General features: G+C 45.3%; 34 protein-coding genes (1 of these 34 cut by a window edge). 18 read left to right on the forward strand and 16 right to left on the reverse strand.

Annotated elements, in window-relative coordinates:
- The coding region (locus AB4154_RS09010) for a tandem-95 repeat protein (RefSeq protein WP_372122743.1) at positions 1-19,646 on the forward strand (19,646 nt) is incomplete at its 5' end.
- Between the two features lie 206 nt (positions 19,647-19,852).
- On the forward strand, positions 19,853-20,206 hold the full coding sequence (locus AB4154_RS09015; protein WP_017060510.1) for a hypothetical protein: 354 nt from the start codon (positions 19,853-19,855) through the stop codon (positions 20,204-20,206).
- Positions 20,207-20,400: 194 nt separating this feature from the next.
- On the opposite strand, the gene AB4154_RS09020 is transcribed toward AB4154_RS09015, so the two are convergent.
- From AB4154_RS09020 to AB4154_RS09040, 5 genes are all read right to left on the reverse strand, one after another.
- Positions 20,401-21,297 (reverse strand): RNA polymerase sigma factor RpoD/SigA, encoded by an 897-nt coding sequence (locus AB4154_RS09020; protein WP_017060509.1) that lies wholly within the window; start codon positions 21,295-21,297, stop codon positions 20,401-20,403.
- 414 nt (positions 21,298-21,711) lie between these two features.
- Complete coding sequence (locus tag AB4154_RS09025) at positions 21,712-22,044, reverse strand: Hpt domain-containing protein (protein ID WP_017060508.1); 333 nt, start codon at positions 22,042-22,044, stop codon at positions 21,712-21,714.
- Positions 22,038-23,627, reverse strand: coding sequence for a response regulator (locus AB4154_RS09030; protein WP_017064673.1), 1,590 nt, complete (start codon positions 23,625-23,627; stop codon positions 22,038-22,040). Before AB4154_RS09030 ends, AB4154_RS09025 begins: the two co-directional genes overlap by 7 nt.
- Before the next feature lie 289 nt (positions 23,628-23,916).
- Entirely contained in the window at positions 23,917-25,467 is a 1,551-nt protein-coding gene (locus tag AB4154_RS09035; RefSeq protein WP_372122744.1) for a DHA2 family efflux MFS transporter permease subunit, read from the reverse strand.
- Between the two features lie 3 nt (positions 25,468-25,470).
- Positions 25,471-26,535: an HlyD family secretion protein gene (locus AB4154_RS09040; protein ID WP_017066726.1), complete on the reverse strand. Its 1,065-nt coding sequence runs from the start codon at positions 26,533-26,535 to the stop codon at positions 25,471-25,473.
- Between the two features lie 128 nt (positions 26,536-26,663).
- On the opposite strand from AB4154_RS09040, the gene AB4154_RS09045 reads away from it, so the two are divergent.
- Positions 26,664-27,566, forward strand: a complete 903-nt coding sequence (locus tag AB4154_RS09045) for a LysR family transcriptional regulator (protein ID WP_017064671.1) — start codon at positions 26,664-26,666, stop codon at positions 27,564-27,566.
- A gap of 86 nt (positions 27,567-27,652) precedes the next feature.
- On the opposite strand, the gene AB4154_RS09050 is transcribed toward AB4154_RS09045, so the two are convergent.
- The 4 genes from AB4154_RS09050 to AB4154_RS09065 all read right to left on the reverse strand — a co-directional run bounded on the left by AB4154_RS09050 (position 27,653) and on the right by AB4154_RS09065 (position 32,933).
- Positions 27,653-29,983: a glycoside hydrolase gene (locus AB4154_RS09050; RefSeq protein ID WP_372122746.1), complete on the reverse strand. Its 2,331-nt coding sequence runs from the start codon at positions 29,981-29,983 to the stop codon at positions 27,653-27,655.
- A 103-nt stretch (positions 29,984-30,086) separates the two neighbouring features.
- Positions 30,087-30,899, reverse strand: coding sequence for a DUF2861 family protein (locus tag AB4154_RS09055; RefSeq protein ID WP_372122748.1), 813 nt, complete (start codon positions 30,897-30,899; stop codon positions 30,087-30,089).
- Positions 30,899-31,546, reverse strand: coding sequence for a response regulator transcription factor (locus AB4154_RS09060; RefSeq protein WP_372059019.1), 648 nt, complete (start codon positions 31,544-31,546; stop codon positions 30,899-30,901). Before AB4154_RS09060 ends, AB4154_RS09055 begins: the two co-directional genes overlap by 1 nt.
- The gene (locus AB4154_RS09065; protein WP_372122750.1) at positions 31,524-32,933 is read right to left on the reverse strand and encodes a DUF3404 domain-containing protein; all 1,410 of its coding nucleotides are present in this window, start codon (positions 32,931-32,933) and stop codon (positions 31,524-31,526) included. The genes AB4154_RS09060 and AB4154_RS09065 overlap by 23 nt, the downstream gene beginning before the upstream one ends.
- Before the next feature lie 243 nt (positions 32,934-33,176).
- Here AB4154_RS09065 and AB4154_RS09070 point away from each other — a divergent pair, with 243 nt between their 5' ends.
- A complete protein-coding gene (locus AB4154_RS09070; protein WP_017060498.1) occupies positions 33,177-33,710 on the forward strand; it encodes a YbhB/YbcL family Raf kinase inhibitor-like protein in 534 nt (177 codons plus the stop codon).
- Positions 33,711-33,788: 78 nt separating this feature from the next.
- Complete coding sequence (locus tag AB4154_RS09075; RefSeq protein ID WP_017060497.1) at positions 33,789-34,586, forward strand: helix-turn-helix transcriptional regulator; 798 nt, start codon at positions 33,789-33,791, stop codon at positions 34,584-34,586.
- A gap of 29 nt (positions 34,587-34,615) precedes the next feature.
- Here AB4154_RS09075 and AB4154_RS09080 read toward each other — a convergent pair whose 3' ends face one another.
- Positions 34,616-35,809, reverse strand: a complete 1,194-nt coding sequence (locus AB4154_RS09080) for a CynX/NimT family MFS transporter (RefSeq protein WP_136973491.1) — start codon at positions 35,807-35,809, stop codon at positions 34,616-34,618.
- A gap of 133 nt (positions 35,810-35,942) precedes the next feature.
- Here AB4154_RS09080 and AB4154_RS09085 point away from each other — a divergent pair, with 133 nt between their 5' ends.
- The 8 genes from AB4154_RS09085 (at position 35,943) to AB4154_RS09120 (ending at position 44,665) form a co-directional block, all read left to right on the forward strand.
- Positions 35,943-37,274 (forward strand): D-serine ammonia-lyase, encoded by a 1,332-nt coding sequence (locus AB4154_RS09085; RefSeq protein ID WP_372122752.1) that lies wholly within the window; start codon positions 35,943-35,945, stop codon positions 37,272-37,274.
- A 254-nt stretch (positions 37,275-37,528) separates the two neighbouring features.
- On the forward strand, positions 37,529-38,329 hold the full coding sequence (locus tag AB4154_RS09090) for a hypothetical protein (protein ID WP_136973493.1): 801 nt from the start codon (positions 37,529-37,531) through the stop codon (positions 38,327-38,329).
- Positions 38,330-38,555: 226 nt separating this feature from the next.
- On the forward strand, positions 38,556-39,017 hold the full coding sequence (locus AB4154_RS09095) for a hypothetical protein (protein WP_102429070.1): 462 nt from the start codon (positions 38,556-38,558) through the stop codon (positions 39,015-39,017).
- 357 nt (positions 39,018-39,374) lie between these two features.
- Positions 39,375-40,238 carry a delta-class carbonic anhydrase gene (locus AB4154_RS09100; protein ID WP_136973494.1) on the forward strand — a complete coding sequence of 288 codons (864 nt, stop codon included), beginning with the start codon at positions 39,375-39,377 and terminating at the stop codon, positions 40,236-40,238.
- Positions 40,239-40,473: 235 nt separating this feature from the next.
- Positions 40,474-41,100 carry a LysE family translocator gene (locus AB4154_RS09105; protein ID WP_136973495.1) on the forward strand — a complete coding sequence of 209 codons (627 nt, stop codon included), beginning with the start codon at positions 40,474-40,476 and terminating at the stop codon, positions 41,098-41,100.
- A 141-nt stretch (positions 41,101-41,241) separates the two neighbouring features.
- Positions 41,242-42,192: a LysR family transcriptional regulator gene (locus tag AB4154_RS09110; protein ID WP_372122755.1), complete on the forward strand. Its 951-nt coding sequence runs from the start codon at positions 41,242-41,244 to the stop codon at positions 42,190-42,192.
- Between the two features lie 439 nt (positions 42,193-42,631).
- The gene (locus AB4154_RS09115; RefSeq protein WP_136973497.1) at positions 42,632-43,687 is read left to right on the forward strand and encodes a DUF1254 domain-containing protein; all 1,056 of its coding nucleotides are present in this window, start codon (positions 42,632-42,634) and stop codon (positions 43,685-43,687) included.
- 414 nt (positions 43,688-44,101) lie between these two features.
- Positions 44,102-44,665 (forward strand): type II secretion system protein, encoded by a 564-nt coding sequence (locus AB4154_RS09120; protein WP_372122757.1) that lies wholly within the window; start codon positions 44,102-44,104, stop codon positions 44,663-44,665.
- Between the two features lie 97 nt (positions 44,666-44,762).
- On the opposite strand, the gene AB4154_RS09125 is transcribed toward AB4154_RS09120, so the two are convergent.
- The gene (locus AB4154_RS09125) at positions 44,763-46,145 is read right to left on the reverse strand and encodes an MATE family efflux transporter (protein WP_102427967.1); all 1,383 of its coding nucleotides are present in this window, start codon (positions 46,143-46,145) and stop codon (positions 44,763-44,765) included.
- Between the two features lie 460 nt (positions 46,146-46,605).
- On the opposite strand from AB4154_RS09125, the gene AB4154_RS09130 reads away from it, so the two are divergent.
- Positions 46,606-47,439 (forward strand): alpha/beta fold hydrolase, encoded by an 834-nt coding sequence (locus AB4154_RS09130; RefSeq protein ID WP_017071757.1) that lies wholly within the window; start codon positions 46,606-46,608, stop codon positions 47,437-47,439.
- A gap of 145 nt (positions 47,440-47,584) precedes the next feature.
- On the opposite strand, the gene gcvP is transcribed toward AB4154_RS09130, so the two are convergent.
- From gcvP to AB4154_RS09145, 3 genes are all read right to left on the reverse strand, one after another.
- Positions 47,585-50,464, reverse strand: a complete 2,880-nt coding sequence (gene gcvP, locus AB4154_RS09135; RefSeq protein ID WP_372122759.1) for an aminomethyl-transferring glycine dehydrogenase — start codon at positions 50,462-50,464, stop codon at positions 47,585-47,587.
- An 89-nt stretch (positions 50,465-50,553) separates the two neighbouring features.
- On the reverse strand, positions 50,554-50,934 hold the full coding sequence (gene gcvH, locus AB4154_RS09140; protein ID WP_017072176.1) for a glycine cleavage system protein GcvH: 381 nt from the start codon (positions 50,932-50,934) through the stop codon (positions 50,554-50,556).
- A 51-nt stretch (positions 50,935-50,985) separates the two neighbouring features.
- Positions 50,986-52,278, reverse strand: coding sequence for a serine hydroxymethyltransferase (locus AB4154_RS09145; protein WP_017072175.1), 1,293 nt, complete (start codon positions 52,276-52,278; stop codon positions 50,986-50,988).
- A 440-nt stretch (positions 52,279-52,718) separates the two neighbouring features.
- On the opposite strand from AB4154_RS09145, the gene AB4154_RS09150 reads away from it, so the two are divergent.
- The 3 genes from AB4154_RS09150 (at position 52,719) to AB4154_RS09160 (ending at position 56,264) form a co-directional block, all read left to right on the forward strand.
- Entirely contained in the window at positions 52,719-53,342 is a 624-nt protein-coding gene (locus AB4154_RS09150) for a helix-turn-helix domain-containing protein (RefSeq protein WP_017059847.1), read from the forward strand.
- Between the two features lie 447 nt (positions 53,343-53,789).
- Positions 53,790-54,923, forward strand: a complete 1,134-nt coding sequence (gcvT, locus tag AB4154_RS09155) for a glycine cleavage system aminomethyltransferase GcvT (RefSeq protein ID WP_372122761.1) — start codon at positions 53,790-53,792, stop codon at positions 54,921-54,923.
- Between the two features lie 279 nt (positions 54,924-55,202).
- On the forward strand, positions 55,203-56,264 hold the full coding sequence (locus AB4154_RS09160; protein ID WP_136981868.1) for a trypsin-like serine protease: 1,062 nt from the start codon (positions 55,203-55,205) through the stop codon (positions 56,262-56,264).
- A 100-nt stretch (positions 56,265-56,364) separates the two neighbouring features.
- Here AB4154_RS09160 and AB4154_RS09165 read toward each other — a convergent pair whose 3' ends face one another.
- Complete coding sequence (locus AB4154_RS09165) at positions 56,365-56,691, reverse strand: hypothetical protein (RefSeq protein ID WP_029236416.1); 327 nt, start codon at positions 56,689-56,691, stop codon at positions 56,365-56,367.
- Between the two features lie 200 nt (positions 56,692-56,891).
- On the opposite strand from AB4154_RS09165, the gene AB4154_RS09170 reads away from it, so the two are divergent.
- Positions 56,892-57,209: a helix-turn-helix transcriptional regulator gene (locus tag AB4154_RS09170; protein ID WP_017059843.1), complete on the forward strand. Its 318-nt coding sequence runs from the start codon at positions 56,892-56,894 to the stop codon at positions 57,207-57,209.
- Positions 57,210-57,302: 93 nt separating this feature from the next.
- Here the strand turns inward: AB4154_RS09170 and arfB are convergent, their stop codons facing one another.
- Positions 57,303-57,671: the 3' portion of an alternative ribosome rescue aminoacyl-tRNA hydrolase ArfB gene (arfB, locus tag AB4154_RS09175; protein WP_017059842.1), read on the reverse strand. The gene runs 42 nt beyond the window's last position; 369 of the gene's 411 nt are visible here — the last part of the coding sequence; its start codon lies beyond the right edge, outside the window; the stop codon is at positions 57,303-57,305.

A 57,671-nucleotide genomic window follows, 5' to 3' on the forward strand; every position in this document is an offset into this window, starting at 1 on the left:
AGCAGCTGCTTTCTCAAGCCTCTGACGTGGAAGGCGATGACCTGACTGCTAGCGGCCTAACGGTTGGCGGTGATGCAACCGTTACTCAAAACGATGATGGCAGTTTCACGATTACGCCAGATGAGAACTTCAATGGTGACATCGATATCAGTTTCGATATCTCTGATGGTACCAATACGGTTCAAGCATCAGCTGACCTAACGGTTAACCCAGTTAACGACCTGCCAGTCCCTCAAGATCAACAGTTCAGCGTTGAAGAAGATGGCACGCTCATCTTCACCGATGCAGACCTGTTAACAGGTGCTACAGACATCGAAGGTGATAACCTTACAGTTGAAGGTGTGACCTACGATGGTGGCGACGGTATTCTTACTGATAACGGTAATGGTACGTACACCTTTGCTCCGAATGAGAACTTCAATGGCGACGTAAACTTCGGTTTTGATGTATCAGATGGTACCGATACAGTCTCTGCAAACATCGATGTGAGCGTTACGGCAGTTGATGATGCACCTGTGTCAGGCGACCTAGCGTACTCAATCGACGAAGACGGTTCGATTCGTCTAAGTCAAGAGCAGCTTCTATCGCAAGCTTCTGACGTAGAAGGCGATGACCTGACAGCTAGCGACCTTACGGTTGGCGGTGATGCAACGGTTGTAGCTAATGATGACGGCAGCTTCACCATCACGCCAGATGAGAACTTCAACGGTGACATCGATATCAGCTTTGATATCTCAGATGGTACTAACACAGTTCAAGCTTCGGCTGACCTTACAGTTAATCCTGTAAATGATTTACCAGTCCCTCAAGACCAACAGTTCAGTATTGCAGAAGACGGTACTTTACTGTTCACAGACGCGGACCTGCTTACAGGCGCGACAGACGTTGAAGGTGATAACCTGACGGTTGAAGGTATCACTTATGAAGGCACTGATGGCGTACTGACTGACTTAGGTGAGGGCTCATATAGCTTTGCGCCAAACGAAAACTTCAATGGTGATGTGAGCTTTAGCTTCGATGTGTCGGACGGTACCGATACGGTGTCTGCAAACATTGATGTTAGCGTGACTCCTGAGAACGATCCGCCTGTTGCGGGCTCAACGTCCTACACGGTCAATGAAGATAATTCGATTACCATTTCTGATGCACAACTATTGGCAACATCTTCAGATATTGAAGGTGATGTATCGATAGACAGCGTGACTTACTCTGGTAGCGACGGTGTCCTTGAAATCAATGGTAACGGCACTTACACCTTCTCGCCAAATGAGAACTTCAGCGGTGAAATTGCACTGGATGTGGTTGTTGCTGATGAAGATGGTGCGACCGACTCAACGACCGCGGGCATCATTGTTCTTGAAGTGAACGATCCGCCGGTTGCAGGCCCTACGTCTTACACCATTGATGAAGACTCAGTACTTACCTTCAGTGAGTCTCAAGTGTTGCTTAACGCCTCAGATGTAGAAGGGGATGTTGAGCTTGTTGGTATTAGCTACGATGGCCCTGAGGGTATCTTCTCAGTAAATGGTGACGGCACTTGCAGCTTCGCTCCAAATGAGAACTTTAATGGCCAAGTTCAGCTTGATGTCACCATTCGTGATGAAGATGGTGCAGAAGTGGAAACCGTCATCAATGTTGACGTATTACCAATCAATGATGCGCCAGTGTCTGGTGATTTGGCTTACAACGTTAACGAAGATGGTTCAATCACACTGAGCCAAGATCAGCTGTTGTCTCAAGCGTCCGATGTAGAAGGCGAAGATCTAACCGCAAGTGACTTAACAGTTGGTGGTGATGCGACGGTTGTAGCTAACGATGACGGCAGTTTCACCATCACACCAGATGCGAACTTCAATGGTGACATTGATATTCAATTCAACATCACTGACGGTACTGACACGGTTCAAGCAACCGCCGATCTTACTGTTAACCCAGTTAATGACTTGCCGGTTCCTCAAGACCAACAATTCAGTATCGCAGAAGACGGTACGCTTCAATTTACAGACGCCGACTTACTTACCGGTGCCACCGATATTGATGGCGACGACTTAACCGTTGAAGGTATTAGCTATACAGGTGGTGATGGCGTACTGACCGACCACGGTGATGGTACTTATACCTTTGCGCCAAACGAGAACTTCAATGGCGATGTGAACTTCAGTTTCGATGTGTCTGATGGCACAGAAACAGTCAGCGCTAACATTGATGTGAGTGTGACTCCTGAGAACGATCCGCCAGTTGCGGGTTCAACCTCATACATGGTCAATGAAGACAATGCCATCACAATTTCTGATGAACAGTTGCTAGCTAACTCTTCGGATATTGAAGGTGCGGTGTCGGTTGATACTGTGACTTACAGTGGCACTGATGGTGTGTTCCAAGATAACGGCGATGGCAGCTATACCTTCCTTCCTAATGAAAACTTCAGCGGTGATATCAGCCTTGATGTGATTGTTGCAGATGAAGAAGGTGCAATTGATGAAACCACAGCAGGTATTACCGTTCTTGAAGTGAACGATCCACCAGTTGCGGGTCCAACGTCATACACCATTGACGAAGATTCGGTTCTGACGTTCAGTGAATCTCAGATTCTTGTGAATGCTTCGGATATCGAAGGCGATGTAGAACTTGTTGGCATTAACTACGATGGCTCTGACGGTATCTTCACTGTAAATGGTGATGGTACATGCAGCTTTGCACCCAACGAAAACTTCAATGGTCAGGTTCAACTGGGTGTGACCATTCAAGATGAAGATGGCGCAATGGTTGAAACACACATTAACGTTGATGTATTGCCAATCAATGATGCGCCAGTATCGGGCGATTTGGCTTACACCATCAATGAAGATAGCTCCATCACGCTAAGCCAAGAGCAATTGCTAGCAAGAGCAGGTGATATCGATAGCGACAACTTAGAAGCTATCAACCTATCTACTGATGAAAATGCGACCATCCAACACAATGATGATGGCAGCTACACCATCACACCGAACGCAGATTACAACGGTGACCTAGATCTGAACTTCGATATCATCGATAACGATGGTGGTTCAGTTCAAGTTGGCCTAGACATTACCGTGAATCCGGTTAATGACTTGCCACAAGCGCAAGATCAACAGTTCACGATTGAAGAAGACGGTACGTTACTCTTCACCGATGCTGACCTGCTTGTAGGCGCGTCGGATGTTGATGGTGACGAGCTGTCGATTGAAAACGTGCTCTACACTGGTGCAGATGGTGTTCTTAGCGATAATGGCGACGGCACATATAGCTTTGCTCCAAACGAGAACTTCAATGGTGATGTTCAATTCTCATTCGATGTCTCTGACGGTACTGATTCAACATCAGCTGTTATTGATGTCAGCGTAACGCCTGAGAATGACCCACCAGTAGCGGGCTCAACATCGTACACAGTTCAAGAAGATGGCCAAATCACGATCAGTGATGAGCAATTATTGGCAAACTCTTCCGATGTAGAAGGTGATGTTTCACTGTCTGGAGTATCGTACTCCGGTGATGACGGCTCTTTTGTTGATAATGGCAATGGTACTTACACCTTTACGCCAAATGAAAACTTCGATGGTGATATTTCACTAGACGTTGTTGTCGTTGACGAAGACGGTGCAACCGCAACCACAACCGCTGGCATCGATGTTATCGCTGTGAATGACGGACCTGAAACTTCGGGCATTCAGGCTGAAGTCGATGAAGATAATTCAATCACCATTACTCAAGAGCAGTTACTCGCTAATGCGACCGATGTTGAAGGTGATGAGTTAACGGCATCTAACCTACAAACCAACGATCCAGATGCGACAATTGTTACTAATGACGATGGTTCATTCACTATTACGCACACAGAAAACTTCAATGGCGAGTTGGACTTCACATACAGCATCAGTGATGGTGAGAATGAAGTTCTGACGACACTCGACTTGACGGTTAACCCTGTCAACGATGCGCCAGAAGCGGGCGATGAAATCTTCATCCAAGCGCAAGAAGACCAAACAGTTGGTGTGACACTTCGTGAAGAACCAGCACTACGTTTAGACCAAGCGCCAGAAAACGGCATCATTGAAGCAAATGTGAATGACGAATGGGTGGTACTGGAAGTAGGACAAGAAGTTCCTGCAGATACCGAAGTGCGCTTTGTTCCAAGTGAAGATGCTCTTGCTGAAGGTACACACACCACACAAATCGGTACGTTTGACGATAACGCGAGTGTGGATGATTGGGGTACAGAAGTTGACCCTTATACGCGTGAGTTCTCAGATGGTGACTTAACGGTAACTGTTCAAAGTAACGATGACCCTCTTGGTGCCTGGAATGGCAACACCCACATTGGTCATGGTATCGGTGATACTGACCGCCAAGGCTTAAGTGGTGATGAGAAACTGACGGTTTCAGTTGAAGGTCAAGACATCAATGAAATCAGTTTCCACCTAGATGGTTTGGGTGGCTGGTTCATGGAAGAGTCTCGTCACTTTACAGAAGTAGAAATCAAAGCGTTCAATGAGGATGGCGACCTAATTGACTCGATGACTTACCACAAAGAAGACCGTGGTACTTTCGAGACAGATTACACGCTAACGGTTGATCAACCAGTGTCCTACTTTGAGCTTGGTACCGTGCAAGGTAATGGTACTTACGTCGTTCAAAACATGACAGTGTCACAAACTTGTCATGATGAAGCGGTGTTTACATCGATTGGTGTAGATGGCTCAGAGATTACTGAAACGGTTGAGTTGAATATCCATGCGGGTGACAACGAAATCGAGTTAACGGCTGATCTTCCGAATATTACTGTCGATACCGATGGTTCTGCCCAGTTTGCTTCGGTTGTGATTACCGAAGAGCAACTACTGGCGCAAGCATCTGATATTGATGGCGACGACCTTGATATTGAAAATCTAGAGCTAGTGGGTGAAAACTCAGAGCATGCAACACTCACCGATAATGGTGATGGCACTTGGACGGTAACACCGGATGAAAACTTCCATGGTGAAATCGAACTTGGTTACCAAGTTACCGATGGTGAGCTGACAGACAGCAATATCATCAATATCAATTTCGAATCAGTAAATGATGCGCCAATCGTTTCTGGCCCGATTGTTCTATCGACAGATGAAGATGAAGGTATCACGTTCAGTGCAGATGACTTGCTAGCGAACACCACAGATGTGGAAGGCGATACGCTGTCTATTTCTGACATCACTTACGGTGGTGATAACGGTGAGCTAGTTGATAACGGCGATGGTACGTTTACCTTCATGCCGAATGAAAACTTCAATGGTGAAATCGACATCGACTACAAGGTGTTTGATGGAACTGATGAAGTTGCAACGCATCTAGACCTAACGGTCGTACCAGTCAATGATGTGCCGGTTCCGGGTGAACCATTGCACACCCAAATGCTTGAAAACGGCTCCATGATCATCGAAGCGAAAGACCTATTGTCTGGTGCTACCGATGTTGATGGCGACATTCTTCATGTCGAAAACCTATTACTTGCAGACCAAACGCAAGGTACGTTAACGGATAACGGTGATAATACCTTTACCTTCGAACCTGCAGAAGACTTCTACGGTGAAGTGAATCTGACTTTCGATATCAGTGATGGCCAAGCAAGCGCACCAAGTACAGCAAGAGTTGACGTTGAAATTGTCAATGAAGGCCCAGAGGTTGGTGGTCCAATTGAAGCCGCTGTTGATGAAGATGGTTCAATCACTATCACTCAAGAGGATCTGTTAGCGAATGCGACGGATGTCGATGGCGACAACCTTGAAGCCGTTAACTTAGCGACCAACGATCCAAATGCGGTTGTTGTAGAAAACCCAGACGGTAGCTTCACTATTACACCAAGTGCAGATTTCTTTGGTGAGATTGAGTTTACTTATGATGTCACTGACGCGATCGAAACTGTTGCGGCTGACCTCAACCTAACCGTAAACCCTATCAACGATGCTCCAGACGTGCCTGACATGTCTTTCACTACGGAAGACGGTCAAGCGATTACCATTACCGAAGCTGAACTATTAGCACAAGCGACAGACATTGAAGGCGACGAACTGTCAGTTGTGAATGTGACGAGTGCAAGCGACACGGTAGAAGTCACAGACAATGGCGATGGAACATACACATTAACACCAGAGCAGGGCTTCTTCGGTAACGTTGACTTAGCGTTTGATGTGAGCGATGGCACTGATGTGGTTGCCGCAAACATCGACCTAAAAGTTGAGTTCGTCAACGATGCGCCAGAAGCGACGCCAATGGTGGCAGATGTCGACGAAGATGGTTCAATCCTCGTTACACAAGAAATGTTGTTGGAGAACGCGAGCGACCAAGATGGCGATGAGTTGTTTGCAAGCGCGCTTGAAACTAACGATCCAAATGCCAGCATTGTAGACAATGGTGATGGCACGTACACAGTGACACCTTCAGAGAACTTCAATGGCGATATTGCATTCACTTATGAGGTGAGCGACGGTGAGCTGAGCACGTCTAATGATATGACATTGACCGTTAATCCGGTGAATGACATTCCAATTGTTGCTCCAGGAATGTACCACATCGAAGAGGATGGCAGCATCCTGTTCACTCAAGAAGATCTATTGAGTGCTGCAATTGATATTGATGGCGACGACCTAAGCGTTACCAGCATCAATTACTCTGGTGATGAAGGCACAGTAACCGACAACGGCGATGGCACGTTCAGCTTCGTTCCTGAAGAGCACTTCAGTGGTGATCTGCAGTTCAGCTTTACTGTGACAGACGGTACGGATGAAGTTGAACAAGACATTAATGTTCACATTGAAGCAGTTGCTGATGCGCCTGACTTAGTTATCACGGATGGTGATGGTGTTAACGTCGACGACCAGGCGATTTTGGTTGAGCCAGGCGGTATTGTTGAACTGAACATTGCTGCGGCACTTGTCGACCAAGACTTGTCTGAAACACTCACTGTTACAGTAGATGGTGTGCCAGAAGGTTCGGTTATTCAATACGATAACGAAGGCGTTCTGAATGACCAAGAGAACGGTATCACCAGTTACAACGACACTGAAATCACAGTAACGTTTGAAGGTGAGACGGCTGGCTACCAAAACGCTGCGGGTTACTACAAAGTAGACGAAGACGGCAACATCACAGGTGTTGAAGTTGTTTACGAAAACGCATCACAAGTTGGTGGTGGCGGCGACCTTGTTCCAGGGCAAGATCAATTCAGCTTCCAAGTCGAGGAAGGCGAAAGCTTTAACCTGTTCTTAATTCCAAACGGACATCAGCACAACGACTTTGATGCGATGCAAGACGGTCAGTACGAGTTCCGTGCTGAGGATGGTTCGCCTGCGAACATGGATACGGTTGATCCTCAACTTGTCTTTGTGGCTGCTGATGGAACCGAGACAGTGATTCAAGGCCAAAATGGTGACGCGATCTTCCATGGTGGTTCAAGCTCTCAGCTAAACCAAGATGGTATCGAACATACTCGTACTACGGTTAATGAAGACGGCGAGCTGGTTTACGGATTTGAAGATTTGTATGGCGGCGGTGATGCTGACTATTCTGACTTCAACTTCACAATCGATGTCGGTGAAGTGAACAGCCAAATCTACAGCGGTGAAGTAACGGTTGGCCCTGATGGTACGGTGAACTTACCAACAACGGCTATCGAAAATGCGTTACAAATCCAGTTACCAGAAGACTTCAATGAGCAGCTTGAAGTTCATGTAACCGCAACTGCGACAGAGTTATCGAATGATGATTCTGAAACGGTATCTCAAACCATCTACATTAACGCGACAGGCGCGCACATTGAGCACGCACCTGAAGCACTTCCGGTTTCTGCAACGGTTGAAGAAGATGGTTCAATCATCATTACGCAAGAAGACTTATTGGCTAATGCGCGTGATTTAGATGGCGATCAGTTGACGGCTCTGAATTTAGCAACCGATGATGAGAGCGTTACGATTACCGATAACGGTGATGGTACGTACACATTAACGCCAGATGCTGATTTCAATGGCGATGTGAGCTTTACGTTTGATGTGTCTGATGGTGATGATGTTGTCTCTACCAACCTTGAGTTAACAGTTTCACCAGTAAATGACGGTCCAGAAGCACAAGACCACGCATTCACAGTCGGCGAAGATGGCGTGTTAACGTTCAATGACCAAGACCTATTAACAGGTGTAACGGACATTGAAGGGGACGACCTAAGTGTTGAAGGTGTAACTTACACTGGCGCAGATGGTGTCCTAACCGATAATGGCGATGGCACCTACAGTTTCGCGCCGAATGAAAACTTCAATGGCGATGTGAACTTCTCGTTCAATGTATCAGATGGAACCGATACGGTAACCGCTAACATTGATGTGAGCGTGACGCCAGAGAATGATCCTCCGGTTGCGGGTAGTACGTCTTACACGGTTCATGAAGACAACTCTATTACAATCAGTAACGAACAACTGCTAGCGAACTCTTCGGATATCGAAGGCGAAGTCGCAATTGATAACGTGACTTACAGTGGTAGCGACGGTGTTCTGGAAATCAACGGTGACGGTACATACACCTTCTCGCCAAACGAGAACTTCAATGGCGAAGTTAGCCTAGATGTTGTCGTGACGGATGAAGATGGCGCGACTGAAGCAACAACGGCGGGTATTACAGTCCTTGAGGTGAACGATCCGCCAGTTGCTGGCCCAACGTCATACACCATCGATGAAGATTCAGTACTGACTTTCAATGAGTCTCAAGTTCTGTTGAACGCTTCTGATATTGAAGGTGATGTTGAGCTTGTTGAGATCAACTACGACGGCCCAGACGGTATCTTCTCAATCAATGGTGACGGTACATGTAGCTTCGCTCCGAATGAAAACTTCAACGGCCAAGTGCAGTTGGATGTGACCATTCAAGATGAAGACGGCGCTCAAGTTGATACGTTTATTACGGTTGATGTATTACCAATCAACGACGTACCAGTATCAGGCGACCTTGCATACAGTGTTGAGGAAGACGGTTCGATTACCTTGAGCCAAGAGCAGCTTCTTTCTCAAGCGAGTGATGTAGATGGCGACGACCTTACTGTTTCTAACTTGATTGTTGATGGAGACGCGACGGTTGTTGCTAACGATGACGGCAGCTTTACCGTTACGCCAGATGCGAACTTCAATGGTGACATTGACCTAACGTTCGACATTAGCGATGGTACAGATACGCTGGTTGCGACGGCTGACCTAACCGTTAACCCAGTCAATGACCTTCCACAACCACAAGATCAAACGTTCAGCATCGGCGAAGACGGCATCTTGAACTTCACTGATGAAGACTTGCTGACAGGTGCGACTGACATTGATGGGGATGACCTGTCGGTTGAAGGCGTTACTTACACAGGTGCGGATGGTGTTCTTACTGATAATGGCGATGGAAGCTACAGCTTTACGCCAAACGAAAACTTCAATGGTGATGTGAACTTCAGTTTTGATGTGTCAGATGGCACGGATACAGTTCAAGCCAACATTGATGTCAGCGTGACACCAGAGAACGATCCACCGGTTGCAGGTAGCACGTCTTACACCGTTCATGAAGACAACTCAATTACCATCAGTGACGAACAGTTACTTGCTAACTCTTCTGACATTGAAGGTGATGTGGCAGTCGATAGCGTGACTTACACTGGCGCTGACGGTGTCTTTGAAGACAACGGTGACGGTACTTACACCTTCTCACCAAACGAAAACTTCAACGGCGAAGTTAGCCTTGATGTTGTCGTAACTGATGAAGAGGGCGCAACTGAAGCGACCACCGCGGGTATTACTGTACTTGAGGTGAACGATCCACCAATCGCAGGCTCAACCAGCTACTCAGTCAACGAGGACGAAGTTATCACCATCAGTTCAGAGCAACTGTTGGCAAACGCTTCTGATATCGAAGGTGAAGTGGCGATTGATAGCGTTAACTACACAGGTTCAGACGGTATCTTTACCGACAATGGTGACGGAACATTCAGCTTCGCACCTAACGCTAACTTCGATGGCGACGTAAGCCTTGATGTTGTCGTTACTGATGAAGAAGGCGCAACCGTAGCGACCAACGCAAGCATTGATGTTCTGCCTGTTAACGATGCTCCGGTATCGGGCGACTTGGCGTACAGCGTGGACGAAGATGGCTCAATTACCTTGAGCCAAGAGCAATTACTTGCTCAAGCGAGTGATGTTGATGGCGATGACTTAACAGCGGCTAACCTAACCGTTGGTGGTGATGCGACAGTTACAGCAAACGATGATGGTAGTTTCACTATCACGCCAGATGCTAACTTCAATGGCGACATTGATTTGAACTTCGACATTACCGATGGCGATGCGACGCTTCAAGCAACGGCTGACCTAACGGTTAACCCAGTTAATGACCTGCCAACAGTCGGTGAGCCACAATTTGTGACTCAAGAAGACACCAGCTTTACCTTCACAGAAGAACAACTGCTGCAAAATGCGGGCGACATTGATGGTGATAACCTATCGGTTGAAAATGTGGCTTCAGATAGCGGTACTTTGGTTGATAACGGCGACGGCACTTACACATTCGCACCGAATGAAAACTTCGACGGCAATGTGAATGTGACGTTCGACGTGAATGACGGTACCGCGACAGTACCAGCAGAAGCGACGATTGATGTTCAATCTGTGGTTGATATGCCAGAGCTGTCGATTGCGTCTGACTTGGTCATTGCTTCAGACAACTTCGAGTCTGGCTCAAACGGTTGGAATACCGGTACTGAAAGCTCACAAGGGTTCGAATCAGGTGACATGCTAGGTCGTATTGGTGGCACTGGTGGCGATGAAGCTGTCAGCAAAACTTACGACATTCCAAGTGATGTGAGCGAAGTTAATATCTCGTTCAGTTTCTACGAAATTGATTCTTGGGATGGTGAGTCATTCCAAATCTTTGTCGGCGGCGAAGAGCTTACTTCGTTAGACAACTCGGCGTTCCAAACTCAAGATGGCACGACAACGTTGTACGATTCAGCGGGCAATGAAGTGGGTGAAGTTGTTCACGGCGTGTCGCAAGGTGAAGGCTTCAGTGGTTGGAACGACCAAGCACACCAAATCAACCTAACGGTACCCGTTGAAGACGGCCAACTTGAGTTAGGCTTCGGTTCAACCTTGAATCAAGGTGTAAGTGATGAGTCGTTTGGCATCGATAACATTGAAATCACAGTGTCTGACGCGGATTACCAAATCATTGGTACCGAAGATACACCTGTACCACTTGATATTGATGCGGCGCTTACTGATACCGATGGTTCAGAAAACCTTGCTATTTTGATTGAAGATGTGCCGGAAGGCAGCTCGCTTTCTGCAGGTACCGATAACGGTGATGGCACATGGTCATTGCAACCAGGCGAGCTAGAAGGGCTAGAGTTTATCCCTTCAGGTGACTTCAATGGTGATGTGGTTCTAACTGTAAATGCGACATCGACTGATGTTGATACGGGCACCACCGCGACGGCAACCCAAGATGTGACGATTCATATCTCGCCAGCGAATGATGCTCCAGAAGTTGATGGTGACATCAGTGCTGTGACAGCCGAAGACAACAGCATCACGCTAACTCAAGAGCAGTTGCTAGAGCACGCTGTTGACATTGATGGTGATGATTTATCAGCAATCAACCTAACTACCAATGATGAAAATGCGACCGTTCAAATGAACGACGATGGCAGCTTCACCATTACACCGAGTGAAAACTTCAACGGTAATATCGAATTTAGTTACGATGTAACCGATGGAGAAGACATGGTCGCGGCTGGCCTAGACTTGACGGTAACACCTGTCAATGATGCGCCAGAGCCACAAGACCAAGCATTCACTATTGGTGAAGATGGGGTTCTTAACTTCACTGACGCTGACCTGTTAACGGGTGCGACGGATGTTGAAGGTGATGACCTAACAGTCGAAGGTGTGACATACACTGGTGCTGATGGTGTGCTTACCGACAATGGTGACGGAAGCTACAGCTTTGCGCCAAACGAGAACTTCAATGGTGATGTGAACTTCAGCTTTGATGTGTCAGATGGCACGGATACGGTTCAAGCCAACATTGATGTGAGCGTGACGCCTGAGAACGATCCACCAGTGGCGGGTAGCACGTCTTACACTGTGCATGAAGACAACTCAATCACGATCAGTAACGAACAGCTATTAGCCAACTCTTCAGATATTGAAGGTGAGGTTGCGATTGATAGCGTGACTTACACTGGCAGTGACGGTGTGTTCGAAGACAACGGTGACGGCACTTACACCTTCTCGCCAAACGAGAACTTCAATGGTGATGTGAGCTTAGCGGTTGTTGTTACCGATGAAGAAGGGGCAACAGAAGCGACCACCGCGGGAATCACCGTACTTGAGGTGAACGATCCGCCAATCGCAGGCTCAACCAGCTACTCAGTCAACGAAGATGAAGTTATCACCATCAGTGCAGAGCAACTGTTGGCGAACTCTTCTGATATTGAAGGTGAAGTGGCGATTGATAGTGTTACTTACACAGGCGCTGACGGTATCTTTACTGACAACGGCAACGGCACATTCAGCTTTGCACCGAACGCAAACTTCGATGGCGATGTTAGCCTCGATGTAGTGGTGACAGATGAAGACGGTGCGACAGTAGCCACCAGCGCAAGTATTGATGTTCTTCCAATTAATGATCCACCAGTATCGGGTGACTTGGCATACAGCATTGATGAAGATGGTTCGATTACTCTGACTCAAGAGCAGTTGCTGTCTCAAGCATCTGATGTGGATGGCGATGATCTGACCGCAAGCAACTTAAGCGCAGGCGATAATGCAACCGTTGTTGATAATGGCGATGGCACCTTTACGGTAACGCCAGATGCGAACTTCAATGGCGATATCGACCTAAGCTTTGATATTTCGGACGGCACCGAGTCGATTGTGGCGAACGCCGATCTGACGGTAAACCCAGTCAACGACTTGCCAACGACATCTGATGTTTATGCGAACGTTGATGAAGATAATGTCATCACTATCACGCAGGAGCAGTTACTTGCGAATGCCGCTGATATTGAGGGCGATGACCTTGTCGCTTCCGACTTAACATTAGTGGGTGACGATGCAACGATTGTCGACAATGGCGATGGCACGTTCTCAATCACTCCAAGCGAAAACTTCAATGGCTACATCGATGTTGCCTACAGCATCAGCGATGGCGACACACCAATTGCCGCTAACTTAGGCTTGACCGTTGACCCAGTTAACGACGCGCCAATTGTTTCTGCTGATGTGGCGATAACCATTGAAGAAGACGGTTCATACACCATTACTCAAGAAGAGCTCCTACAATTCGCGACTGACATCGAAGACGATGACATGACCGCAATTATCGGAGAGCAGGGCGATGAAACGACCGTTACCGGTACTGTGTTGGATGCTGAAACTGGCAATCCAATCGCAGGTGCGGATGTTACGCTAACCGACAACGCAGGTCATTCTTACACGGCGGAGACGGATCAATCCGGTAATTACTCTGTGAGCGGTCCAGTTGTTGACCAAGGTACCGTTACGATTGAACAAGAAGGCTCTATTACTAGCAGCTTCCTAGTTCCAGCAGGCGAAGATACCAACGGTGGTGTAACCGCTATATCCGAAGTACTTGAAGAAACAGATATGCGTATCGTGGTCACATGGGGCGACAGTCCACGTGATATGGATAACCACTTATGGCTTTACGATACAGAGAATGGCAATGAGCTAGACCATATTTACTATCGCGACATGAGCCATGATCTTGGTGAAGGTAACGTTGTTCAGCAAGATGTAGATGACACAAATGGTGGCGGCCCTGAAACCATCACCATTCCAAACTACCAAGATGCGGACATGCACTATTCAGTACACAACTACACCAGCAGAAGTTGGGATGTAGATGGTGTTGAAGATGTACAAGTTCAGGTGTTTGTAGGCGATACATTGGTTGAAACCTTCAGCCCAGATTTATCTGATAACCCATCAGGTGACCATTGGCATGTATTTGATATCGTGAATGGCGTTATTGTTCCAAGCCAAGATGTAGGCAGCGAGAATGCGTTTGATTTACCAACGGCAGAAGAAGCGCTTGCGAATGAAAACGGCATTGATATCTCTGAATTGCTAACTGGCGATGAAGGTGATGACTCTGGTGATACGGGTGGAAACGAACCAAGTGTTGGAGATGTTTCCATTGAGAACGCTCTTATCACTGACAATGGTGATGGAACTTACACCATTACACCGGAAGAGAACTTCAATGGTGAATTCTCGATTAGCTACAACGTAGACGATGGCAACGGTGGGGTTACTCCAGCGGAACTAGACGTGACTGTAACAGCAGTTAACGACCTTTCTGTAATTTACGACCACGACTACACCATTAATGAAGATGGTTCGCTGACCTTTACCGATGAACAGCTACTGACTGGTGCAACGGATATTGACGGCGATGATCTTTCTGTCGAGTCGGTTAACTACGAAGGTACAGACGGTGTGTTCACGGATAACGGCGACGGTACTTATACCTTTGCTCCAAACGAGAACTTCAATGGTAATGTCGACCTAACTTACGATGTGAGTGATGGTACAGATGTTGTATCGGCGAATATTGATGTTCAAGTGGTTCCAATCAACGACGTACCGGTAGCGGGTTCTACGACTTACAGTGTTGAAGAAGACGGCAGTATCACCCTAAGCGATGCACAACTTCTAGCGAATAGCTCGGATGTTGAAGGGGAAGTGTTTGTCAGCGATGTAAGCTACAGCGGCACTGATGGTGTATTCACTGATAATGGTGATGGTACTTACACCTTTGCTCCAAACGAAAACTTTAACGGTGACATCAGTCTTGATGTATCTGTTATGGATGAAGATGGCGCAACCGCTGAAACAACCGCAGGTATCGACGTCATTGCTGTTAATGACTTGCCGGTTGCAGGTTCAACGACCTACAGCGTTGACGAAGATAACGTGATTACCATCTCTGAAGCACAGCTTCTTGCGAACAGCTCAGACATTGAAGGTGATGTATCCGTTAGCGACGTTTCCTACTCAGGCGCAGACGGTATATTTACTGACAATGGTGATGGTACTTACAGCTTCGCACCAAATGAAAACTTCAACGGCAATGTCAGCCTAGATGTCACCGTTGCTGATGAAGAGGGTGCAACGGCTGAAACCACTGCGGGTATTGAAGTTATCGCGGTTAACGACGCGCCAGTGTCAGGTGACTTGGCTTACTCAGTGGATGAAGATGGTTCAATCACGCTAAGCCAAGAGCAACTGCTGGCTCAAGCATCGGATGTGGACGGCGATGATCTTACCGCGGCCAACCTAACCGCGGGTGATAGCGCTACCGTTACGGCAAACGATGATGGTTCATTTACTATTACACCGGATGCCGACTTTAATGGTGATATTGACCTAAGCTTCGACCTTTCTGATGGTACTGAAACGGTTGTGGCAACGGCCGACCTTACTGTGAATCCAGTGAATGACATCGCGGTTGTAGAAGATGTCGCTTACACCATTGAAGAAGATGGTTCACTTACCTTTACAGACGAGCAACTGCTAGCGGGTGCCTCTGATATTGATGGTGACGAACTTTCAGTTGCTGATGTGTCTTACACTGGCGCAGAAGGTGTGTTCACTGACAATGGCGATGGCACTTACACCTTTGCACCGAACGAGAACTTCAATGGTGACGTAAGTCTGGACTTCTCAGTATCTGATGGTACAGATACGGTTGACGCAAATATCGACGTAACGGTAACAGACGTTAACGATGCACCAGTCGCAGGCGCAACGTCTTACCAAATGAACGAAGATGGCACCATCACATTGAGCCCTGAGCAGTTGATTGCTAACAGCTCCGATGTGGACGGTGAAGTGTCGCTTGATAGCGTGAGCTACTCAGGTGCAGACGGTATATTGGTTCAAAATGAAGATGGTTCGGTAACGTTCGCACCAAACGAAAACTTTAACGGCGACATCAACCTTGATGTGACAGTTATTGATGACGACGGTGCAACGGCTCAGACTACTGCTGGTATTGAAGTCATTGCAGTTAACGACGCACCAGTGGCCGGAAACGTGGCTTACTCGGTTGATGAAGATGGTTCAATTACGCTATCTCAAGAGCAGTTGCTGGCTAACGCATCCGATGTTGATGGTGATGCACTGACCGCAAGCAACCTATCTGCAGGTGACAATGCGACTGTAACAGCGAACGAAGATGGTTCATTTACTATCACTCCGGATGCTGACTTCAACGGAGACATAGACCTAAGCTTCGATGTTTCAGATGGCCTTGAAACTGTTCAAGCTGGCGTCGACCTAACGGTTAACCCAGTCAATGACCTACCAACAGCAGAAGACCAAAACTTTACCGTTGAGGAAGATGGAACGCTAATCTTCACGGATGCAGACCTACTAGCAGGCGCTGCAGACATTGACGGCGATGACTTGTCTATCTCGGATGTGTCTTACACGGGTGCAGAGGGTGTGTTCACTGACAACGGTGACGGCACTTATAGCTTTGCTCCGAACGAGAACTTCAATGGCGATGTAAACCTTGGCTTCACAGTGACTGATGGCACTGAGACAGTCGATGCGAATATTGGTGTGACGGTAACGGATGTTAACGATGCGCCAGTAGCGGGTTCTACGTCTTACCAAATGAACGAAGATGGCACCATCACAATCAGCCCTGAGCAGTTAATTGCTAATAGCTCTGACGTTGATGGCGAAGTGTCGCTTGAAAGCGTGACTTACTCAGGCTCTGACGGCACCTTGATTCAAAACGATAATGGGTCTGTGACCTTCACGCCAAGCGAGAACTTTAATGGTGATATCAGCCTAGATGTGGTTGTGACCGATGATGACGGTGCAACTGCAACAACAACGGCAGGAATCGAAGTTCTGGCTGTGAACGATGGACCAGAATCTGAGGAAGTGAAACTAACCACAGCCGAAGACAGCACCATCCTTATCACACAAGACATGTTGTTAGCTCAAGCTACCGACATCGATAACACCGCAGATGAGCTGTCAGCTTCGGGTCTACAAATCGACCCTAGCTTAGGTGAGTTGCTAGATAACGAAGATGGTACTTGGTCATTTACGCCAAACGAAAACTTCAACGGCGATGTGCCAATGACGTTTAACGTTAGCGATGGCCAAGAGACAATTTCAGTCGACGGCAACATCGATGTTACGCCAGTGAATGATGCACCTGAAGCGCCAATGATTGAGATGCAAGGCGAAGAAGATGTGGTCATGGTGATTGACCCAGCTTACATCGCGGATCAAGTGACAGACCTTGATGGCGACGAGATCAGCATTGAGAGCATCACAGTTCGAGCTCCAGCGAACGCGACCTTAACTCAGCAACCAGACGGCATGTATCACTTAGTGACTACTCAAGACTTCAATGGCTTAGTGGAACTGGGTTATCAAGCTACTGACGGTGAAGAAGTGGTTGATGGGTCGCTGAATGTGGATGTCATTCCGGTTAACGACGCACCATTCAATGTCGGCAACGCAATGATGACCACAGACGAAGATGGCGCGTTCACCTTCGATGCTGGCGACTTGATGAACTTGTTCGGTGACATTGATACCGCTGACCTTGTTGTTTCTCGCATTATCACCGCAGACGGTGAAGATGGCGGAGAAGTAACAGACAACGGTGATGGTACGTGGACATTCACACCAACAGGCGACTTTGCGGGTGTTTCTGACCTACAAGTTGTCGTGAGTGACGGTGAGTTTGAAACGGTTCTCGATGTTCCTGTGTTCGTACGTCCTGTCGCAGATGGCGCGGTTATTTCAACTGACCATGACGGTCCATTGGTGTTCGGTGAGGATGAAACCGGTCACTTAGGACTGAATGTTGGCCTAGTCGATGACTCAGAGACACTGAGTAACCTAGTGATGACAGGTTTCCCTGTTGGATTCGAGGTAACAGATGGTGTGAATACCGTGATGATCACCGAGCCGGGTCAATACATCGACCTGTTCGACTGGGATATCTCAAACATTCAAATGACGCCTCCTGAAGACTTCCATGGTGAGTTCTTCGTAACGGTTAGCGCAACAACGGTTGATTACGGAGATGAGCCGGAAGCGTTTGAAGATGGCATCGATTCTGGTGATTTCGAAACCGTAGCGGGTGATTCCATCATCCTAACGGCGGACGACCTAATCGGTTTGGCTGAGAATGTGGATGCTGACAGTGATGATGAAGTGAAACTGGTTCATCTTGCCGACCGCAGCCAAGGTGAGATTGTCGATAATGGCGATGGCACTTGGACCTTCACACCAGCACCAGGCTTCACTGGCGAAGCAGATATAGCTTACGTGGTTGATAAAGATGGCGTGCTTCATGATGAGCAAACTGGCGTGGTCGTGAAAGAAGGCGACTCGCAAGAGAATGCAGCACCAGAAGTTAACAGCATCACAACGACGGAAATCGCAGCGGATGCAACCTTGTCGTTCACTGATGAAGACATGTTAGCGAATCTGAGCGATGCAGAAGGCGATAGCTTGAGCATTGAGTCAGTAAGCTTGATGGAAGGTCAGGGCGTAATTGAGAGCGATAACCAAGGTAACTATCAATTCACTCCTGCTGAAGACTACACCGGCGATGTTCAAGTTGGGTTTATCGCGACCGATGGCGAAAATCGCATCGAAAGCTTCTTCAATGTGGATATCCAAAGTGGCGATGAAACAGCGGCGAGCGAAGGTTATACCTTAGCTGATGATGGTTCACTAACTATCACGGATGCACAGCTGGTGGATGAGTTGGGCGTGAGTGATTCTGCACAGGTTGTTGATGTTGCAGACGCGAACGATGCTGGCTTCTTTGCTCAATCTGGTGAAGGTGAGTGGACTTACTGGCCGAACGAAGACTTCGATGGCAATTTAGCGATGAATGTTGAAGTTAACGACGGCGGTGAAGTATCAAGTCACAGCTTAAGCATCCAAGTTGAAGATGATTCAGTACAAAGTGATGAACCACAAGTCCAAGCTGCTCAAGCAACAGAAGAGCAACAAGTGGAAGTGGCTCAACAAGCTGATGACCAAGCTCAAGATGCTGAAACTGAAGACAGCGCAGCAGATGTAACTGCGGCGCCGGGCGATACTATCTCTATCTCGATTCCAGATGAGGTGAGTGGTAACGAATCGGTTGATTACGCTGATATGTCTGGCTTACCTGAGGGCGCTACTGTAAGTAACGCACTGGATAACGGTGATGGTAGCTTCACAATCAGTGGCAACTTAGAGCAGCCTGTATCTGTTGAACTTCCAGAAGGTTACGAAGGTACTAGCGAGATCCAATTCCAAGGTTACGACGAATTGGGTAGCTCAATAGACGGTGCTAGCGGTTCTGTTGAAGTTGAGGTCGATGATCAATACACCATGCAAGGATCTACGCAAGAACAGCAACCGGACATGGCAGGTATGGAATCTGGTGGCAGCGACTGGACAAGTGCGGGAGGTCAAGACCAAGGTGTCGACTTCACGGACGACTCTGGAAGTTTCGATTCAGATTCTCAAACTGGAACCGATCAAGGCAACGACTTCGACCAAAGCTCGATTTAATCGAGAGAGCTTAGTTTTAGCCTAAACCGACATCTAGTCTAAACCAACAAGCAGATAGGGCAGCGTAAAGTTGCCCTCATTAAAGCCATGTAGAGTTATTGATACATGGCTTTTTTTTATTTATTTTTTTGTTTCGCTAAATAAACTTGAGAACAGGTAAATATGTCCTTAATTATTAGAAGGGTCCGTTAGACAGGAGGGACGACATGTATCGTTATGTCAGTTCACCGCAAGCGTCGAAGTACATAGTGCCACCGCCTCAACATCGAGAGTTGTCGAGTGTGGATGTGCCTGAGTCTGAATTAGAGATGCGAGAAATATTGAATAATTGGTTTGCTGATGGTTTAGCGCCCATTATTGAAAGTGACGATGACTACATCTCTGCGAGCGATCACGTTCGATTTGAAAAGCTTAGCCGCACCGTTGGGATGTTGTTGAGAAACAAAGATTATTATTTTGCGGCTAAACGGATTTTATCAGTGTGGGAACAAGATTGTCTTGAAACCACTTATATCAATTATCTCATTTTGCGCAGTGAGCGAGTCACTTCTTTAAGGTAAGTTAATGGTGTGGCATTTGTCATTTTTCATTAGGCATTAGGCATTAGGGATTAGCGACTTAGGGTTCGTGTGCTTACGATTTTTTTATTTTTCTAACGAATCAGCAAACAAAAAGGGCAAGCTTGGAGGCTCACCCTAAAGGTCTTTGTTTTGGCTTAACGTTATTTTCAACTAATTCTCAACTGGGCTACGACTTACACCCAACCATCAAATTTGAGTCGTTTTTGAATTCTCTCGACCGCTTCTTTCTGCATTTGTCTAACACGTTCATTAGAAACATTCACATCCAACATTTGTCCGACCTCAGACAGCGTTTTCACCTTGTTATCAAAGAAACCAAAACGGTGGATGAGCACCTTTTGTAATTTTGGAGGAAGTGTATAGATGATTTGTTCTAGAGCTTGGGTAAAGGATTGATCCTCACAATCTTGTTGAGGGTCTGGGATATATTCACTTTCGCATTGATCAAGCACCATAGGCGCATGGCTAGTTCCAACCGTTGTCGTCACGTCAATAAACCCGCTTAACGCCACCAGTTGATCGACGCGTTCGGCCTTTACACCTGAACTGTCTGATAGCTCAGAAATTGAAACCTCTTTACTCATTTTTTTGCTTGCATCGAGCTTTTTTGAGGCGAGGCTGTTTATTTCTTTACACACGTGGGCTGGCAATCGAACGGTTCGACCCGTGTTCATGAGTGCGGCTTCAATGTTTTCGCGGATCCACCAAACAGCATAGGTTGAAAAACGATAGCCTGGTTCTGGATCGTATTTGTCGATGGCCTTAATCAAGCCAATGTTGCCTTCCTCGATCAGGTCGAGCAGGGTGAAATTATTGCCTTTACGTTTTAGGTAACTCTTTGCGATTTTCACAACAAGGCGCAGGTTTGATTCGATCATGACATCACGCGCTTTTTTATCACCCGCGCGATTCAATTTTGCGTAATACACCTCATCTTCACGCGACAGCAGATCAATGCCAACAATATCTTTCAGATAATGAGCATAAGGGTCTGCACTGGTAGAAAATGATTCGGTAATGGGTGTTTCATCCGTGAGCCCCTGAAACGCAGCAAAACTATCGTTGTTCATTTCCTTGTCCTTATCTAGCCGACTGAACGTTTTAGTTTTTTTTATTATGCCACCAAGTGATTAACGCTTGGTTTCATTAGAGTGTAGATAACAATTTCTTCTTTACCAATAAATAAAATGCAATTTCGTATGTTTATGTCACAAAAAGATCTACAAATATTTAACTATTTTGCATCTCATCAAGTGTGTTGGTTTTTCGTTTAAAACATTAAGACGGATAGTTTATAAAGCATGTGTTATACATCGGTTTATCTAGATAAATGACGTGAATTTATAGGTGTGGGTTAGAACTATAATTGAGAGGAGAAATGATGAGAAAAATGTTAAGAGTCGAGGTTCAATGTTTCCAAGCACCTCAACTCTTTTAGCTGTGTCGGCTGTTAAGTATCGCCATGCACGTTTTAATTCTATCGACTAATAAGTGCTAAGAACCTCATCGATTTGCTGATTAATGATCTTCATTTCGCTGTAGATAACCGAAAGATCATCATCTTGCGGCGCAAGCTTATTGAGTGTGTTTTGTTCTACTCTTTCCAATGCAACTGTGGCCGTTTCTTCACCAAAGCTGGCTAAAATGCCTTTTAAGGTGTGCACGGTAAAATGAAGCTTGCCCCAATCTTGTTGTTGAACCAACTCTTCGATCTCTTGTAGCGAATTGCCATGGTCTTCTTGATATGTAGACAAAACGGCGTAAATGACGTCTCTGTCATTGTCTAAATAGGCGTTTAAAGCATCAAAGTCTAGCATGTGGACTCCTGTCGGCTGAATGTTGAAAATGGGCTAGGCGGCTTAGTGGAAAAACCATACCTTGATGAATCACTAATCCATTGATTCCATTTTGGAGGAAGTTCTAACTGTAAGATTTCTTCTAGATAGTCGTCGCTAAGTTTCTCATCTATATGAGCTTTATTGACGGCGTATATATAGTCAAGTTTGGCGGCAACTGAATATGGGTAACTGTGAATGTAGTCCTTTATTTCTTGGATCGAACCCAAATTTTCAATGTTTATACACGTTGAAGGGTCGACATTTTTGGACTCAAGTTGGTGATTTATGGCTTCTCCACGAGATTTGAGACATTCCACTGTTAAATGATAAAGAGAGTACTCACCAAAGTGGGCGAGCATGGGTAATAACTGAGTGAGCAAATAAGTCGGTTGGCTGTGGAAATTGTTCGCTAACAGTGTCGAAGCTCTAATCACTTTTTTGTGGGCAATCTGAGGGCTATTTTCGATGAGCAATATGCTGCTCTGAAATAGGGCAAGGCTGGCCAAAACTTGCTGCTGTTGTTTTACCGGAAGTTTCAGGTTTACCAACTCGGTGAATTGGTTGGCGTGCTCAAGCAAAATACGTTTGTACTTTAGTTGCGTCTCGCGCTGATACGTTGCTTTTAAGGAATTAAAGTGCGCACCAATGGAATGGATGACATCAATGTCAGCAGCTGAAATGTGGGTTGCATACATCTCACCTAACTTTATGATCATATGTGTGTTATCTGCGTTCTCAGCTAAGTCGATGGCCCTGATTGCACGATGGCTGATGCTGGGAGTCATCTCAAATGCACGAATCGCTAATTTAAGAGCAGGCAGCAGCATTTTATGTTTTTCATAGATACAGCTTAAGCAGTCAATCACGCTCAATGAGAGTGGCTGTGCTATTAGAAAATTGTGGAGCTTATCTATGGCTAAATTTGGCTTGCCTAAGCTGTCGAGAATCAGCGCCTCAGCCACCAATTTGGTTGGGTGCATGTTGGTTTTGGAGTTGTTAATGACGCTAGAGAGTAACTGCCATTTCTTACCTGCAATTAAATGTTCAATCAATGTCGCTTCGAACTGAACGCTAGTACCATTAGGGGAGATCGCCAAAGCTTGAGCTAATCTCTCTTGACTGGCAATGGGATACAAATCATTCAGTTGGGTGAGTTTCTTTGAAACGGACACGGCACTTTGGATCTTTTTACCCAACGTTTGAGTATTAATCGGTTTAGAAACGAAGTGGTGTGCTTCACCTGAAAGGGCGGTTAATACTGTTTCCTGACGCATATCCCCAGAGAGCAAGATTGTCGCCACAGTATGATCGATGAGGCGGTTTCGATACAGAATGCCCAACAGCTCAAAGCCAGTAAAAGACTGTTCTAAGTGGTAGTCAATGAGGAGTACATGAAAAGAGTGTGTCTCGACCGCTTTAATGGCTTTTCGATAGTCGGTCGCAATAAAAATACAGTCGCGCGAAACTCCCAAACTAGCCAGTTGCTGCTTAATAAGTATTGTTGCGCTTTTAGAGTCGTCGACGATCAAAATTCGAAGGTCTGTTGGTAAGGTCAAATCCATTTTCCTTAATACCAAATGTTATTTTTTAATTTAGGTGTCAAGTTGCACATTGTCAAGGTGCCTATATCACATACAAACACTCAATAAACTATTGGTAATTAAAGAGTATTAGATAACATTTATGAAAGCCTTCAAACGCAGGTGACTTTTACCTGATTTTAGTGGGGTTATACGTGTTTTAGAAATAAAAAAGAGGCAAGCCGATAAGCTCACCTATCTGTTTTATTGTTCGAGTTTTTATTCGAAATGTTGTTCTTTGCTTGAAGTTTTATTTACCGAAACTCTAGCGTTAATCACGCATGTTTAGAATCAATACTGCCGCTAGAGCCAAGAACGCCGTCATCATTAAGAACACATCGTTGTAAGCCATGATGGCTGCGTCACGTTGCATTGTGCCGAGCAAACTTGCTTGTGCTTGTTGCATCGCAGTTGCGGCATCACTTCCTGACTGAATGAAAAACGCTTGTTGTTGCTGAAGCGTCTGCCAACCAAGTTGACTCACTGAAGGTAGCGACTCCTTGATGTGTGCTAAGTGCTCACGGGTTTTGTTATCCAATAGCGTAGCGATAATCGCGATGCTGAAAGCGCCCCCTAAGTTCCGCATTACGTTGGTTAACGTTGATGCGTCTGGCGTGTCCATTTTGCTGATGTTCTTTATGGCAACCAAAGACAGCGGAACCATGATGAACGGACTACCAATAGCACGCAGAACCATAGATAAAATCAGCTGTTGCCCGCCAAAATCGATTGTCATGTGTGTATTTACGTAACAACTAAAACCGAACATCGCGAAGCCAAAGGTAACCAAGTACTTAGGCTTAATGATCTGTGTTAGCTTTGGCACAATTGGGAATATCAGAAGCTGTGGGAAACCCATCCACATTAGCACTTCACCAATTTCCATCGCGTTATATTGCTGAATTTGAGTGAGATACATCGGTAGAACATAGATAGAGCCGAGCAATGCCATTCCTAGAATCAAATAGGCGATACAAGACATCGCAAATTGCCCATCCCGCAATAGCCGCAGGTTAACCAATGGCTTCTTGTGTTGGAGTTCGTTTATCACGAAGTAAACCAAACTCACCGCCGACACGATACTCAAGCCAATAATAAAGCTCGAACTGAACCACTCTTCACGGTTACCTTCTTCTAACACCACTTCCAAACAACCTAGCCCTAATGCCATGGTGGCGATACCAAACCAATCGGCTTTTTTCAGCGTGCCAAGGTCGAGCTTTTCATCGTCCAAGCCATATCGGATCATGGTGATCACAAGCAAAGCTGGCGGAATATTGATGTAGAAAATATAGTGCCACGAGAAGTTCTCCGTCAGCCAGCCACCAAAGGTAGGGCCAATCGATGGAGCAAAGGTCGCGGTTACACCAAACAGTGCCATACCCACAGCACGCTTGTTGACCGGCAATAACTGAATCACCAGCGAGAAAGCAAGCGGGATTAGAGCACCACCACTGAAGCCTTGCATCGCGCGGAACACGATCATCGAGGTCATGTTCCAAGAGAACGAACACAACAAAGATGAAATGGTGAAAATGGCTGTCGTCCACGTGATATAACGGCGTTTACCGAGCGCTTTAGAAAGCCAACCACTGAGTGGGATAGCGATCATCTCTGCGACTAGGTAAGACGTAGAGATCCACGAGCTTTCATCCAAGGTGGCTGATAGCGCACCTTGAATATCTTTGAGAGACGAGTTGGTGATCTGAATATCCAAGATCGCCATAAACGCGCCAATCAAGCCGCCAAATAGGGCGATCCAATGGCGTCTCGAAACCTCGTCATCATCATTTGTTTGGGTGACAACACCAGCGTTACTCATGGTCTAGCCTCGTTTATCGATGGTCGCTACCACAGACAAACCAGGAAGCAGTCGACCTTTCAACTCTTGCTGATCTGGAATAGTAATTTTAACCGGTACACGTTGAACGATTTTAGTGAAGTTACCGGTCGCGTTTTCTGGTGGTAGGAGCGCAAATTTAGCGCCAGTCGCAGGGGAGAAACTGTCTACCACACCTTCAAGAGGCTGCCCCGGGAACGCATCCAGCTCTACTTCAACCGTCTGACCTTTGTGAATACCACTTAGCTGTGTCTCTTTGAAGTTGGCTTCAATCCACACTTGGTTGTTTGGTACCAAGCTCATCAGTGGTGCGCCTGCTTGAATCAGCAAGCCTTCACGTACGCTGCGTTTACCAATCACGCCATCTGCTGGCGCGTAAACTTTGGTGTAATCAAGGTTAAGCTGTGCTTGATCTCTCTGGGCTTGAGCTTCGGTCACGGATGCATTTGCTTGCTCAATCTCACTAGCGATAACGGTTAATTGGTCATTGGTTGCAACGAGGTTTGCTTTTGCTTCTTCTAAATCTGCCTGAGTTACTTTTTGTTGTGCAACCATGCTATCGACTTCATCTTGAGACGCGTAGTTACGCTTTAGTAAGCTACGAGAACGTACCACTTGTTGAATCGCGCGTTCGTATTCAGCTTGTGCAGAATCAACGCGGCTTTCTGCTTGATTGATCTTGCTACGTTGTAACGTTTGTTGTGCCACTAGATTTTTGACGTCTGATTGCACGACGCTTAAATGGGCGTTTGCTTGAGCGAGTGCTGACTGGTAATCACGGTCATCGATTTGAACCAGCAAATCACCTTCTTTAACCGATTGGTTATCACTCACATAAGACTTAACAATATAGCCAGAGACCTTAGGGCTAATATTCGTGATGTCGCCTTGTAGGTAGGCATTGTCGGTAGATTCAAAGTACTGGCCATAGCCGTACCAGTATCCAGCACCGGCTAAACCCAATGACAGCATGATCGCAGTAGCAATAAGCGGAGCTTTTTTACGTTTTTTTGTGCTTACTGTTTGCGAAGCGTTGTTGTTCTCTGTCATTTTTTCTTTCTCATTTTGTTTTTATTTAGATGTAACGAATTGTAAATGAATTCGATTGATTGATAAGATAGGAAAAAAGGGAAATACTGTTGCAAGAATCTAACTAATGGCGCTTTGGGAGAAGTACGATGGACTTAAATGCTGTGACTGTTTTTACACAAGTTGTTGATTGTGGGAGTTTCACGCACGCAGCTGAAGCATTGAACATGACCAAGTCGACCGTCAGCCGAAAGCTAGACGAGCTGGAACAGCATCTAGGTGTGAGGTTGATCACTCGTTCGACACGAAGTTTAGTCTTAACGCCAGAGGGTGAGCGCTTTTATCAGTCGAGCATGCAGATGCAAGAGATCATGAACCAAGCTGAGCTAGAGGTTTCAGCCAATCAGGATTTGATCCGAGGGCAGTTGAATGTTGTGTTGCCTGTCGAATTGGGGCATCAAGTATTAGCCAAATACATCCACAGCTTCCTAAAAGAGCACCCAAACGTGACTTTGAACTTAGAACTGTCGAATCGAGAAGTCGACATCATTGCGGAGGGTATCGATCTTTACGCACAAATTGGTGAGCTAGTGGACTCGAGCTTGGTTTCTCGCTACCTCACAACATCAAAGCGTGTATTGGCAGCCAGCCCTGAGTATTTAGAGCAGTTCGATGACGTCTCTTCACCCGATGATCTTGAACCGCCATTCAGAATGATTGAGGTGGTGAACAAGGCCGCGCGTCTACCCAAGTGGCATTTACAATTAGAAGGCGGAGAGTCGATTTTGATCGATCTGCCGTGTCAGTTGCGGGTGAATACCATCACGGCATGCCTAACAGCGTGTGTGGATGGGCTCGGCTTGGCGGTGCTTCCTGAATTCATTTGTCGGGAACACTTTAAGACAGGTAAGCTGATTCGTCTGTTACCTGAATATGAGATGCCAGAAGTTTCAGTAAGCCTAGTGTATGCAGACAGGCAGTTGATGCCGAAACGTAAAAAGGTCTTTATCGACTATCTACTGACTGCCTTTCAAAATAGGAAGCAAAAGTAACGGGGAAAACCTTAGCGGTTAAGTGCTTAGGCTTCCTATTATTCGTTATTGTCTAAACCGTATCGAAGCTAACTATGATCGGGCTGCTAGTCGACGACTTGCCCATTCGCCAATATAGCTTTGACCGATAGGGCAGCAATATCGACACCGTTGTAACGAAATGCCTTGTTAGAAAAGTTAGCAATGATCTTACTCCCGTCACTGAACTCAGTTTGTTGAACATCGCCGCTCTTATCTAACCATTCGGAATCGACTAACTGTTTATCCCATAACTGTTCGTGCATTGGTTCAAAGCCATCTTGATAGTGTTTGAGTGCTTTGATTCTCTGGCTTGAACTTGATAAAGCTTCATCTCTGGTCAAGTGAACCATCGGTGGTGTGTTGTACAGCATGGCGGTTAAGTCACGTTCTGTTTGTACATTAGTGAACTTAAGGCTGTCTGAATGCCAATGGTGCGTATTGATTACTTCATCATGGAAAACGGCTTGGTAAAGTGGAATTCGATATTGTGGCGAAAATAGTAGCGACTTGTAGGGCTCTTTAACCTCGGCCGGCTTAAAGAAGAAGTCAGGCTTGTGGTCTGGGTACCAACGACCTAAGTAATAGGGAGATTGGCGGTTCTCTTTCATGTCTTTGTCTGTCCATCCAAAACCAACCGTTTCTAAGCCGTGTGCAAACGCGATGCCTTTTGTTGTTAGGCTGTTGCCGTCTTCAGAGCCTAATACTAACGAAGGTTGCTCGCTAAGCCACTTCATTCGGTTGTTGAACGCAGAAAGCATGTCTGATTCGTCGTTTGTATTGCCATTACTGTCTATAGAGACGCGGTAATCTTCACGTGCCATGGCGGTTGCATCAACATCTAAGAACAAGCTGTTGAAGTTGCCGAATCTCATAATGTCTTGAGCACGCTGTTTTACGTATTCTAAATGGCAGTTCGGGTTTAAGTAAAAGCCGTTTCCACGAAATCCTTTTTTCAAACTCCCATCCGCTAGTTCAATCGCACAACTTTGACGCATCGGCTCTGGTAATTGAGCGGTTAGCCAGTTGTCATTGAGCTTCGCAGGAATTGCGGTGTTGTAGGAATCGTAAGTACCGACCAGATATCCGGACTGTTTTGCCAGGCCCACAGCGTTAGGTTGATAGAATTCTGGCATCCAATTATCGAATCCAAGCCACAGTTTGTTTAAGCCTGCCTTATTTAGATTAGCGACCATGTCTGAAGACAGCGCTTGTCCCCAAGTCTCTGACGAGTTTAGGTAAGGGGAAGCGTGCTCTAGCAACCAGTTCTTCTTATCCTGTGCTGCTTTATATTGCGCTTTAATCGTGTTGTCTTCGAGTGTCGGATTACCAACAGGATATAACACCTGCAATGACTGGCTAATAGAGTCCAACAATAGTTGTTTGTGGTACTGACTGAACCAATCTTTCCCCTTGGAGAGTGACGATAGCTCTCTTTTCGCTTCCGCAGAAACATTGAGTTTAGAGCCCTCTAGATACCATGTTTTCAATCCCCACCAGTCACTCACATCTTGGATGCTTAATGGGTCTTTGCCAAATAGGTAAACGTGGCTCGCGCCGATCAACTTAGTCACATCTGGATTGCGCTTTTGCTTTGCTACAAGCGTTTCAGACTGGTCATTATTGATGCGCCAATCTCGGTATTGTTTGGCACCATCTAACCACGAGTCTCCGAGGGTGATACGAACAAGAAAAGGTTGTGACTGATTGAGCATCGTAAATTGGTGTGCTGCCTTCATATCAATTTTGGTTTTTGTATTTGAGGAAGCATTAGAGGATGCATCTGAAAAGAGCAGTTGATTGTTGGTTGCATTAACCATTTGATAGCTAATGAAATGATTGTTTTGCTGTACTGTCCAAAAAGGCATCTTCAAGTCTTGAGTAGTGTTACTTCCAGAATGGTTACCGACGAGATAACTTGCCCAAAGCTTGTTGTCAGTAGGCACGCGCATACCTTCACTAAACGGAAGAAATAGTGTCTGAGTTTGTTGTTCGGCAAGATCAAACCACGCCAATTCGATGGGTTTGTTTCGTTTCACCTGTATATTTGAAGGTAAGCTGAACTGAAAAGTGAGCTGGTCTTGATTAAGCTCTGCCTTAACGTTTATTCCACTGGGTACTAAGGTCCAAGTGGCGATTTTTGCTGAGTCAGCTTTATCGGAAAAGCCAATGACCAGATTGGTCGCTTTCTGTGGTTGGCTATCAACGGTGAGAGCAGCACTGTTAACGCTTAAGCCGTTCCAATCGACCTCTAAAGTATTCGATGAGGTAGCGACGGTATTGTTGTTACTGGTGAGCGTTATTTGGCTCGCTTGTGCGTTGGATGAAAACAGACAAGCTGTTGTTAAAGCCACAATGGCAAAATTAGAAAGATTGAGTGGGTGACGTACGCTGAGCATATTTAGATTCCGTAAAGGGTAACTACGGTTATTACACCTAAGTAGCGCTAGTGCTTTGTCACCTATATGTCTCTATTTTCTGTTTGGCTTTAGTGGTTTTCCATTAGAAAGGCACGGCGACGCGCTGCACATATTGGACTTCAATAGCGCCTTGGTATTCAAACATTTCAACCGAAGCACTCAAGTGCTTGGCTTTGGTTCCAAGTGGACTTTCTGTGGGAACGGGTGCTTGCGCTGTTTTGATTGGCACTTTGTAACCCAGCAGGTTGTAGTTTTCATCAAACCATTGCCAACTCACGTTAGCGTCGGGGCAGTTGTCGATCACCTTTGGAGGCGAGAGCACGATATGTGGTTCGCTGAGTTTACTTTCGAGCGTCAGCCATCGATTACTGTTATTTAAAGCGACACTAATAGGGTAGTGATTTGAACCTATCTTTAGTTGATAAACACCGGATTCGGGTTTGATGAACATTTCATTGGTTTCAATCTCTTGATACTCATTATTGGAAGCGAGTTGTCCATCGAGAAGGACTTTACCTTTAGGCGATACCAAAGAAAGAGTTTGAGTTTCTGAGCCTTTGCTGAGTTGCTCGGCAGAGACTTTGATTTGATAACCGTGCGACGACAGGCCATAGCGTCGAATGAAGCTGACTTGGATGTGGTGTTTTGGCTCAGCACTTTGTTTGAGTAAGGTTCCACATTGAGTCTGGCTCAGGATCTCTTGTTTGACTGGCAGCCAAAGCTCACTATCGAGTGATTTGTGATCGAGTGCGATTTGCAGCTCTTGCCACGCAACTTGAGGTTGGTCATCAAGTAGAGATTGATAGGTGTGCTGCAATGGCGTGTCGGTAAACCATGCCGCATGACTTGCGAGCGGCAATGTGTAGATCAGTGCGGTTAACGAAGTAACTTTCATTATGATTCCCCGGCCAAGCGGTAATCAACGCCACGATGTGTTTCTATATTCAATGTTGGCAGCTTCTGGCGTAAGCGCAGTATGTGATTATCAATAGTTCGGGTACTAGGAAAAGCCTGATATCCCCAAATCTTATTGAGTAATTCATCTCGGTGAAACACACGACTTTGGTTCTGAACAAACAGTACCAATAGCTGAAACTCTTTAGGTTTTAGTGTTACAGGGCTTTCATCCAGATAAGCGATCCGTTCCGACAAGTTGATTTGGATATTTGCGTAAGTTAAGAGGCTCACACCTAACGGACGTAGCTGGGTAATGACTCGAGCGAGTAATTCGTCGTTCGAAAATGGTTTAGTCACATAGTCTTTGGCACCCGCCATTAAACCTTCAACACGTTGTTGAACTTCTACTTTAGCGGTCAACACAATCACAGGCAGCGCTTTGAGGAGCAACCAGTTTGGAAGGTGTTGCAAGCTGTCCCCATCTTCAAGCTGTCGATCCAGTATCACAAGATCGGCTCGAAACCATTTCTTACTGGCATTCTCTGAATCCTTCGCCCAAAGGCATTGGTAACCATTGGATTCAAAGAAGCTGACGAGGCCTTGTCCAAGCAGTTGGTCGTCTTCAATCAGCAGTAGGGTGTTCATAAGCAATTTCCAAAATACATCGGGTTGGGTTACGAAGAATAATGAGGCGGCCATTCGCTTGCTTCATCAAGTGCTCGACAATAGTCAGGCCAATGCCCATGTTATCCAGTTCGTGCGTTTCACTTGGCGTGACACCAGACATGAGCCGTTGTATCGGTGAAGGGAAGTGCCCCTCGTCTTGTACCTCAATCGTCAGCTTGTCACCGAGTTCGACCTTTACCAAAACCTCACCTTTACCATGTTGTTTGGCATTCTTGATTAGATTATCCAAGCAGATGGTTAGCCAGTAATAGGGAAGGTTCAGTTCAACTTCACGCGCTTCACATTGATAAGAAATATTGTGCTTTTCACAGACATGATCGAGCCACTCTTCTAATGAAGCGTTTTGCTTCAACAAAGGCTCTGACTGATCCGAACTTAGGTACACTTTGCTGTTTTCGGTGAGCTGAGAAAGCCTTTGATAGTCAGATATTAAACGCCAAACCGCACTTTGAGTTTCATCAGAAAAGTCATCGTAGCGATTTCTAAACATTTCGACGGTTAAGCCTAGGCTAGTAATAGGCGTGCGCAGTTCATGAGTAAGAAGCTGTAAAACGAACTGCCTCTCTTTTCGTTGTTTTGTTCTTAGGTATAAGACTCTAGCGAGCCCGGAAAGCAACGTTAGCAGCAATGTAAAGATCAAGGTTTTCATGATCAGATTGTCATTGCTAGGCTCGTTTAAGCACACGTTACTGTAACGAAAAGTACAGGTTTCACCTGCCAAAGATACCTCTTGTTGCTCTGCGATAGGTTGCCAAACATCTAAGGGAATAGCTTTCCAGCCTTGTTCGCCACTTAACCAAAGCACATCATCTTGTTGCCAAGCGCGGTATCCATTGAGCAGTGCTTCTCTGCCTTGTGCACTTAGGCTTTCTAGTTTGTTATATAAAGGGTGCTGAGGGTTGGTAAGACTCAAAAATGGGCGTATCTGCTCGGTCACATCTGGGTAAGCGGCTAAATAACGACCAGCAAAGCTGCCACCGGCAGGGTGACGTTTGGAGTGTGCTGCAAACCAAATCGAATCCAATGTTTGTTGCTGACACAGAGCGAGCTCGAACTCGATGGCTTCATGTAATGAAGGGTTACTGCTTTCAATCGCTTGGCAGTGATCTTGTATTGACGCTAACGCTGCGATGTCGTCCCAACTGAATTGGTTGAAATCAGGATAGCGGCTATTTTCATGGAGCAGAACTTTCGGATACTTAGCCAACTCTTGTTGAGATACTAAGAGTGGGGATGATTGCCAGCTCAGTTGATACAGAGTTTGCCACTTATCTTGCAAACTTTGGGCATTGACTAGGGTTGGGAGCCAAAAGATCAAGCAAAGAGCTAACGTAAACCTGCGCATCCAATCATTCTCGTTAAAAGTCGTGGGGCGAGTCTAAAGAGTTTTGGGCGCGATTTGTAACCTGAATGTCAACAAGTGTTCTTTTAACAACAAATTGTCGAGTGGGTCATGCTTTTAAATAATAAAGTACAAATACAGTAAGTATCATTTATTTGAAATAAAATAGATAATTGTGTACTTACTGTCATTATTGGGCGAAATGAGGGGACTATACTGGGCTCATACCTAATAAGAGGAACCATCATGAAACTCATCATCAAATCAGTATTGGCAATCAGTATTTTGGCTACAGGCTCTGCTCATGCGTTCGAATTAACCAGCAACGATATTCAAGAAGGTCACCCAATGGCAAAGACTTTTGAATACTCTAGTTGGGGTTGTGACGGCGATAATCAATCACCACAATTGATGTGGAAAGATGCACCAGCAGGTACCAAAAGCTTTGCTATCACAGCTTATGATCCAGATGCACCGACTGAAAGTGGCTTCTGGCATTGGGTTGCGTTTGATATCCCTGCAACTGTGAACGAGCTACCTCGCGGTGTCGACATCTCTAAAGTCGGTGGCAAAGAAGGTCGCATTGATTACGGTACAGTTGGCTACGGTGGCGTTTGTCCTCCAGAAAAAGATGGTATGCACCGTTACCAGTTCACGGTTTGGGCATTACCAACGGACAAACTTAACCTCGACGAAAATACGCCGTCGGCTGTGGTTGGATTCACGTTGAACAGCATGGCTTTAGACAAAGCTAAACTGACCGCAACTTATACACGTTAGTAATTGACACAAGCTAATAAAGCGACCAGTTATTGATGCGAAAGCTGGTCGTTGATAATAAGTAAACAAGGGGATGAGATGAATCATCAATATCAAGTGACGATCTTTCGTGCAGAGCAGTTACAAAAACTGCGTAATGTGAGGATTCTATCCCCTAGTATCATTCAGATTATTACAGGCAGTAAGCGCCTGTTTTGGAAAGATTCAGCGGCAGAGCTCTCACATTCTGAGCTGTTGTTGTGTGAGGCATCAGCTTCACTAAGTTTTGAGAACATGCCCCACAAAGGGCGCTTCTTGTCGCGAGTGTTCAGCTTTCAATTCCAACCTTCTCAGGCGATGCTTGATTTAAGTGAGGAACGGTCGAATGATCTGGGACTGCCTACAGTAAAAGCGGATCGAAACTTACAAGACTCACTCAATGCTCTGTTCTCTTTTGATACACAGAGCATGAGCAAAGAGACTCAACAGTTTTGGTTGCAGGGCTTGTACCAGCAATTAGCTGAAAAAGGGGTGTTGCATCTATTGTTTGTCAGTGCCAACGTCTCGTTTAGCCAAAAGCTCAGCCATTACCTTTCACATTCACCAGATGAGAAACATCCATTAGAGTCGGTGGCGGAGCGATTTGCGATGAGCCGAGGGACATTGATTCGGAAGCTCAAACTGGAAGGCATGCAATATCGAGAGGTACTGGCTGAAGTTCGCTTGAGTCACGCGCTTTATCTGATGCAAAACGGACAGCAGAATGTGGCGATGTTGGCTCAGTCTTGCGGTTACCAATCGGAAGGGCGTTTTAGTCAGCGCTTCAAAGGGAAGTTTGGTTTGTCGCCAAGTGAATACATCAAAACCGTCGTCAGCCATAGAGTCGCGAGCAAATAAAGTCGCGATACCATAATCATTCTGTTTGCCTAAACGCTCACTTTCTTATCTCGTGCTGCCAATGTCGCGAAAATCGTGCACGCAAAGGCAACAGATGCGATCAACAGAATCGGCACACTCCAAGAATCTGTCTGAGCATGAAGCTTACCCACCAGCGTTGGACCAGTGGCTGCCAACGCATAACCGATTCCCTGAGCCATACCCGACAATGATGCGGCTTGGCTGCTATTCGATGTACGCAAGCCAACAAAAGAGAGCGCGATAATAAATGTCGAGCAGTTGGCTAATCCAAACAGTCCCACCCAAAAGATCGCAAACTCAGGCAAATACAGAAGACCAATCAATCCAACAAATACACTCGATGCACATAGAGTGATGAGCCATTGTTGATTGTCACTTTTGGCTAAGAACGGCAGTAACAGCAGCCCCGGAACCATAGTCGAAAATTGCAGAAATCCATAAATGTAGCCCGCGTCGATTTCGCTGTAGCCAAGATCGTTCAATATCTGTGGCAACCAGCCAGCCAAAGAGTAGAAGGTAAATGAGTTAAGCCCAAGCGCTAACGTTACTTGCCACGCTACGCCGCTTTTAATCATCTGTTTCATCGGCAGAGGTTTGTCTTGTTGTTTGTTATCGCTAGCAGAAGATGAGCGCTTTCTGATTTTAGGCAACCAGATCATCAAAGCTAATATTGGAAATACCAAGTTCATTAACAGCGCTAATTGCCAACCTGTCATAGTGAACAAGGTGATCTCTGAAAATGGCACCATCAAACTTGAGCCTAACGTCGAGCCGATGCCCATCGTAAAGATGTATAAAGAAGTCACAGTAGCGATGCGTGTCGGGAAGCTAATTTTCACTACTACAGGCAACAACACATTACCAATCGCGATACCAAGCCCGATCATCACCGTGCCGATATACAAGGTTGGGGTTAACCCAGCAGAGCGCAGTGTAATACCCGTAGTGATCAAAACTAAGCCTAATAACAGGCTAGGCTCTAGACCAATTCGTTGGGATATCTTGGTGACTAATGGTGAGAATAAGGCAAAAGTTAACAGTGGCAAAGCTGTTAAGAAGCCAGCAGCCGATGACGTAAGGTTGAGGCCTTCCATAACCTGAGAAAGCACAGGAGCCAAGCTCGTAAAAGGCCCACGAAGGTTAAGTGCTAGGAATAGAATCCCTAACATCACGAAAATGCTATTACGAAGAGAGGCGCTCATAGGTTGTTCTACTGTTTGCTTATGAGAAGACAGGCTAGCCTACAGATCATTGAATGATTACACAAATACCGTTTAAATAGGTTTACTAATGATTGAACCTGCGCAGTACGCGCTTAGCCAGAAAAGGTCACCCATGACTGTATTAAATATCGACAAGCTCATCTCGGACTTCCCACTGCTTCAACAATTGATTGCATTGGAAGAAGTGGTTTGGTTTAACCCAAATGTGACGACTCTGGAGCGCGGTTTGCTTTATGTGGGTTTAGGCGAACAAGATATTCACGATGCGAGCATGAGGCTGCAAAGGTTTGCTCCTTATCTAGCCAAGGCGTTTCCTGAAACTCAAGCGACCAATGGCATCATCGAGTCTGAGCTTGTTGACATTCCATCTATGAAATCAGCATTGGGAGCACATTATCAGCAGCCAATAAAAGGGCGTTTGATGATGAAGAAAGACAGCCATTTGCCGATTTCAGGTTCAATCAAAGCGCGTGGTGGTATTTATGAAGTACTAACACATGCCGAGAAGCTTGCGATTGAAGCGGGGTTACTGTGTGAGAGCGATGACTACAGCAAGCTGCTCGAACCTGAGTTTCGTAACTTCTTCCAACAATACAGCATTGCGGTAGGTTCAACGGGTAACCTAGGTATGTCGATCGGTATCATGAGTGCAAAATTAGGCTTTACGGTCTCTGTTCATATGTCGGCAGACGCGAGAGCTTGGAAGAAAAGCAAACTTCGTGAGCATGGTGTCAACGTTGTTGAATACGAACAAGATTATGGTGTTGCAGTCGAACAAGGACGTAAAGAAGCGGAACAGGACCCACGCTGTTTCTTTGTAGATGATGAAAACTCACAAACACTGTTCCTTGGTTACTCTGTGGCTGGAGAAAGGCTCAAGAAGCAATTCGAGCAACAGGGGATTGTGGTTAATAAACAGCATCCTTTTTTTGTTTACTTGCCTTGTGGTGTGGGTGGTGGCCCAGGTGGTGTTGCATTTGGCTTGAAGATGACCTTTGGTGACCACGTCCATTGTATTTTTGCTGAACCGACTCATTCACCTTGCATGTTACTCGGTGTTCATACGGGGTTGCATGATGAGATTGCGGTACAAGATCTTGGTATCGACAACTTAACAGCTGCGGATGGCTTGGCGGTTGGTCGGGCTTCAGGTTTTGTGGGGCGCGCGATGGAGCGTTTACTTGATGGTTATTACACATTAACCGATGAACGCATGTACCAATTGTTAGGCGAACTGAACCAAGCAGAGAGCATTCAACTTGAGCCTTCTGCAGTAGCAGGTATGCCGGGTGCGATTCATGTTGAACAAAATAGTGAATACCTTACTCGTCTAGAAATTGATGAGTCGACGCTAGCGAATGCAACGCATCTTGTGTGGGCGACTGGCGGAGGCATGGTGCCGAAAGAAGAAATGGCCGCTTACTTGGAAAAATCGTCGGTTTAACCCTAAAGCGTTTATAAGCTAGCTGTTTGTAGATACTTAGCTGTTACAAATATAAGCATTTAAAAAGATAAGTCATGATAGAAGAGTGTTGTTTATAGCTTGTACACACTCTTTCTCACCTCTAAATCCCACCTTAATTCAAACAATAACTTGCACAGATCGTTATCCAAAACACACATTTTATAAATTAAGCTTCTTAGATGTTCTAACTATCAGTTAGGTTGAGTGGCATTCAACTTGATAGGGATTGAGCAATGCAGACGGACAAAGTGATACAGACAAGACACATAAACACACCAGAAAAATTACTCCAGCGTTTAGATGCGATTGGGGAGTCTTTGGAAGCATCGGGTAAGGCTCATGCTTTGCTGGGATTGGGCTCAGTAGGTATTGAAACAGAACGACTTGATCAGTATTCAGATGTCGATTTTTTCGCAATAGTGCAAACAGGGCACAAGCAGTATTTCTTAGACAGTTTGCATTGGCTATCTGATATTCACTCAATCGACTACGCAGTGAGAAATACCGTCGATGGCTATAAAGTTCTGTACGCTGACGGAATCTTTTGTGAGTTTGCAGTGTTTGAACCCCACGAGTTAGCGCACATTCCGTTTACTGAAGGGCGTATTGTTTGGCAGCAACATGAATTTGATACACAGTGTTGTGTTTCACCAATAAAAGGGGAGACAGACACTAATTCCCAAGATTGGATCATTGGTGAGGCTCTAACCAATCTTTATGTGGGTATGTCTCGTTATAACCGAGGCGAAAAGCTGTCGGGCAGTCGGTTCGTTCAATCTTACGCACTCGATCGTTTGATCGATCTTGTGGATCAAACTGAACAGTCTGAGCCTGAATTCGTTGATGAATTTATGTCGGATAGAAGGCTAGAAGCACGCTTCCCTAAGTTTGCCCAATTGCTACCAACCTTTACCCAAGGCTACGAGCGCACCGCTGAATCGGCACTTGCCCAACTAGCATTCCTCAACACCCACTTCGCAGTCAACCAAGCCATGTGTGACCGAATCTCTGAACTGTGTTCCAGTAAAGATTAAGCTTATAGCGTGTGAATCCCCAAGCCTAACTGACACCACCTTTCAGATGACAAGCGGCGGGCAACCTAATTGAGCTCTCGAATTATTATTCTTAAGCACTAAACCCGTACGCTTTTGTTTACTCTTCAAGACCGTGACTGTTCGTGTTTACTCCGCTTATCACTGGATGTCGTCAGCCAAATAAAATACAATCGAACAATGTTTTATTAATTCGTGCTTTATCATTATGATGAGAAACTTACTCATATTCATCGTTAGCCTGTTCTTCTTAACAGCCTGTTCTTCAACGAGTAATCATCAGCTAGACGACGAGACATTGAGCAACGAAGACGCTATGTCGAAAAGTATAGAGGGAGAGAGTAATCTCGAGACTTCAAAGGATACAAACGCTGAGACCAGCGTTGATTCTTCCCATGATTCAATCGTTAATCATCAACCACTCACTAACCTTGATTCAAATAAAGACACGATAGCTCACGCCAATGCAGAGCCAGAATCAGTGGGACCTTCTCAAGTAGCAGCGACAGAAACAACGGAAAGCGATGCTAAGAGTGGCGGTGAAAAAGGCATCGGAAGCTATTTTATTCGTCATAATAAACCGACTAAGACGGTGATTAAATCACTAGAGGGCGTGACAGATGCATTGAACGTCATGACGTTTGGGATATTTGCCACCGGTAACGGTTAAATCGTTAACTTAGAACCACAACCTAATAGATAGAATGAAACGTGAAGGCGAGCCAGATGGTTCGCCTTTTTTGATCTTCTAAATCTGGCCACCGTTGTTCCTAAGAATCATGCACACTTATCTGAGCGCTGAGTCAGGCGACGGTTAACGAAAATAGGAAATTATTAGTTCTGGAAGGGAGTCGCCGAATTTACCCTGTTTGACTTGTTATATGTATCAAGGGTTCTAATACTCATCCCAAAGTAAGTAATGAAATCTAATCTTACAAAGACAAGTCTTATATTCACTTACGAGCATAGTAAGATGTTTGCTGTTAAGTCGGTTTGGGTTTAGTTATCAATATTCTAGGGAAGAAAAATGAAGAATAAGAGTGTGTTTTTAAGTGCCGCATTGGTGATGTTGTCAGCTCATGCAAATGCATCAGACGCGAGCCATGAGTCTGTATCAGATGGTGTTATCGCAGAACAAAGAGCTAAGCTTTCTGAAAATACCCAAGGACAAGGTTTTGGCCCGCAAGCCCCACGAGATTTGGGTTCATTAGAAGGAACCAATACCAGGCTGTTCTCGGATGCCCCTGATTCAACAGCGATGAACTTATGTAATATTCACTTCCATAAAAATGCTGAGCATAAAGGCGGCGAGTTTACTCAATACGCTGGTAACGGTGATGGTAAGGGATTCCAGAGTGGCTTTAAATACACAGGCAAGCTGAGTTCTGCTGAGCTGAAACCATTTGAGAGCAAGGTTTGTCCGAGCGAGCATGGTTCTTTGCATTCGGGTGACACCATTGAAGTTCACTATGTTTATTCAACGGCGCAAGTTGAACCGGGTGAAACATTGGGTGCTTGTTTTAACGACGCAATTACCAACCCGCAACTGCGTGTAGAAACCCAAGTTTACGTATTAGTGAATGACGACAGAGCACTCGACTTTGAAGCGCTCGCTAAACATTCAAAAGTGAACGGCTTACACCAAGCACCAAACATCCCACAAGATACTGGCTCAGCGATCCAATACGCAGGCTCTACAACGGGCCCTGGTTACAATGAGCAAGGTTCACCTTTCCAAGTAACATGGAGCGTTAGACCACAAGTCGCGAAAGTAAATATCGCGACAGTAGGTAGCTGGTGTGAAGGCAATGACTTTAACGAAGATCACGCCCACGGTGTGAGAAACTTGGTGGTTAACCCTGAGCTGTTATCACCTATTCGTAATGACTAAACGGTTCTGACGAATAAAATGATCAAGGCGAGCCAATAGGTTCGCCTTTTTTATGCCCTAACGAAAAGCACTTAGGTTTTAGGTTTAATTAAGTCTGGTGGGTAAATTACGTGCGACACTTATTCAAAACATGAGTTGTGTAAATAGAACTTAGTCAAAAACGTTCTTTACCAGAATCGAAGCTCCATGATACGTTCATGATCAATTATGTTGGGTTATAGAAAAGGACAGTCCAATGTCATTAGAAAGTGCGATTACATTCTTTATTGCCATGTTTGTATTTGGTATTACTCCGGGGCCTGGCGTCTTTGCCATTTTAGCTCGTGCTATGGTTCAAGGATGGCGAAAGTGCGTCACGCTTTCGTTAGGTATGATATGCAGTGATCTTATTTACCTTGCGCTTGCCTGTTTCGGTCTAGCAACGATTGCCGAGAATTGGTCGATTGCGTTTGAGGTGATTCGCTACGTTGGTGCAGCTTATTTGATTTACTTGGGCTATAAGATGTTTAAGATCTTACCTGAAGTGCAAGGCTCAGCTGAACTCGCCGCCAAACAGAGTCAGAAATCCGAACTCGCGAGTTTCGCGCAAGGCTTTTTGATTTCAGCATCAAACCCTAAAGTGATTCTGTTTTATATTTCGTTCTTGCCGACTTTCATTGATTTGACGGTTTTACGCTCACAAGATATCGTCTTGGTTTCCGTTTTAGCATTTGTTGCTTTGATGTCTGGTGTAATGCTGATTGCGATGGGTGCGGGCAGAATGGCAGGTTTGTTAAAAACGCCACGCGCACATAAAAGGTTAAACCAAAGTGCTGGTGGAATAATGATTGCTGCTGGCTCATATTTGGCGATCAATCGATAAATACGAATCTTTAAACAAAAAGGCGAACCGATGGGTTCGCCTTTTTAGTTGGATATAAATGCCATCGTTTAAACAGAGACTTGTTTGTTAGTCACAATGGTGCAATTATTTAACGAGTGATATTACTCAGATGCATGTCTTATGATGACTATCGAACAACAGCTTTCTCGGCTGGATCTAAACTTATTGGTGTCGTTAAGTGTTTTAATCAAAGAGAGGAACGTAACGCGAGCTGCCAATACCTTGTATCTGTCTCAGCCTGCGATGAGTCGTACCTTAAGTCGCTTGCGAGAGTTGTTTGATGACCCACTGTTCTATCGAGAGTCTAATGGCTTAGTGCCCACGCAAAAAGCGTTAGAACTGCAAGCACCTTTAGAAGAGTTGCTATTGGCGATGCGAAGCCTAGTAACGAAATCTGCGTTTGATCCTGCTGAGTGTGTTCAAACCTTTGTTGTTTCTGTACCGCCATTAATGAGTCGGATGCTTTCTGTGCCCCTTGCTGAACGGTTCATGCACGATGCTCCAAACGCCAGTCTTATCGAATATCCGATTGCAAAAACGCCTACTAGCCAGCTGTTATCACGAGATGTGGATTTTACGATTCACATCGAAGCCCCGAGCAATCCAATCGAATTTCCATACGTGAGTCTTGGGCAGATCTATCCAGTATTTTACGTTTCTGAACATCACCCTTTAGCCAAAGCTGAAAATGTCACACTTGAGCAGTGCCTTGAATCTCGCTTTGTCGATCTCACGCTCGATATTCGCTCGAATTACGGACTGCAACACCCTGTAGACTCTTTTTTAGCTAAGAATGGAATGCAAAGAGACATTGCTTTTAAAAGCGGACAGCTTCTTACGTTAGTGGAAGTGATGCAGAGTTCGAATACAATTTTGGTTGCGACCCACAAATTGACGGAACTAGAGGGAATAAGCGACAAGATAGTGCCGATATTCTCTCTAGATAATGTTCCCGAGTTAATGTTCGAGCTGTTTTTAATTGAGCATAAAAGAACTGTTACTAGCCCAGCCCATCAATGGTTCAAGAACTTAGTCGTGTCGGTGATTGAAGACGTTGTTTGTGACAGTTGATTAAGGCTACGGACTTTAGAGCTGGCCTAAGCAATAACCAGCTAGAGCAATAACCGACCTCCAGTTTTCATATGGATCTGGTTTAGATACTTCAGCGCCTGTGATTCATAACATGACGTCTTCCTTTCCAGCTTTATTATTTCTAATCATCAGTTGGTTTGCGCTCAGCCAATTTCAACGACAGCCCTAAACTGGATTAATTACCCTACCTGTCTATTGTTAAGCAGTGAGCCTGTTGAAGGTAATCGTTCATCTTAAGAATAAATCGATAGTGGTGACATAACTTTCATGCATATCTCTTATACGGCGATGTCATTTGTGAATTTATGCTGCCTTGATAACATTGTTCACAAGTTGAGCGGTTAACGAACTAACTGTTCGAACAAAAACAAATGGACTATGTATTGATTTAGCGTTATCGATTTATTAGAGGTCAACAATGAAAAAATTAGCATTAGTAGTTTTAGGTTTAAGCGCAGTTTCTCTTTCTTCTTACGCAGCTGAAGAAGTTTCAACTCTGACAGAGTTCTTCAATGCCGATGGTGAAGTGACTACCGTCGACAATTACGCGGTGTACGAAACGTCACGCCAATATTTGAAAAACCAAGAGCTTGTTGGCGTTAATAAATTCCTACACAAACGCGAACTCACGCCAACCGATAAACAGCCTGTGGTTCGAATGAACCGAGACACTTACTACTCAATGGCTGTGATTAACGTTTCGCAAGGCGCGACGATTACGCTACCTGAGATTCCTGAAGGCAAATACATGTCGATGGAAGTGATTACAGAAGACCACCGCATTCAGCCAATGCAATACGGTTCTGGTACGTTTGATCTTTCTACTCATAGTGGAGACCACGTGTATGTCATCGTTCGTACTGATGCGACGTTCACCAAAGATGAAGTTCATAAAATCCAAGATCAGATGAGCATTGATGCAAAAGCAGACGGCAAATTTATGGCAATGCAAGTGGATGAGAAATCATTCGATGAGGTAGAGAAAAACCTTAAAATGGAAATGCCGAAACTACTGAAACGCGATGGTGCTCAGGCGACGTTTGGTATGTTTACCAGCCCTGAAGATGCTTCAAAAGAGATGTTTACCAAAGAGAAGTACGCAGTGGGCGCGGCTATCGGTTGGGGTGGCGCGCAGTTAGATGACAATATTTACGAAGTCTCTGGTAACTTCCCAGCAGACACTTGTCATCAGGCAACCTTTGATGATCCTAAGAACCAAGCGTTTTGGTCGGTAACGGTCTACAACAAGCAAGGTTTCATGTTTGGTGAAGTGGCGAACGTAAGCTCAAACACGGCTGAGAAAAATGCAGACGGCACTTACACCGTAAGCTTTGGTTGTGGTGATGATGCAGTAAACAACATCAAAACAGAAAACGATTCTGGTGTGTTTAACTTAGCTTTCCGTCATTACATTCCAAGCCAAAAAGTACGTGATGGATTCCGAGTACTTCCTTACGTTAAAGCAGTGAACTAATGTTGCGATAGTCGTACAACGATTGATAGATACGCGCTATTACCCATGGTAGTAGCGCGTTTTTTATGGGTTCTATTCTGTTTCTTGTTTTCTTAGTCGGAGAAACAGAGAGGCCGACTCAAAAAATGGTCTAACTTTGGTTATACGCAGCGTGCCTCAGTTCAAATAAATCAATTAAACCTTCTTCCATCGATACTTTCAGTTTCCCCACGTATTTGTTCGAATTTAAACCCGCTGACACCTTATGAGACAGCGCTTCCAGTTATCTTTACTGCCTCTAAAGGGAACAAGTACCACATACCAGCGTTATAAAAACCGATAGCCGTGGAGTGTTATGAGTCCTATTTGAGGTGTATAGTTATAGGTAATTCATTGGGTTATTGAATATTTAAGTTATCAAAAGATGCGGATGTCATGAAGAAAAACGGATTTACTTTAATGGAATTAATCATCGTGATCGTGATACTCGGAGTATTAGCGGTAACGGCTGCTCCAAGATTCCTTGGTATTCAGGAATCAGCGAGAGAAACGGTACTTGAAGGTGTTGCGGGTGCGATGGAAGGCGTGATCATGCAAGTGACTTCTAAAGCTATTATCGCAGGGCTTGATCCTGACGCAACAAACCCAGGTGATCAGAGCAACTACGTAATCGATTTTGGTATCGGTAGAGTTGAAGTCGACTGGGGCACACTTTGTCCTGAAAGTGAAGGTGAATCAGGAGATGCGTTAAATATGCTCGATTTCCTAACTTTTTCGGATGATGACAGCATCATCTCTGAATTAGGTAACAGACACACGGTAGTGGGATATACTCAGCCATTTAGTCAAGCTGACCTTAACAGCAATAACATAACTGATGATGCCTTACCTTCAGGTTGTTATGTTCTTTATGACTCTTTTGGCGGCAGGACAAGTGGAGACACATGTCCAGTAGATGGTTGTGAGTGTACAGTTCGGGTAATGAACGATGAGTGTTAAACCAAGGACATTATCTGGTTTATAAAAATTTAATAAAAAAGCGCGTTATTGCCGAGTAGCAATAACGCGCTTTTTTGTATTAGCTTATAGGTCTATCTTAGTTTAACAATGGAGTACTTGCTGGTGGCAAGTCACGCTTCTTAATTACGTATCGCAAGCGAAGCAACATCAACGCAGCTGATACGCTTAATCCCGTCAGAATACCAATCCAGAAGCCTTCTTCACCCATTGCTGGAACAATGTGGTCTGTTAAGCCCAACACCATACCCAGTGGTAACGCTAAGCCCCAGTATGAAGCGATAGCTAAGATCATCGGGATCTTGGTATCTTTATAGCCACGCAGAGCACCATTTGCAGAGGTTTGCAGAGCATCACTGAATTGGTACATAGCGGTAAAGGTCAATAACACTGCCGCTGTTGCACTGATTACTGGGTCAGTGGTGTAAAGCCTAATGATTAATTCAGGGAACAGTAGGAACATCGCTACCGAAAGCAACGAGATTAATGCTGCCACCAAAATACCGACTTTACTGCGCTCAATCGCGCCAAGTTCATCTTTTTCACCCAAAGCGTGTCCAACACGAATCGTAATGCCAAACGAGATACTCATCGGGATCACATAAGTTAGGCTCGATATATTGAGAGCGATTTGCGCCGCTGCTACGTTCTCAGCACCAATACGGCCGATCATCAATGCGATAACCGCAAAGATACTGCCACACACTGCAATGTTCATCCCGATAGGTAAACCTAACCTTAAAAGATGAAGCATCTCTTTTGCTTTTGGCTTAGCGTCTGCAAAGCTGATGATGGTTTTGTAATGATGATGGCCTTTAATGTAGGAATACAGCATTCCCGACATTAGCCAATACACTAAGCTCGTTGCCCAGCCACAGCCAACAGCACCCATTTCAGGGAAACCAAACTTACCGTAGATAAGCACGTAGTTGACCGGAATGTTAATCAGCAAACCAATTACCGAAATGATCATCGGCACTTTGGTGTTGTTCATACCTTCACAGAAGCCGTTCAAGGTGTAGAACAGGGCAATACCCGGAACACCAAAGGCTAGGGCAAACGCATAGTCACTGCCGATAGGGATGATTTCAGCGGCAACACCAATCCATTCTAGGATCGGTTTCGCACTCACCAAGTAAGCGATAAGCAGCACACTCGCGATTAATGCCAACCAAACCATCTGGAAGAATTCAACAGAGATACTTTGAAAGTCACGTGCGCCACGATGGTAAGCGACAACAGGCGTTAACGCCATAATCACGCCACGCAGTAGCAGCAACACAGGAATCCAAAGGCTAGTGCCGAGAGCAATAGCGGCAAGATCGGCAGGGCTTACTTGGCCAGCCATTGTCGTATCGACAAACCCCATCGCTTGGGTCGCTATTTGAGTCAAAATGATTGGAATCGAAAGATGCATAAGCGCACCCGATTCACGAGTAAAAGGACGAAGTTTCGTTAGCATGGAAGTTCACAACACCAATATAAATACACGAATGATGGCAGGATGGCCGGTGTGCATTTTAGGATGTGCCCCGTTGGGCGGGCGACAATATAAACACCTTACCGTATAGGGTCAAGCATTGGATTTATTGAGTTCAAGTTGCTCTGATATATACCGCCACGTCTTAGCTTCAAATCTAGTGCTGGATAACTCTCCTATTGCCACAATGCCAGCAGAAACACAAATAACCCAATTCCAAGCGTGACTTTTAAAAGTAAGCAAAGAGGGGCTCCACCTTTTGGCGCTTTATTGCAACATCCCATAATCGTTTCCTAGTTATATTGAGCTCGTGAGTTGACCTTAAACCTTCCCCTTACAGTAAGGTCAATAAGTTTATAAAACTTAACCAAATTAACCTTTCTTATCGTGTTGGATTCGTTAAGATAAATCCAAAGTCTGCGATTAGAAGTGTGAGGATAATGTGTTGATAGAAAAGTGGTTAGAGATCGATGGTGATCAGCTTTATTGCTTGTCGACTGATATCAAAGAGTCTCAGGAAACACTGGTGTTGATTCATGGGTTGGGTGAGTCGCATTTATGTTTTGCCGATGTGTTTGACTGGCTACCGAATTACAACTTAGTCATGTTCGACCTGTGTGGTTATGGCTATTCTCCTGCTTCGAATATATCCCACTCAACAGAAACTCAAGCAAATCGAATATTGAAAGCACTCGACTTATTGAGCATCCATGGTTGCTTTCTACTTGGGCACTCTTGGGGAGGCGATACATCGACGTTGATTTGTGAATACGACACGAGAGGCATCGTGCGTGGTTTCATTAATGCTGAAGGCGGACTGCACGAAGAAAGCATCATCCTATCCCAGATTATTGCAGATACATATTCTGAACTAAGCACTGACGAGTTTGCGAACTGGGTGAAAGGAGAAGGTTTCTCAAAACGTTTTCCCATGGCTTGGGGACACGGAGCAGGTGTTAAGTATCTTTCGTCAGTTAGAAGATGTGAGCCAGAGGTTCTTGGTCAAACCGCCAGTGAAATCTACGGACAACATGCGACTCAAGATATCCGTGGCGTGGTTGGCTGGGGACAAATTTTCGAAAACTTATCCATACCTAAAGTATATTTTTGGGGTGCTGACAGCCTAGAGGGTTGTGAGCGTGCGAAAGAGTTTATTAGTACGTTAGACAACGTTTCATTTGAGGGCGCAAACCACTGGGTGCAAAACGATCCGGCCAAGTTCTATGCGGAAGTAGATAAGTTTATTACTGGCGTTACAAATAGAACCAAAACTTAGATATTCAACAACGATAATAGAAAGTCTATATGTGGATTGTTGGTTAGCTGGCGCGATCTTTACCTCTCAGCTTGAAATGATTGATTCTCCAAAAACAAAAAAGCGAACCAAGTGGTTCGCTTTTGTTTATCTAAAATCTACAAAATTAGTCTTCGTAGTTGTCGATGCTTGGGCAAGAACAGATTAGATTACGGTCGCCGTATACGTTGTCTACACGGTTAACTGTTGGCCAGTACTTCGAGTTCTTCGTTGCTTTCGATGGGAAGCAACCAAGTTCACGAGAGTAAGGGCGATCCCATTCTGCGCCAGCTAGATCAACTTGTGTGTGCGGTGCGTTCACTAGAGGGTTGTTGTCTAGTGGCCATTCACCCGCTTTCACAGCTGCCATTTCGTGACGGATTGCGATCATCGCTTCACAGAAACGGTCTAGCTCTTCTAAATCTTCTGATTCAGTTGGCTCTACCATTAGCGTGCCAGCAACTGGGAAAGACATAGTTGGCGCGTGGAAACCGAAGTCCATTAGACGCTTAGCAATATCTTCTTCGCTGATGCCTGTGTCTTCTTTAAGTGGACGAATATCGATAATACATTCGTGCGCTACGCGGCCGTTAGTGCCACGGTAAAGAACAGGGTAGTGAGGACGTAGTTTTTCCATCACGTAGTTCGCGTTCAGAATCGCTACTTTAGTCGCGTCTGTTAGGCCAGGTTCGCCCATCATTGCGATGTAAGCCCAAGAGATAGGTAGGATTGACGCACTACCTAAATCTGCTGCTGATACTGCGTAGTCAGAACCTTGAACACCATTTTCGATGTGGCCTGGTAGGAAAGGTGCTAGGTGCGATTTAACACCGATTGGACCCATACCCGGACCGCCGCCACCGTGTGGGATACAGAATGTTTTGTGTAGGTTCAAGTGGGATACGTCTGAACCAATGAAGCCAGGCGAAGTTAAACCTACTTGAGCGTTCATGTTCGCGCCGTCTAGGTAAACCTGACCGCCCGCTGCGTGTACTTGTTCACACACTTCTTTCACTTGCTCTTCGTATACGCCGTGCGTAGAAGGGTAAGTGATCATGATGCTTGATAGGTTGTCTTTGTGCTTCTCGATTTTCGCTGCTAGGTCTGTCATGTCGATGTTGCCATCTTCATCACACTTAACAACCACTACCTTCATTGAAACCATTGATGCTGTTGCAGGGTTAGTACCGTGCGCCGAGCTTGGAATCAGACAAACGTTACGGTGACCTTCACCGCGGCTTGCGTGGTAGCGTTGAATCGCGATTAGACCTGCGTATTCGCCAGATGCTCCAGAGTTAGGCTGTAGTGAGAAATCGTCGTAACCGGTGATTTCACATAGCTTCTCTTTAAGATCTTTTGCTAGTGCTGTGTAACCCGCCGCTTGCTCTAGAGGTGCGAATGGGTGAATTGAACCAAACTCAGGCCATGTTACTGGAATCATCTCAGCAGCAGCGTTCAGCTTCATCGTACAGCTGCCCAGTGGGATCATGCCGTGCGTTAGTGAGAAGTCTTTGTTCTCAAGCTGTTTTAGGTAACGCATCATTTGCGTTTCGCTGTGGTGCGTGTTGAACACTGGGTGAGTTAGGAACTCTGATTCACGACGACAGTTTTCTGGAATTGCCGCAAACTCATTTGATGCAATGTCAGAAGATAGCGCTTGAACGTCTTCTTTTACGTCGAAGATAGCGAATAGGGCATTCACGTCGTCGACTGTGGTTGTTTCATCTAAGCTGATACCGATCTTACCTTTAAGAAGGCGCAAGTTGATGTCTGCTGCTTGTGCTTTCGCGTACAGTGCATCTGTCTTCTCTTCAGAGTTGATTGTGATGGTATCGAAGAAGCTGTTGTTTGTTAGCTCGTAACCCGCTTTAGTCAGGCCAGCCGCTAGGATAGCTGTCATGTGGTGTGTACGACGAGCGATAGTACGTAGGCCTTCTGCACCGTGGTAAACCGCGTAGAAAGACGCCATGTTTGCTAGAAGTGCTTGAGCTGTACAGATGTTCGATGTCGCTTTCTCGCGGCGGATGTGTTGCTCACGAGTTTGCATTGCCATACGTAGCGCTTGGTTACCGTGAGTATCGATAGAAACACCGATTACACGACCTGGCATTGTACGCTTATGCTTTTCACGAGTACCCATGAATGCAGCGTGTGGACCGCCGTACCCCATAGGAACGCCGAAACGTTGTGCTGAACCGATTACTACGTCTGCGCCCATTTCGCCAGCAGGCTTAAGTAGAGCAGAAGCAAGTAGGTCAGTTGCAACCGTTACAAGCGTTTTGTTTGCTTGAGCTTTCGCAATGATGTCGGTTAGATCGCGAACTTCACCTGTAGTACCAGGGTATTGAACTAACGCACCAAATACGTCTTGCTCTGGAAGTGTTTCAAGAGCACCAACCATTACTTCAAAACCGATGTACTCAGCACGAGTTTTAACAACTTCTAGTGTTTGAGGGTGAACATCGTCAGCAACGAAGAATACTTTGCTCTTGCTTTTACCAGCACGCTTACACAGTGTCATTGCTTCGCCAGCCGCTGTCGCTTCGTCAAGAAGAGACGCGTTCGCGATTTCCATACCGGTTAGGTCCATTACCATTTGTTGGTAATTTAGTAGAGCTTCAAGACGACCTTGAGAGATCTCTGGTTGGTATGGTGTGTAAGCTGTGTACCAGCCTGGGTTCTCTAAAACGTTACGTAGAATAACGTTTGGAGTGAATGTGTTGTAGTAGCCTTGGCCAATGAAAGTACGTTTCACTTGGTTTAGGTTAGCGATCTCTTTAAGAGAGGCCAGCATGTCCATTTCGCTTAGTGGCGCAGCAAGTGTCATTGGTTTTTCAAGACGGATTTGTGCAGGAACCGTTTCGTCGATCAGTGCGTCTAGGCTAGTCGCGTTGATCGCTTCAAGCATTTTTTGCTGGTCTGCTTTATTTGGGCCGTTATGACGAGCAACAAACTCGTTTTGAGTACCCAGGTCTTTCAGTAATTGGCTTTGAAGTAATTCAGTCATGATATGTTCTACTTTCTCTCTGGAGCCGTGAGCTAGCCCCTAAAATTAAGCTGCTCAAAAGAGCAGCTTTATCGTAATGAGGTTACCTATTAGTCTTCTTCGATAGAGCTTAGGTATTCTTCCGCATCTTTAAGGTTGTCTAGTTCAGACGCATCAGACATCTTCACTTTAACAATCCAACCACCTTCATAAGGTTCTTCGTTGATTAGCTCTGGGCTATCTTCTAGTTCTTCGTTGATTTCTACGATTTCGCCAGAGATTGGTGCGTAGATATCAGAAGCAGCTTTCACTGACTCAACTAGAGAGAAGCTTTCGCCAGCTTCGATTTCGTCGTCAGTGTCAGGCAGGTCAACAAACACAACGTCACCTAGCATCTCTTGAGCGTGCTCAGAAATACCGATAGTTACAGTACCGTCACCGTTGTCTTTTACCCACTCGTGGCTGTCTGCAAACTTTAGTGTATTGTCCATTGCTTATTCTCCAAAAATTTATGAGGTTTTAATTTAAATCTTAAAAACGGTCTAACGGTAAAGAGGGAAGCGCTTGCAAAGCTCTTTAACTTGCTTGCGAACACGTTGCTCAACTTCAGCGTTGCCTTCAGGGCTTTCAACTAAGCCATCAAGTACATCGCCGATCCATTCACCGATAAGTTTGAATTCTTCAGTGCCAAAACCACGACTGGTTCCAGCTGGCGTACCTAAACGAATGCCAGAGGTAATCATAGGCTTCTCTGAATCGAATGGTATACCATTTTTGTTACATGTGATCCCTGCACGCTCTAATGCCTCTTCAGTTACGTTACCTTTCAAGCCCTTAGGACGAAGGTCAACCAGCATTAGGTGCGTGTCTGTTCCGCCAGTCACAATGTCACAACCGCGAGTTTGCAACACTTCAGCAAGAACTTTTGCGTTGTCGATCACTGAATCAATATAAGTATTAAATTCTGGGCCAAGTGCTTCGCCAAACGCCACTGCTTTAGCCGCGATAACGTGCATGAGTGGGCCGCCTTGTAGGCCAGGGAACACTGCAGAGTTGATCTTTTTGTTGATGTCTTCGTGGTTCGTCAGAATCATACCGCCGCGTGGGCCACGAAGTGTTTTGTGCGTTGTTGTTGTAACAACGTGTGCGTGTGGTAGTGGGCTAGGGTGAGCACCTGTCGCGATAAGACCCGCGATGTGTGCCATATCTACCATAAGGATAGCGCCAACTTCGTCAGCGATTTCGCGGAATTTAGCGAAGTCGATAACGCGTGGGATAGCACTACCACCTGCAATAATCATTTTAGGTTGGCATTCGATAGCGAGAGCGCGTACCGCTTCGTAATCGATTTCAAGAGTGTCGCGGTCTACGCCGTATTGAACTGCGTTGAACCATTTGCCTGAAAGCGCAGGGCGTGCACCGTGCGTAAGGTGACCACCAGCGTCAAGAGACATACCTAGGATAGTGTCGCCAGGTTGAAGTAGGGCAAGTTTAACTGCGCCGTTCGCTTGAGCACCTGAGTGAGGTTGTACGTTCGCGTATTCACACTTGAATAGCTGTTTAGCACGTTCAATCGCAATAGCTTCTACTGTATCTACGTGCTCACAACCACCGTAGTAACGACGACCTGGGTAGCCTTCTGCGTATTTGTTGGTAAGGCAAGTGCCTTGAGCTTGCATTACTGCTTTAGAAACGATGTTCTCAGAAGCAATAAGTTCGATTTGTTCGTTTTGACGAGTGTTCTCTGCTTGGATTCCAGCAAATACTGCGTCGTCAGTCGCAGATAGGTTCGTAGAGAAAAAACTGTCTAAGCTATGGTTTTGATAAGCGTTCATTGTCGAGACCTTTCATTAAGCTAATGGTGATTGTTTTTATAGTCCATTAGGTCTTACGTTGATTTCTGCATCGGTATCGTTTGCGTTATATAGGTGTATAAATAGTGCATTGCTTCTTATTTATACGACCATAGCGTCAAAGCGATCGTTGTAGGGTCAATGCAGCACGAATTGGTTCCCAAAAATTTCGGGTAAAAAACAGCTCTTACAAATGTTAAATCTATCACTTGCTGCAAGCTGAAGTAGCATCTCTTCATCTAACAAGTCGATAACATAGCTCCGATAAAATCAATTTTCAACAAAAATTTCCAATAGGAAACAGATTTTCTCGTTTTGCTACAGGGAGCACGCTTTATTTCCCTGTGTGCTCTTTAATCAACAAAGCGCTTCATGCAACAATGAAATCAATAGACAGGAAGTAAGAAATGAATGAGGGACCTATGTCAGAAGACATTTATGATGAGTACCCATCTTTAACGTTGGCGAAAGAGACGTTAGATCAGAATATCGAACCACTTAGGCTCGGCCAGCGTATTAAAGATATCCGCAGCAAGCTAGGCATTACGTTAGAAGAGGCGAGCCAACGTACTGGTTTGGCGCGCTCTACGCTGAGTAAAATCGAGAACGAACAAATCTCACCGACGTTCCAAGCGATGCAGAAATTGGCTATGGGTTTGCAAATTGATATGCCGCAACTCTTTGAGCCACCAAGAAAAAAGGTTGCCACAGGACGTCGTGACTTAACTAAAGCAGGTCAGGGCAAACCTCACCCAACTCCGACTTACGAGCATGAACTGCTCGCGACAGAACTTTCGAATAAGAAGATGATGCCGTTCAAGAGCCGAGTGAGAGCACGCACCTTTGAAGAGTATAACGATTGGGTTCGCCACGATGGTGAGGAGTTCTTGATGGTGATCTCTGGTGATGTGATGTTCTACTCAGAATTCTATGAGCCGGTACCCATGAGCGAAGGTGACAGCATGTATTACGACGCCAACATGGGGCATATGTTGATTTCTACTAGTACAGAAGATGCACTGATTTTGTGGGTGACTGCAAAATAAGTTAACAAAGTTAGAATTTCTTATAGTGAATGCAAACGTTTGCTTTTGTTTCTAACGTTTGCCAAAAGACGCGATGTTGGTGTGAAAAGCATCAATATCGCGTTTTTGTATGCGACTGAAAGTTGTTTTTAAATTGTTAAATATCACATTTTGAGCTGTTTTAATCTTGTTAAGGGTGTAAAACTGACTCAGGCTTGTTTACTATAGTGAACACGGTTTACTCATGTTGATTGAAGTTTACTGAAGTGAATTCTTAGAAAGTGAGTCGTATAGCTTTTATACAGAAGCCTCTTTTTATATCGCTAGTAATAAAAGCCTATATAGAAGACATCACTTTTTACTATCTACTGTTTCTAACGTTAACCCATATCGTTAGAGGCGACTCTAAATAGAGATATAAGCGGCAGATTCGATTTGGAAAGCCTGCAACGCTTCATGGAGAATAAAATGACTCAAGAACACGCTAATCAAGACCTACTAAAAACACCTCTGCATGCACTTCACGTTGAAGTCGGCGCAAAAATGGTTCCTTTTGCTGGCTACGACATGCCAGTTCAGTATCCACTAGGTGTAAAGAAAGAGCACTTACACACTCGTGACGCTGCTGGTCTTTTTGATGTTTCTCACATGGGGCAACTGCGTCTACACGGTGAAAATGCAGCCGCTGTTTTAGAATCTCTGGTTCCAGTAGATATTATCGACCTGCCTTCTGGTAAGCAGCGCTACGCCTTCTTTACTAATGAACAGGGCGGCATCATGGATGATCTTATGGTTGCTAACCTTGGCGGTCACCTATTTGTTGTTGTGAACGCGGCGTGTAAAACACAAGATATCGACCACCTAACGGCTCACCTTCCTGCAGACGTAAAAATGGAAGTGATTGATGACCGCGCTCTATTAGCACTTCAAGGTCCGAAAGCGTCTGAAGTTCTGGCTCGTTTCCAACCAAGCGTTGCAGACATGCTGTTCATGGATGTTCAAAAAGTCGATATCGACGGCGTAGAGTGCATCGTAAGCCGCAGTGGTTATACCGGTGAAGATGGCTACGAAATCTCAGTACCGAACGATCACGCTGAAGCACTTGCTCGTAAACTAACATCAGAAGCAGAAGTAGAGTGGATTGGCCTTGGTGCTCGTGACTCACTTCGTCTTGAGTGTGGTCTATGTCTGTACGGTCACGATCTAGATACAACAACAACGCCGGTAGAAGCTAGCCTTTTATGGGGTATCCAAAAAGTGCGTCGTACTGACGGTGAACGTGCAGGCGGTTTCCCTGGCGCTGATATCATCCTTGAGCAAATCGCGACTAAAGACGTTCAACGCAAGCGTGTTGGTCTTGTTGGTCAGACTAAAGCACCAGTACGTGAAGGCGCTGAGCTGTTCGATGCTGAAGACAACAAGATTGGCGTTGTAACAAGTGGTACTGCGGGTCCTAACGCGGGCAAGCCTGTTTCTATGGCTTACGTTCGTACTGACCTAGCGGTTATTGGCACTGAAGTATTCGCTGAAGTTCGTGGCAAGAAGCTACCAATGACAGTAGAAAAAATGCCATTCGTACCTCAGCGTTACTATCGTGGCTAATCTCTTTTAAGAGAAACCACTAAGCTAAATGAAAGCCTATTGTTTGCTTCTCTTTATTGGGAAGCCTAACGGTAGGCTTTTTTGATTTTGGTAGCGTATGTCTTTGGTAACGTATTGCTTTTAACGTTACCCACTAACAACGGTTACTTAAAATTCGTTTATAAAATGAGATATGTGGCGATATCGTTACAAATACTTACTATAATCACGATTGTGACGTGTTATGGTGGCGATTCATCATTTTTGTAAATAAGTAGTAGGGGTTACAAGGAGTTAACTATGAACGTAAACCATACAATGAGTCCGGTTCGTAAAGCCGTTTTAGGGCTTTTAGCGCCATTAATTTACACATCAAGTGTTATGGCAACGGAAAACACGGACGAAAGTACTCCTGATTTGGGTGTAACACCCTATATTGTGAATGGTAGCGACGCTTCAGTCACGGAATTTCCTTCGATGGCAAGCTTGTTCATTGATCGTATTGATTATGACGGTGTTTACTCAACAGGCCCTTACTGTGGTGCGACAATTTTAGATAACTATCATGTACTGACTGCTGCACACTGTATTTATGGTGATGAGAATGCTCAACTTTTCACGGTAGTTGTTCCTCAATTGGAAGATACTTCTCTATTCCCTAACGGTAGCATCCAGAAAGTACGAGTATCTGAGGTGTATTATCGAACGGATTATTCAAACAGTATCAATCAACTATTAAGAAATGATATTGCGATTTTAAAGTTAGAAGCTTCTCTTAACCTTCAATCCTCAGCTGAAACTGTTATCCCTCAATTTGATACATACCTTAATGCTGCGAATGATTTCGTTGCAGTTGGCCATGGTGACATCGAGACTGATGTTGATGGTACGACATTGCTACAACAAGTTGACCTGACATATGTTGATACTCTTAATTGTAAAGCTGTTTTCGGTCCGTTAGTCACTGATAAACAAATTTGTTTCAACGGTAACGGACCGAATAATGGCTTATACGGGGGTACATGCCAAGGCGATTCTGGTGGTCCGGTGTTTTGGAAAAATGGCTCTACATATGAACAGGTCGGTATAACGAGTTTTGGGCCGACTACTTGCGGTGATGACATCGGCGTAACATCTGTATTTACAGAGGTATATGATTATAAAGATTGGATTACGGATGTAACTAAAGGGGTAAATGATAGCACGGAAACTGTCCAGTTTACCGCGACAGAGGCAAAACGAGTTGCTGTTGCTGGGACAAGTGCGTCAACTGGCTCTGGTAGCAGTGGCGGAGGTATTTCATTTGGTTTGCTAGGGATGCTGATGTTGATTGCTGGTGTTAGAAAAGCAGTTAAACGTTAGATCTTCAATGTTTTGAACAAGTCGACGCTTTATTTAAAGATAGCGTCGACTTTTTAGTTTTTACTTTTGCAGGTGTGCAGTTGGTTAGTTGCTTGTAGAACTAGTTACTCAGCTCGATAACCGCTTTACGGCTGTATCTTTCTAGAATCTCATCCATCTCTTTTATCGCAGCATTGATGCTTTTAATCCCACCTTGAGCCACACCTTTTTCATTTTCGTTCAATGCAGAAAAAGCTTGCTTTAATTCCTTACCTTCCAACATGTTCCCGTGCAGCAACACCTCTTTGTACGTGAGTAGCTTATGTTGTATTGCAATAATTTCTGGGCGGGGATTGTCTGATTCTAATGCGTGACTAATGCAAGGAAATGCCAATGTATAGCGATTCGCAATTTCCAATTTGACGTCTTTCTTATTCGCAATATGCAATTTTTATTATTTCCCAACACTTGAATACTCAAGTTACCTAGCCTGTACGTTCACAACTGATATCAGTGTGAAGGTTTATGAAACGTAACGGTTTTATCAAGCGAATAATATGCCTTTGATGGCTTATGTAAACCATCACAAGTCAATATGGTCTGCTTCTTGCTGAATTTAGGTCATAACTGTCTTTTGAGGATGAGCTTATGTCACAAGAACCCATAATATTGGCGCTGATTGAGCGTAGGAAACAAGCCAACTTGTCTCAAGAAAAGTTAGCCTCGAGTGCAGGAATGAGCTTAAAAACCTATCAAAGGATTGAACGCGGAGAGGCGGACATCAAGATGTCTCAGTATCGTTCAATCACTAGAACCTTAAAAGTGACGGATTTGGATGTGGTGCTTGATATTGTTGGCGCATCACAAGTAACAGCGGAAGATGTAGCTGCGGTCAGTCGTCTGCTGACCAGCGAAGAGCGCCTGTTGTTGATCAAGCTGATTTTGTCGGTCAAAAAGAAGCAGTAGTCTTTCTTTCAAATAAACAGCGTAATAGATCGATTCGTTAGTCAAATTGACAGATACTTCTAGGGTAATGTGTTCTCTGAGGGCATGAAGCCATCAGCTCACTCTTCCACGCAGCTGTTTGGTGGTGCTTCTTTGTTTTTTGCTTTCTAAACGTCTTTTCTGAGAGCCACGCGTCGGCTTAGTTGCTCGTCTTACTTTTTGAACCTTTGTCGCTTCCAAGATCAATTCTTTCAAGCGCACTAAAGCATCATCTCGGTTTTGTTCCTGAGTTCTATACTGTTGCGCTTTAATGATAATCACACCGTCTTTGGTGATGCGGCTATCTTTGTGTGCGAGGAGCTTTTCTTTATAGAAGTCAGGTAGGGTAGAGTGCTTGATATCAAAACGTAAATGTATCGCGCTCGATACTTTATTGACGTTCTGACCGCCGGCTCCTTGTGCTCTGATCGCTGTTAACTGGAG

The sequence above is a fragment of the Vibrio sp. 10N.286.51.B11 genome (genome assembly GCF_041469245.1).
Classification (GTDB): domain Bacteria; phylum Pseudomonadota; class Gammaproteobacteria; order Enterobacterales; family Vibrionaceae; genus Vibrio; species Vibrio crassostreae_C.

Coding starts and splice junctions, on each gene's coding strand:
- AB4154_RS09015 (WP_017060510.1), top strand. CDS start 19,853: ATGTATCGTTATGTCAGTTCACCGCAAGCGTCGAAGTACATAGTGCCA.
- AB4154_RS09020 (WP_017060509.1), bottom strand. CDS start 21,297: ATGAACAACGATAGTTTTGCTGCGTTTCAGGGGCTCACGGATGAAACA.
- AB4154_RS09025 (WP_017060508.1), bottom strand. CDS start 22,044: ATGCTAGACTTTGATGCTTTAAACGCCTATTTAGACAATGACAGAGAC.
- AB4154_RS09030 (WP_017064673.1), bottom strand. CDS start 23,627: ATGGATTTGACCTTACCAACAGACCTTCGAATTTTGATCGTCGACGAC.
- AB4154_RS09035 (WP_372122744.1), bottom strand. CDS start 25,467: ATGAGTAACGCTGGTGTTGTCACCCAAACAAATGATGATGACGAGGTT.
- AB4154_RS09040 (WP_017066726.1), bottom strand. CDS start 26,535: ATGACAGAGAACAACAACGCTTCGCAAACAGTAAGCACAAAAAAACGT.
- AB4154_RS09045 (WP_017064671.1), top strand. CDS start 26,664: ATGGACTTAAATGCTGTGACTGTTTTTACACAAGTTGTTGATTGTGGG.
- AB4154_RS09050 (WP_372122746.1), bottom strand. CDS start 29,983: ATGCTCAGCGTACGTCACCCACTCAATCTTTCTAATTTTGCCATTGTG.
- AB4154_RS09055 (WP_372122748.1), bottom strand. CDS start 30,899: ATGAAAGTTACTTCGTTAACCGCACTGATCTACACATTGCCGCTCGCA.
- AB4154_RS09060 (WP_372059019.1), bottom strand. CDS start 31,546: ATGAACACCCTACTGCTGATTGAAGACGACCAACTGCTTGGACAAGGC.
- AB4154_RS09065 (WP_372122750.1), bottom strand. CDS start 32,933: ATGCGCAGGTTTACGTTAGCTCTTTGCTTGATCTTTTGGCTCCCAACC.
- AB4154_RS09070 (WP_017060498.1), top strand. CDS start 33,177: ATGAAACTCATCATCAAATCAGTATTGGCAATCAGTATTTTGGCTACA.
- AB4154_RS09075 (WP_017060497.1), top strand. CDS start 33,789: ATGAATCATCAATATCAAGTGACGATCTTTCGTGCAGAGCAGTTACAA.
- AB4154_RS09080 (WP_136973491.1), bottom strand. CDS start 35,809: ATGAGCGCCTCTCTTCGTAATAGCATTTTCGTGATGTTAGGGATTCTA.
- AB4154_RS09085 (WP_372122752.1), top strand. CDS start 35,943: ATGACTGTATTAAATATCGACAAGCTCATCTCGGACTTCCCACTGCTT.
- AB4154_RS09090 (WP_136973493.1), top strand. CDS start 37,529: ATGCAGACGGACAAAGTGATACAGACAAGACACATAAACACACCAGAA.
- AB4154_RS09095 (WP_102429070.1), top strand. CDS start 38,556: ATGATGAGAAACTTACTCATATTCATCGTTAGCCTGTTCTTCTTAACA.
- AB4154_RS09100 (WP_136973494.1), top strand. CDS start 39,375: ATGAAGAATAAGAGTGTGTTTTTAAGTGCCGCATTGGTGATGTTGTCA.
- AB4154_RS09105 (WP_136973495.1), top strand. CDS start 40,474: ATGTCATTAGAAAGTGCGATTACATTCTTTATTGCCATGTTTGTATTT.
- AB4154_RS09110 (WP_372122755.1), top strand. CDS start 41,242: ATGATGACTATCGAACAACAGCTTTCTCGGCTGGATCTAAACTTATTG.
- AB4154_RS09115 (WP_136973497.1), top strand. CDS start 42,632: ATGAAAAAATTAGCATTAGTAGTTTTAGGTTTAAGCGCAGTTTCTCTT.
- AB4154_RS09120 (WP_372122757.1), top strand. CDS start 44,102: ATGAAGAAAAACGGATTTACTTTAATGGAATTAATCATCGTGATCGTG.
- AB4154_RS09125 (WP_102427967.1), bottom strand. CDS start 46,145: ATGCTAACGAAACTTCGTCCTTTTACTCGTGAATCGGGTGCGCTTATG.
- gcvP (WP_372122759.1), bottom strand. CDS start 50,464: ATGACTGAATTACTTCAAAGCCAATTACTGAAAGACCTGGGTACTCAA.
- gcvH (WP_017072176.1), bottom strand. CDS start 50,934: ATGGACAATACACTAAAGTTTGCAGACAGCCACGAGTGGGTAAAAGAC.
- AB4154_RS09145 (WP_017072175.1), bottom strand. CDS start 52,278: ATGAACGCTTATCAAAACCATAGCTTAGACAGTTTTTTCTCTACGAAC.
- AB4154_RS09150 (WP_017059847.1), top strand. CDS start 52,719: ATGTCAGAAGACATTTATGATGAGTACCCATCTTTAACGTTGGCGAAA.
- gcvT (WP_372122761.1), top strand. CDS start 53,790: ATGACTCAAGAACACGCTAATCAAGACCTACTAAAAACACCTCTGCAT.
- AB4154_RS09160 (WP_136981868.1), top strand. CDS start 55,203: ATGAACGTAAACCATACAATGAGTCCGGTTCGTAAAGCCGTTTTAGGG.
- AB4154_RS09170 (WP_017059843.1), top strand. CDS start 56,892: ATGTCACAAGAACCCATAATATTGGCGCTGATTGAGCGTAGGAAACAA.